The 57,671-nt window shown below is 24.9% G+C and carries 62 protein-coding genes (2 of these 62 cut by a window edge); 36 read left to right on the plus strand and 26 right to left on the minus strand.

Features of this window, described 5'->3' with window-relative positions; translation table 11 throughout:
• The 10 genes from AFAEC_RS11780 to AFAEC_RS11820 all read right to left on the minus strand — a co-directional run.
• Positions 1–3,444, minus strand: the 5' portion of a protein-coding gene (locus AFAEC_RS11780; protein WP_051489039.1) for a DEAD/DEAH box helicase family protein. It extends 480 nt beyond the left edge of the window; the window shows 3,444 of its 3,924 coding nt (coding positions 1–3,444); its start codon is at positions 3,442–3,444; the stop codon falls past the left edge of the window.
• Between the two features lie 18 nt (positions 3,445–3,462).
• Positions 3,463–4,737: a DUF2779 domain-containing protein gene (locus AFAEC_RS11785; protein WP_225442423.1), complete on the minus strand. Its 1,275-nt coding sequence runs from the start codon at positions 4,735–4,737 to the stop codon at positions 3,463–3,465.
• Positions 4,738–4,752: 15 nt separating this feature from the next.
• Positions 4,753–4,938, minus strand: coding sequence for a hypothetical protein (locus tag AFAEC_RS12255; protein WP_225442424.1), 186 nt, complete (start codon positions 4,936–4,938; stop codon positions 4,753–4,755).
• Positions 4,925–6,229 carry a phospholipase D-like domain-containing protein gene (locus AFAEC_RS11790; RefSeq protein ID WP_148294541.1) on the minus strand — a complete coding sequence of 435 codons (1,305 nt, stop codon included), beginning with the start codon at positions 6,227–6,229 and terminating at the stop codon, positions 4,925–4,927. The genes AFAEC_RS12255 and AFAEC_RS11790 overlap by 14 nt, the downstream gene beginning before the upstream one ends.
• The gene (locus AFAEC_RS11795) at positions 6,222–9,584 is read right to left on the minus strand and encodes an AAA domain-containing protein (protein ID WP_026806334.1); all 3,363 of its coding nucleotides are present in this window, start codon (positions 9,582–9,584) and stop codon (positions 6,222–6,224) included. Before AFAEC_RS11795 ends, AFAEC_RS11790 begins: the two co-directional genes overlap by 8 nt.
• Before the next feature lie 90 nt (positions 9,585–9,674).
• On the minus strand, positions 9,675–10,454 hold the full coding sequence (locus AFAEC_RS11800; RefSeq protein ID WP_026806335.1) for a DUF6602 domain-containing protein: 780 nt from the start codon (positions 10,452–10,454) through the stop codon (positions 9,675–9,677).
• An 8-nt stretch (positions 10,455–10,462) separates the two neighbouring features.
• Positions 10,463–12,193 (minus strand): ATP-binding protein, encoded by a 1,731-nt coding sequence (locus AFAEC_RS11805; protein ID WP_026806336.1) that lies wholly within the window; start codon positions 12,191–12,193, stop codon positions 10,463–10,465.
• Positions 12,194–12,206: 13 nt separating this feature from the next.
• On the minus strand, positions 12,207–13,205 hold the full coding sequence (locus tag AFAEC_RS11810) for an SIR2 family protein (RefSeq protein WP_026806337.1): 999 nt from the start codon (positions 13,203–13,205) through the stop codon (positions 12,207–12,209).
• An 8-nt stretch (positions 13,206–13,213) separates the two neighbouring features.
• On the minus strand, positions 13,214–16,804 hold the full coding sequence (locus AFAEC_RS11815; protein WP_026806338.1) for an AAA family ATPase: 3,591 nt from the start codon (positions 16,802–16,804) through the stop codon (positions 13,214–13,216).
• On the minus strand, positions 16,801–17,994 hold the full coding sequence (locus AFAEC_RS11820; protein ID WP_026806339.1) for an exonuclease SbcCD subunit D C-terminal domain-containing protein: 1,194 nt from the start codon (positions 17,992–17,994) through the stop codon (positions 16,801–16,803). The genes AFAEC_RS11815 and AFAEC_RS11820 overlap by 4 nt, the downstream gene beginning before the upstream one ends.
• A gap of 487 nt (positions 17,995–18,481) precedes the next feature.
• On the opposite strand from AFAEC_RS11820, the gene AFAEC_RS11825 reads away from it, so the two are divergent.
• From AFAEC_RS11825 to AFAEC_RS11870, 10 genes are all read left to right on the plus strand, one after another.
• Positions 18,482–19,462, plus strand: a complete 981-nt coding sequence (locus AFAEC_RS11825; protein ID WP_225442427.1) for a RelA/SpoT domain-containing protein — start codon at positions 18,482–18,484, stop codon at positions 19,460–19,462.
• A 423-nt stretch (positions 19,463–19,885) separates the two neighbouring features.
• Positions 19,886–20,800, plus strand: a complete 915-nt coding sequence (locus AFAEC_RS11830) for a ParA family protein (protein WP_026806340.1) — start codon at positions 19,886–19,888, stop codon at positions 20,798–20,800.
• A 9-nt stretch (positions 20,801–20,809) separates the two neighbouring features.
• Positions 20,810–21,826: a ParB/RepB/Spo0J family partition protein gene (locus tag AFAEC_RS11835; RefSeq protein ID WP_026806341.1), complete on the plus strand. Its 1,017-nt coding sequence runs from the start codon at positions 20,810–20,812 to the stop codon at positions 21,824–21,826.
• A gap of 1,323 nt (positions 21,827–23,149) precedes the next feature.
• On the plus strand, positions 23,150–24,658 hold the full coding sequence (locus AFAEC_RS11840) for a replication initiation protein (protein WP_026806342.1): 1,509 nt from the start codon (positions 23,150–23,152) through the stop codon (positions 24,656–24,658).
• Between the two features lie 14 nt (positions 24,659–24,672).
• Positions 24,673–25,998: a DnaB-like helicase C-terminal domain-containing protein gene (locus tag AFAEC_RS11845; RefSeq protein WP_026806343.1), complete on the plus strand. Its 1,326-nt coding sequence runs from the start codon at positions 24,673–24,675 to the stop codon at positions 25,996–25,998.
• A gap of 15 nt (positions 25,999–26,013) precedes the next feature.
• The gene (locus AFAEC_RS11850) at positions 26,014–26,985 is read left to right on the plus strand and encodes a helix-turn-helix domain-containing protein (protein ID WP_026806344.1); all 972 of its coding nucleotides are present in this window, start codon (positions 26,014–26,016) and stop codon (positions 26,983–26,985) included.
• 101 nt (positions 26,986–27,086) lie between these two features.
• The gene (locus AFAEC_RS11855; protein WP_026806345.1) at positions 27,087–29,159 is read left to right on the plus strand and encodes a TonB-dependent siderophore receptor; all 2,073 of its coding nucleotides are present in this window, start codon (positions 27,087–27,089) and stop codon (positions 29,157–29,159) included.
• Positions 29,160–29,241: 82 nt separating this feature from the next.
• The gene (locus AFAEC_RS11860) at positions 29,242–30,831 is read left to right on the plus strand and encodes a PepSY-associated TM helix domain-containing protein (RefSeq protein ID WP_026806346.1); all 1,590 of its coding nucleotides are present in this window, start codon (positions 29,242–29,244) and stop codon (positions 30,829–30,831) included.
• Positions 30,828–31,133, plus strand: a complete 306-nt coding sequence (locus tag AFAEC_RS11865; RefSeq protein ID WP_026806347.1) for a hypothetical protein — start codon at positions 30,828–30,830, stop codon at positions 31,131–31,133. Before AFAEC_RS11860 ends, AFAEC_RS11865 begins: the two co-directional genes overlap by 4 nt.
• A gap of 15 nt (positions 31,134–31,148) precedes the next feature.
• The gene (locus AFAEC_RS11870; protein ID WP_225442420.1) at positions 31,149–31,595 is read left to right on the plus strand and encodes a hypothetical protein; all 447 of its coding nucleotides are present in this window, start codon (positions 31,149–31,151) and stop codon (positions 31,593–31,595) included.
• 319 nt (positions 31,596–31,914) lie between these two features.
• Here AFAEC_RS11870 and AFAEC_RS12475 read toward each other — a convergent pair whose 3' ends face one another.
• Positions 31,915–32,034 (minus strand): IS3 family transposase, encoded by a 120-nt coding sequence (locus tag AFAEC_RS12475; RefSeq protein ID WP_371317638.1) that lies wholly within the window; start codon positions 32,032–32,034, stop codon positions 31,915–31,917.
• A gap of 468 nt (positions 32,035–32,502) precedes the next feature.
• On the opposite strand from AFAEC_RS12475, the gene AFAEC_RS11875 reads away from it, so the two are divergent.
• Both AFAEC_RS11875 and trxA read left to right on the plus strand, forming a co-directional pair.
• Positions 32,503–33,099: a peroxiredoxin gene (locus AFAEC_RS11875; RefSeq protein ID WP_026806348.1), complete on the plus strand. Its 597-nt coding sequence runs from the start codon at positions 32,503–32,505 to the stop codon at positions 33,097–33,099.
• Between the two features lie 12 nt (positions 33,100–33,111).
• On the plus strand, positions 33,112–33,429 hold the full coding sequence (trxA, locus tag AFAEC_RS11880; RefSeq protein ID WP_026806349.1) for a thioredoxin: 318 nt from the start codon (positions 33,112–33,114) through the stop codon (positions 33,427–33,429).
• Between the two features lie 33 nt (positions 33,430–33,462).
• Here the strand turns inward: trxA and AFAEC_RS11885 are convergent, their stop codons facing one another.
• Positions 33,463–33,618: a hypothetical protein gene (locus AFAEC_RS11885; RefSeq protein WP_154656346.1), complete on the minus strand. Its 156-nt coding sequence runs from the start codon at positions 33,616–33,618 to the stop codon at positions 33,463–33,465.
• A gap of 140 nt (positions 33,619–33,758) precedes the next feature.
• Between AFAEC_RS11885 and AFAEC_RS11890 the strand changes: the two genes are divergently transcribed.
• From AFAEC_RS11890 to AFAEC_RS11905, 4 genes are read left to right on the plus strand one after another with little or no spacing between them, the layout of a single operon-like run.
• Complete coding sequence (locus AFAEC_RS11890) at positions 33,759–34,040, plus strand: hypothetical protein (RefSeq protein WP_026805418.1); 282 nt, start codon at positions 33,759–33,761, stop codon at positions 34,038–34,040.
• A 12-nt stretch (positions 34,041–34,052) separates the two neighbouring features.
• A complete protein-coding gene (locus AFAEC_RS11895; protein ID WP_026805417.1) occupies positions 34,053–34,331 on the plus strand; it encodes a hypothetical protein in 279 nt (92 codons plus the stop codon).
• A gap of 4 nt (positions 34,332–34,335) precedes the next feature.
• The gene (locus AFAEC_RS11900) at positions 34,336–34,620 is read left to right on the plus strand and encodes a hypothetical protein (protein ID WP_026805416.1); all 285 of its coding nucleotides are present in this window, start codon (positions 34,336–34,338) and stop codon (positions 34,618–34,620) included.
• Positions 34,621–34,622: 2 nt separating this feature from the next.
• A complete protein-coding gene (locus AFAEC_RS11905; protein WP_026806854.1) occupies positions 34,623–34,895 on the plus strand; it encodes a hypothetical protein in 273 nt (90 codons plus the stop codon).
• A 387-nt stretch (positions 34,896–35,282) separates the two neighbouring features.
• On the opposite strand, the gene AFAEC_RS11910 is transcribed toward AFAEC_RS11905, so the two are convergent.
• The 7 genes from AFAEC_RS11910 to AFAEC_RS11940 form a co-directional block, all read right to left on the minus strand.
• Entirely contained in the window at positions 35,283–36,182 is a 900-nt protein-coding gene (locus AFAEC_RS11910) for a DEAD/DEAH box helicase (protein WP_051489047.1), read from the minus strand.
• Positions 36,183–36,184: 2 nt separating this feature from the next.
• Positions 36,185–37,480: a TOTE conflict system archaeo-eukaryotic primase domain-containing protein gene (locus AFAEC_RS11915; protein WP_051489046.1), complete on the minus strand. Its 1,296-nt coding sequence runs from the start codon at positions 37,478–37,480 to the stop codon at positions 36,185–36,187.
• A 6-nt stretch (positions 37,481–37,486) separates the two neighbouring features.
• Positions 37,487–38,374, minus strand: a complete 888-nt coding sequence (locus AFAEC_RS11920) for a nucleotidyl transferase AbiEii/AbiGii toxin family protein (RefSeq protein WP_026806871.1) — start codon at positions 38,372–38,374, stop codon at positions 37,487–37,489.
• A complete protein-coding gene (locus tag AFAEC_RS11925; protein WP_034216782.1) occupies positions 38,371–39,009 on the minus strand; it encodes a type IV toxin-antitoxin system AbiEi family antitoxin domain-containing protein in 639 nt (212 codons plus the stop codon). Before AFAEC_RS11925 ends, AFAEC_RS11920 begins: the two co-directional genes overlap by 4 nt.
• Positions 39,010–39,139: 130 nt before the next feature.
• Positions 39,140–39,424, minus strand: a complete 285-nt coding sequence (locus AFAEC_RS11930) for a hypothetical protein (RefSeq protein WP_026806869.1) — start codon at positions 39,422–39,424, stop codon at positions 39,140–39,142.
• Positions 39,425–39,530: 106 nt separating this feature from the next.
• Entirely contained in the window at positions 39,531–40,103 is a 573-nt protein-coding gene (locus tag AFAEC_RS11935) for a GNAT family N-acetyltransferase (protein ID WP_026806868.1), read from the minus strand.
• Between the two features lie 129 nt (positions 40,104–40,232).
• Positions 40,233–40,505 (minus strand): helix-turn-helix domain-containing protein, encoded by a 273-nt coding sequence (locus AFAEC_RS11940; RefSeq protein WP_051489045.1) that lies wholly within the window; start codon positions 40,503–40,505, stop codon positions 40,233–40,235.
• 147 nt (positions 40,506–40,652) lie between these two features.
• Between AFAEC_RS11940 and AFAEC_RS11945 the strand changes: the two genes are divergently transcribed.
• From AFAEC_RS11945 to AFAEC_RS11970, 6 genes are all read left to right on the plus strand, one after another.
• Positions 40,653–40,955, plus strand: a complete 303-nt coding sequence (locus AFAEC_RS11945; protein WP_026806867.1) for a hypothetical protein — start codon at positions 40,653–40,655, stop codon at positions 40,953–40,955.
• Positions 40,956–41,087: 132 nt separating this feature from the next.
• The gene (locus tag AFAEC_RS11950; RefSeq protein ID WP_154656348.1) at positions 41,088–41,258 is read left to right on the plus strand and encodes a hypothetical protein; all 171 of its coding nucleotides are present in this window, start codon (positions 41,088–41,090) and stop codon (positions 41,256–41,258) included.
• Complete coding sequence (locus tag AFAEC_RS11955) at positions 41,245–41,532, plus strand: hypothetical protein (protein ID WP_026806866.1); 288 nt, start codon at positions 41,245–41,247, stop codon at positions 41,530–41,532. Before AFAEC_RS11950 ends, AFAEC_RS11955 begins: the two co-directional genes overlap by 14 nt.
• Before the next feature lie 70 nt (positions 41,533–41,602).
• Entirely contained in the window at positions 41,603–41,818 is a 216-nt protein-coding gene (locus AFAEC_RS11960) for a hypothetical protein (protein WP_172658668.1), read from the plus strand.
• A gap of 12 nt (positions 41,819–41,830) precedes the next feature.
• Entirely contained in the window at positions 41,831–42,193 is a 363-nt protein-coding gene (locus AFAEC_RS11965; RefSeq protein WP_026806864.1) for a hypothetical protein, read from the plus strand.
• A gap of 9 nt (positions 42,194–42,202) precedes the next feature.
• Entirely contained in the window at positions 42,203–42,388 is a 186-nt protein-coding gene (locus AFAEC_RS11970) for a hypothetical protein (RefSeq protein ID WP_026806863.1), read from the plus strand.
• A 55-nt stretch (positions 42,389–42,443) separates the two neighbouring features.
• Here AFAEC_RS11970 and AFAEC_RS11975 read toward each other — a convergent pair whose 3' ends face one another.
• On the minus strand, positions 42,444–42,695 hold the full coding sequence (locus AFAEC_RS11975) for a helix-turn-helix domain-containing protein (RefSeq protein WP_026806862.1): 252 nt from the start codon (positions 42,693–42,695) through the stop codon (positions 42,444–42,446).
• A gap of 103 nt (positions 42,696–42,798) precedes the next feature.
• Here AFAEC_RS11975 and AFAEC_RS11980 point away from each other — a divergent pair, with 103 nt between their 5' ends.
• From AFAEC_RS11980 to AFAEC_RS12010, 8 genes are all read left to right on the plus strand, one after another.
• Positions 42,799–43,347: a hypothetical protein gene (locus AFAEC_RS11980; RefSeq protein ID WP_026806861.1), complete on the plus strand. Its 549-nt coding sequence runs from the start codon at positions 42,799–42,801 to the stop codon at positions 43,345–43,347.
• Positions 43,348–43,357: 10 nt separating this feature from the next.
• Positions 43,358–43,633 (plus strand): hypothetical protein, encoded by a 276-nt coding sequence (locus AFAEC_RS11985; protein WP_026806860.1) that lies wholly within the window; start codon positions 43,358–43,360, stop codon positions 43,631–43,633.
• An 88-nt stretch (positions 43,634–43,721) separates the two neighbouring features.
• Complete coding sequence (locus tag AFAEC_RS11990; protein WP_162148372.1) at positions 43,722–44,432, plus strand: hypothetical protein; 711 nt, start codon at positions 43,722–43,724, stop codon at positions 44,430–44,432.
• A 35-nt stretch (positions 44,433–44,467) separates the two neighbouring features.
• Positions 44,468–45,580 carry a hypothetical protein gene (locus AFAEC_RS11995; protein ID WP_026806858.1) on the plus strand — a complete coding sequence of 371 codons (1,113 nt, stop codon included), beginning with the start codon at positions 44,468–44,470 and terminating at the stop codon, positions 45,578–45,580.
• A gap of 188 nt (positions 45,581–45,768) precedes the next feature.
• Positions 45,769–45,981 (plus strand): hypothetical protein, encoded by a 213-nt coding sequence (locus AFAEC_RS12000; protein ID WP_026806857.1) that lies wholly within the window; start codon positions 45,769–45,771, stop codon positions 45,979–45,981.
• Positions 45,982–46,045: 64 nt separating this feature from the next.
• Positions 46,046–46,174 carry a hypothetical protein gene (locus AFAEC_RS12345; protein WP_257119368.1) on the plus strand — a complete coding sequence of 43 codons (129 nt, stop codon included), beginning with the start codon at positions 46,046–46,048 and terminating at the stop codon, positions 46,172–46,174.
• A gap of 584 nt (positions 46,175–46,758) precedes the next feature.
• Positions 46,759–47,061: a hypothetical protein gene (locus AFAEC_RS12005; RefSeq protein ID WP_148294542.1), complete on the plus strand. Its 303-nt coding sequence runs from the start codon at positions 46,759–46,761 to the stop codon at positions 47,059–47,061.
• 609 nt (positions 47,062–47,670) lie between these two features.
• Positions 47,671–48,591 (plus strand): site-specific integrase, encoded by a 921-nt coding sequence (locus tag AFAEC_RS12010; RefSeq protein WP_026806855.1) that lies wholly within the window; start codon positions 47,671–47,673, stop codon positions 48,589–48,591.
• A 469-nt stretch (positions 48,592–49,060) separates the two neighbouring features.
• Here AFAEC_RS12010 and AFAEC_RS12015 read toward each other — a convergent pair whose 3' ends face one another.
• From AFAEC_RS12015 to AFAEC_RS12030, 4 genes are read right to left on the minus strand one after another with little or no spacing between them, the layout of a single operon-like run.
• Entirely contained in the window at positions 49,061–49,333 is a 273-nt protein-coding gene (locus tag AFAEC_RS12015; protein ID WP_026806854.1) for a hypothetical protein, read from the minus strand.
• Between the two features lie 2 nt (positions 49,334–49,335).
• Complete coding sequence (locus tag AFAEC_RS12020) at positions 49,336–49,620, minus strand: hypothetical protein (RefSeq protein ID WP_026805416.1); 285 nt, start codon at positions 49,618–49,620, stop codon at positions 49,336–49,338.
• Between the two features lie 4 nt (positions 49,621–49,624).
• The gene (locus tag AFAEC_RS12025) at positions 49,625–49,903 is read right to left on the minus strand and encodes a hypothetical protein (RefSeq protein WP_026805417.1); all 279 of its coding nucleotides are present in this window, start codon (positions 49,901–49,903) and stop codon (positions 49,625–49,627) included.
• Positions 49,904–49,915: 12 nt separating this feature from the next.
• Complete coding sequence (locus AFAEC_RS12030) at positions 49,916–50,197, minus strand: hypothetical protein (RefSeq protein WP_026805418.1); 282 nt, start codon at positions 50,195–50,197, stop codon at positions 49,916–49,918.
• A gap of 140 nt (positions 50,198–50,337) precedes the next feature.
• Here AFAEC_RS12030 and AFAEC_RS12035 point away from each other — a divergent pair, with 140 nt between their 5' ends.
• Positions 50,338–50,556, plus strand: a complete 219-nt coding sequence (locus tag AFAEC_RS12035; protein ID WP_026805419.1) for a helix-turn-helix domain-containing protein — start codon at positions 50,338–50,340, stop codon at positions 50,554–50,556.
• Between the two features lie 106 nt (positions 50,557–50,662).
• Here the strand turns inward: AFAEC_RS12035 and AFAEC_RS12040 are convergent, their stop codons facing one another.
• Entirely contained in the window at positions 50,663–51,280 is a 618-nt protein-coding gene (locus AFAEC_RS12040; protein WP_026805420.1) for a hypothetical protein, read from the minus strand.
• Positions 51,261–51,704 carry a hypothetical protein gene (locus AFAEC_RS12045; RefSeq protein WP_026805421.1) on the minus strand — a complete coding sequence of 148 codons (444 nt, stop codon included), beginning with the start codon at positions 51,702–51,704 and terminating at the stop codon, positions 51,261–51,263. The genes AFAEC_RS12040 and AFAEC_RS12045 overlap by 20 nt, the downstream gene beginning before the upstream one ends.
• Positions 51,705–51,834: 130 nt before the next feature.
• On the opposite strand from AFAEC_RS12045, the gene AFAEC_RS12050 reads away from it, so the two are divergent.
• From AFAEC_RS12050 to AFAEC_RS12070, 5 genes are all read left to right on the plus strand, one after another.
• Positions 51,835–52,047, plus strand: coding sequence for a hypothetical protein (locus AFAEC_RS12050; RefSeq protein WP_026805422.1), 213 nt, complete (start codon positions 51,835–51,837; stop codon positions 52,045–52,047).
• A gap of 88 nt (positions 52,048–52,135) precedes the next feature.
• The gene (gene hsdR, locus AFAEC_RS12055) at positions 52,136–54,517 is read left to right on the plus strand and encodes an EcoAI/FtnUII family type I restriction enzme subunit R (RefSeq protein ID WP_026805423.1); all 2,382 of its coding nucleotides are present in this window, start codon (positions 52,136–52,138) and stop codon (positions 54,515–54,517) included.
• A 3-nt stretch (positions 54,518–54,520) separates the two neighbouring features.
• Positions 54,521–55,954, plus strand: coding sequence for a class I SAM-dependent DNA methyltransferase (locus AFAEC_RS12060; RefSeq protein ID WP_026805424.1), 1,434 nt, complete (start codon positions 54,521–54,523; stop codon positions 55,952–55,954).
• Entirely contained in the window at positions 55,951–57,417 is a 1,467-nt protein-coding gene (locus AFAEC_RS12065) for an RNA-binding domain-containing protein (RefSeq protein ID WP_026805425.1), read from the plus strand. Before AFAEC_RS12060 ends, AFAEC_RS12065 begins: the two co-directional genes overlap by 4 nt.
• A 129-nt stretch (positions 57,418–57,546) precedes the next feature.
• Positions 57,547–57,671, plus strand: the 5' portion of a protein-coding gene (locus tag AFAEC_RS12070; protein WP_051489020.1) for a restriction endonuclease subunit S. The gene runs 1,192 nt beyond the window's last position; the window shows 125 of its 1,317 coding nt (coding positions 1–125); it begins with the start codon at positions 57,547–57,549; its stop codon lies off the right edge, out of view.

The raw sequence follows: 57,671 nt of genomic DNA on the forward strand, positions 1-57,671 counted from the left end.
TTCTCCATTATTTGTATTATTGAAACTTTTTTCTTCTTTATGTTCTTTAAACACTAAAATATCAGAATACTGAACTTTATTAGCTTGTTTTAATGGAAGAATCTCATTATGATAAGAGATTTCATTAGATATATTAACAATAGGTGTTTGACATCTAAAATGTTCTTTTAACCATATATCTCCCTCCATTTTACTATTGTTATATGGTAAGAAATAATTACAACAGCTATTTGAAATAGCCATTGCATTGTTATTTTTCTGAATAACAATCTCATCTTTTTCTTTAGAAGCACAAGAAAAATAATTCGATGTTTTCTCTATATCTCCTTGTTTTATCATAAAATCTCGTAATATTCTACTTTCTATTTTACTATTATATGGGAGTACTGGTTTTAATTGCTTCTCATCACCAAAAAGAATAACCCTTTTTGCACAATTTAAAATAATCATTTTTGAAGCAGGAATTGTTCCTGCTTCATCTATAAGCATAAGATCAAAAATATCTTTTTCAACTTTATCACACCCTTGTCCTGAAACTATTGTTCCAAAGCTATTACATGTTATATTGATAATAGGGAAAATTGGGAAAGCATTATCAAAACCTGTAATCACACTACTAGATTGATTAGTGTCTGTAATTATATTTATAAACTGGTCATTTGAGATAACTTTATATGTTTTATCATTAATAATTGCTTTTTTATATTTCATAACATAAAGTAGTTGATTTTTATTTAATTCTTTTGGATTATTTGGGTTATTGAAGCTGTAAAATTTCTTACAACTATTACAAGTTATTCTGTCATTTCTAAGAACCATTGTTCCTTCTTGGCAAATTGGACAAATAGTGGTCTTATTTTCATAACTTTGTGATTCTATAGAACCATTCCAACTTTGTTTATTTTTAATAAAAAACATAGCTTCCAATAAATGTAATGCAAAATAAAAATTGTCTGTTTTTTCTTGAGTATCAAAATTTTCACTTTGTTTTTTATAGTAATCAAGTTCTTTATATAGTTTTTGCACTGTAAGAAATTTTTCAATATCTTCTATAGATATAACTTCTTCACCTAATAAATTATATTGCTCATCAATTTGCTTATCTAGTAAAAAATATTTTTTTTGTATTGATTCATATTCTTTTTTTAATAAATCTTGTTCTAATTCCAGTTGATCAGTTATTGTCAAATTATCTGTAATAAAACTACCTTGTTCATTTATTTTTGACTTTAAATGAGTTATTTTACTTTGATGCTTATTTTTAATTTTTTCATTTACACTATTTTTAAAAGAATCACTTTTATAAAAATCATCAATTTTGATAGAAATATTTTGACTACACTCTTCTTGAAGCAAAGCTATCGTTTTATAAAGAATCCCATTTTGAAAGACTTTTGCAATAGCTTTTTCTAAAAAACTACTATTTTTTCTTTCAGATTCTATCTTTATCCTATAGGTTTGTTTAATATAATCTATTTCTTGGTAAAGTATATTTTGCTGTAGCCTTTTTTCTTCTTCAAATATAGAAAAATAAAAAGGGGATCGATAAGTATTTTCATAAAAAATTGTCTCTTTTTCAATTTTTGTTTCTAAAGTTTTTATTTCTTCGGAATTATTATGAATTTTTTTAATTAAAGATGTATACTCTATATTTTTAGTCTCAAGATTTTGTAGAACTTCTTTTTTTTTAGTTTCAAAATAATTTAAAATTTGCTTGAGTTGTTTTAATTTATCTATCATATCTTCAAAGTGACTATAATTAGATTTTATCTCATTCAATATTGCTTTAATTAAATCCTCTTGAACTCCATCTTCAATATATTTTTTTACAATCTCAATTTCTAACTTTTCAAGTGAATTCATAGCTTTAGAATCAAATCTTGTTTCAATTGTATTTTTATTGTTCATAAGTAAATCATAAAAATATTTAGCAGCTTCTTTTAAATATTTATGTGTATTCTTACCTACTTTATTATATTCAATTTCCACTCCTCTAAAGGAAAAATAGTTTTGAAGATAAAACATAGGATCTTTTGCAATTTTCCCAATAACACTTTCTATATTATATTTACTTAACTCATATTCTTTTTCAGCTTTTGACTTAATAGATGGGCTAAATAAATCTTTATTAAAATTAATAATCTTATTTTCATAAGCTTCAATATCATTTGCTAGCCAACGTGTATACAAAATATCAGCTTCTTTTTTCATAGTTGAAGTAAAGCCATCATTTATTCCTTCTGAAATATTAGCAAGCGCCTGATTGTTAGTTGATGAGCATACAATTGGAGTAGAAAATTCTATAATACCATTTTCTTCATATTTATTAAAACAAGACATTGCTGCTTTAACTGTATAGTCTCCAAAAATTGCTCTTAACAAAGAAGTTTTTCCTGTACCTGGGGCACCATTTACTGGTAATATTTTTTTATTTTCTTGATAACATGTAAAAGCTTCTCTTTGAGTTTTTGCAAGTGGATATTCTTTATCAAATGAACCTAAATGCTTTTTATACGAATCTACAGTTTTTTTTGATGTGATAATTTCATTAATGTCAATATTAGGTATATTTAACTTATTAGCTTTTCTTTCATGTATTGTAAAATATTCTTGCAAAGTATTATTAATATTTTCATATTTAAAAATAGATGTGTATATTTTGGTTAAACCCATATTTAAATTTTTAGATATTCCTATCAAATATGGCTCAAGTTGATAATCATCATTAAAATTTTTAAAGCTATCACAGTTTTTTAATAGTTCATCCATATAATAACTAATATTATTTTGAGTGGTTTGGAAATCTGATATATCAAACTCTGGCACATCTAAATTATATGGTTCTAATACCTTTGGATTAAATACAAGTATTGGATCACAGTCTGGCATTATCTCTTGTTCTTCTTTGGTAAGTTCAAGTTCTAAATATTGTTTTATTTTTGCAAATATACTAGGAATTGAAATAATATTAAACTTCTTATCGTAATCAGGAAATAGTATAACAAATGTCGGTATCTGTTTTGAATAATTACTCAATGGGTTTTCAGGTAATAAGTTAAATGCTAATCCATATTGAAAAGCATTACCCTCTTCACTAAATTTAAATCCTAGATTCTTTTCAAGTTCTAAAACATCTATTTTTTTATTTAATTTGGTATTTTCAAGAGATATTGATTTTTCATAAAATGATATAAACTCTACAAATTGTTCAAATTGACTTAATGGTGTAATTGGTAAAACATCCTTTTTGATATCCGCACTTAAAGAAAAGTAATAACTTTGCTTTAACTTTTCATTATATTGTTTTATGATTTTTTGTTTAATGTCTTCAAAAAAATATTCTCTAAAATATTTTTGTTCAATTTGTACTCCAATTACATTATCTATTAGTAACTGTTGATTGTAGTATTTAAATAAATTATCTAAAAATTCTTTTTTCTTCATATATTTTTGCCCTATCTTTTATATATTTTTTAGTATGTATAGTATCTTCACCATAGCCAAAGTATCAAGTTTACAATACTCTAAAAGTGAGTTTCTAGGTTTTTGTTTTTCATCTTCTTCAAGAAAAGCAAGTTTTGAAAAAGCATTCATTGCTTGGCTTCCATTTTGAACACCATCAAGTTCTTTATATGCTTTTTCAAACTCAGGCTCAAGTGCTGGTAAAACATATTTTATAGAGTAACTTCCATTCATAGATGGAGTTACATACCATTTCTTTTGAAATGGAATCATTAAATCTTGCATATTATCATTTATAGCTAATAGATGTTCACTAAATTCTTCAAATAGTGTTGCTAATCTTTTTATAACACTTTTTTCAAAACTCATGTTGTATGCTAAGACAGTTACATCATTTGGTATATCATTACAAAGCTTAAGTGCTAATTCATATCTACTATCTACACTATCTTGTGCTAAATATTCTTTATGCTCTAAAGTTCCATCTTCATACTCAATATGAAGTGAGTATTGAAATGGTATTTGTTCAAATGGTTTTAAACCTTTGTATTGTGGTATTGCTTGTTGATATGTTTCAAAGTCTAAGTGGTAGATTGGATAAGTTAGATTTTGTAAAAATGATTTGATATTTTCTATATCTATATATGTAATTTTTGATTTATAATTTTCAACTGCTTGTGCTTGAATAGAAGTCATATCAAAATCATGTGGAACATCATCTATATTTATAATACCTCTATTGTAAAGTTCTATTTGTTTTTTACTTCCAAGATTAAAAATATTAAATATAGAATAATCAGGAATATTTCTTTGAACTTTCCAACAATACTCTTTTGCATCACAAGTATAAGGATTATTACACTGTTTACCAATATCTATGTTTGGTTCATTTTCTCTGTCTTTTAAATATGTTTCAAACTCTTGTAAAATATTTGGAATATTTGATTGCATTGATATAACTTCATTTGTAACATCAACTATTTTAAAAAGTTGATTTATATCTAGTTCATCATCTCTTATATATTCATTATTTATATGAATTACATTTGCACTTTTTATTTTAAAGCCTAAATTTTTAAGTACATAGTATTGAATAGATACATCATGTAAATATATATCTTTAACTTCTGTTGAGCTTTTGACTTCATAGATAGATACTTCATTATTAGAAATAGTTAAAATATCTACCATAACTAAGATGCCTAAGAAATTAAAAGTAGCTTCATAGATATTTTCTACTCCCTCTTCAATCCATTGTTTTGTAATAGATATCATCTCATCATAGTTTTTTTAATATGGAACTTCTTTTCCATCTGGAAATAGCTGACAAGCAAAATCTCCCACTATATTTCCAGTATCAAATACTGCAAGAGCAGATTCATCTGGTGGTGTTAATACACTTGGCTTATATTTTTTAAGCCAAAGTGCTTTGGGACATTGGATGCATTTTGTGTAGAGGGATTTAGATAGGTTCACTTGAATATTCTTCAATATTTTTTAAAATCTCTCTTCTATCATTTAAAAATGTACCCCTTTCTTTTCTTTTCGCTCTATTTATATCTCCTTTAAAGGATGTCCAATTAAAACTTGTTGTAATCATCCAATCCCTATCACAAATTAATATTTTAGAATGATCAGGTACTTTACGTGTAATATATACTAATAGGTTATTATATTTAGCTCTCATTTTATCAAAGAATTCTTTTGATTCTATATCTAAATCTTTTATTTCTCCCATACCATAATTAAAAGTAATTCTTACATTTCTTTTTAATGCATCTTCTATATAGTATTTTTTTTCCTTTATTACGTTCCAATTGATCCAAGGGGAAACTATTACAACTTCTTTTTTTGAATATTTAAATGCATAATCAAAAAACTTAGGATGTTCATATGTACCTAATTGTGTTCCGTTAGCTAGATTATCAATTTCAGAATATTCTTTTATAGTCTTATCTTTTAATAGTTCATCATGTTCTTTTTTAGCTTCTTTTGATAAATCAAATAAACTCTTTCCTTCTTGTTCAAAATCACTAACTATATTAGTTAAATAATCATTTGGCTCACCATTATTTAAAATCAATACTTTTTTAGGGTTATTTTCATTCTTAAAAAAAAGTGCATAATATTTTTTATGAAATTTATATGTATCTAATATTTCTTTTATTTCATATATTTCTTTTTCTTTATTATTTGTACTTTTTATATTTTCAAATAATACTGTCTGCAATGCTTTATTATTAACATTTTTATCCAATGTTTCAGTTTTAGGATAAGGTATTTGTACTCTTAAATTGTTTTTATTTTTAGATTTATCTTGTTTTTTTTCATCCGTCGTATCTATAGATACAGAAGTACCAAAAATACCATCTAAAATTACATATTTTTCATCTTCTTGGGTTGTAAGTATTCCACTATCATTCAGTACTTTAATACCGACATCTGTTAAAGTTAAAATAGGTGTTTCTACAAAAAGTTTATCAATATGTAAACGTGCAGCTAATTCTTCAAATACTTCTTTATCAATGGCTAAAAAAGTCTCAAGTTCTTTTAAATCATTAATCCCCTCTTTTATAGCTGTTAAAAAAATCTCTTCTATTATTGATAATTCTGTCTTTTCTCTAAAAATACAATTACACTTGATTTTAAAATAAGGGTAATAAAACTCTTGAATATCATACAACTCATATTTTTCATCATAATAGTACTCATAATATTTTCTTGCAAGTATTTCTTTATATTCGATGGAATTTTGTACATTATTCATAAATAACCTCTTTAATTTCATAGTAATCTTTATTTTGATTAATCAATTCAATAATTTTTTTAAATGGATTATCTCCTTCTTTTACATTACAACTATAAATAAACTTTACATCTCCAACTAAAAATAATAACTCTTTTGTTCTTGAAAGCGCTACATTTAACCTCTTTTCATCAGCAATAAAATCTATATTTACTTTTGAATCAGATTGACTTCGTACCATATCATAAATAATTATATCTCTATCGCTTCCTTGAAATGCATCTACTGAATTAATAGCAATATCTAATTTATCAAATTTTGATTTTAATTGTCCAATAGAAGATCTTAAATTATCCCTTTGAACCAAATAGGGTGTAATAATTCCCACAGATTTATATTTATCACATTTAGTTGCATTTAATTGAAGTTCTTCTAAAATTTTTATAATAACTTTTTTATTTGCATCATTAATTTTCCCTGTACCAATTTGTTTATCAAATTTATCTTCAATATTTGATGTACTATATAAGTAAACTTTCTTTTCAAAGTCTAGCTGATGTTCTCTAACTAAATCATCTTTAGTTTCAATATTTCCATCATAAAAAACTTCACTGTACAATTTAGCAATACTTGAATGTGAACGATAATTATATTTTAAAAAATGTTTAAAATCATTATGCTCTATTTTTTTATATAATTCTTCAAAAAGTGTTGTTTCTAAATCTTTTTTGTTGTAGTCTGTCATTTTTGATAGAACGGTATTATCAACAATTGGTGGCAATTGTTGATGATCCCCTACCAAAATAAATTTTTTTGCTTTTCTAAGTGGTATCATCAACTCAGGCAAAGTTGCTCTACCTGCTTCATCAACAATAATATAATCAAACTCTATACTTCTAAAATCTTGCCAACTACTTATTCCAACTAAAGTTCCAAAAATTACTCTTATTTTTTTAAATAACAGTGTTTTTAACTCATCATCACCTTGAAGTATAGTACTCTTCCATTTTTTGTGAAGAGAATCTAGTTTTTCTCCTTTTAAAAAGTAATTTGTATTATCACTTTCCAACCTTTTTTTAATTTCTTGTAAATAACTATAAAAAACTGATTCTTCATGATATTTTAGTGCTGTATTAGAAAATTTACTTTTATCATTACCAAATCTAACAATTTTATTTTCATTTTCACATATTTTTTCCAATACATTATCTACTGCTTGATTAGATTGAGAAGTAACCAAAATTTTAGCTAACTTATTTCTTTTCAAAATTTGTTGAATTATTTCTGTTATTACTGTAGTTTTACCTGTTCCTGGAGGTCCTTGAATAACAAGGTATTCACCCATTTCTAAACTAAGAGCTTTTTCAACTGCTTCTTTTTGATTTTCGTCTAATCTTTTATTAATAAGAGTGTCTATATCTATTTTAGGAATTTCTCTTTTTGGTGCAAGAGAGTTTGGATTAGAAATCTTACCCAGTAAGTTATCAATAATCGTATTATTACTTTTTAAATCATTTATTGAATATTCTTGTTTATTTAATACTCCACTATTGCGAGCATAATCAAAAGATATTTTTATTTCATCAGGAATTTTTGATATCTCATTATCATGTTTTAAATTTATTTCTTTTTTTATAATATTTATATTTTGTATATAACATTTCTGAGTAAACTTATTTTTTTTATTTACTCCTTCAACTATTACATCATCATTTTGTTCAAAAAATTTATCCTCTTCTTTTTGCTTGATTAAATACTCTGGATACATAAAAAATAATAAACTTGCATTAAATTCAAGTTTTTTCATATTACTTTTAATCTCTTCATATTTTGATATTAATATATTCTTTACAACTTCTTGTTCTTTTTTTTGAATAATTGAAAGTTTTTTTGCTATATCATTTTTATTATTTTCAAAAAAGAAATTTTCAATTAAACTATTTAATAATTTAAGTAAATCTTGGTTATTTGGATCATCAATAAAACCATCATCAAATAGTTTATGTACTAATTTTTCCTCTATTGTACTTTTTAAATGCTCTTTTCTAATCTTAATATTAGATTGATTAATAACCTTCGCTGTAAACTCTTTTTTTGCCTTTTTTATATCTTTTGTAAATGCATATAAAGAAATATTCTTTTTATCTAAAATTGCTCTTTCAATTTTTAATTGTTTTACTGTTTTTGTTAAAAAATCTTTTTTTTCTTTTCTTTCTTCTTTTTCTTTTGTTTCTTTTTTATCTAATCTAATTAACTTATTAATTAATTCATCAGTTGAATTATATTTAGATAAAGGATGCCCTTCTGATAATATAAATTTATCTTCTAGTATATGCCCATTTTGTTTAATCGAATCTGGTACTCTCTGTGAATATCCAACAACATAAAAATGATCATTACTTTTAATTCCACAATAAAATACTAAATCTTTTGTACATATTTTTACTTGTTTTCTATCTTCTTTATCTTTACCATATTCTATATATTTTATTTCATTATTAAGTTTCTCATTTATAAATTCTAATATATCCCAAGGATATTTATTATAGTCTTCAATTAATTGATTTTTTACTGTTTCACTAAGATTTAACTCATATTCATTTTCAAAATTAAAGAAACTCAAAATATTGTTTATACGAGTAATAATTTCTTTAGCATTGTCAAACCTATGACTTCTATCTTCATAAGTCATTTGTTTTAAAATATTTATTAATTCTTCATTTTTACCATCTGCAAAAAAAGCTATACTATCTATTAACTTTTCTATAGATATTTTATTTTCTATGAACTTATGAAATAATTGTTCTTCTACTAAAGTTTCAATTATTGTAATACCCAAAGAATAAAAATCTGAACGTAAATCTACATCTAAATTATTCTTTTGTTCAGGACTTGCATACCATAGTGATAATTCACTTACTGATTTAGTGATAGTATTTGAAATAGTTGCTGTCCCAAAATCTAATATAAAAGGTTCTTTATTGTAATTTACTATTATATTATTTGGTTTTATATCATTATGAGTATAATTATTCAAATGAATATAATTTAATGCATCTAATATTTTATTTATAGTTTTTAAAAAACGATATTTTTCTTTATCATTATTTAAATTTCTAAATGCAGAATAAATAGTTTCACCTTGAATAAACTTAAATAATAAATAATAATAATCTTCATCTTCCTCTGATCTTTCAATTTTCACTACATTTGGATGAAAAAGTTTTTCTAAAGCTTTTATCTCATGAAGGTAAATTGTAGAGTATTCATTATTATTTTTTGGATATACTTTTACTATTAACTGCTCGTCTTTAAAATTTTTTACTAATAATACATTATCTTTTATTTTTTTAATTAGTTCATAACTTTTTAACAAAACTTTGTCCTTTCTTTATTTTATATTCTTGGCTTGTATTTTTTAAACCAAAGTGCTTTTGGGCATTGGATGCCTTTTGTGTAGAAGGATTTAGAGAGGTTCATCAATTCTTCTACTATCAGATAAATAAGGTTCTTTTGTTCCAGAGGGGAACCATAATCTATCATTTTTATTAATAAAAAAAGTGATTAAATTATATATAAAATAACCCATTGCCAAATTATCATCAAATTTATACAAGTGCCACTTATAGTAATTATTATCTTGCACATAAGCTGGATTATATTCCCAAAACTTTACAAACTTATTACTTCCTAAACAAATGTGATTTATTACATTATTTAAATCTTTTTTTGTATTATTTTGAATTTGGTCTAAAAGATTTTCTTCATTAGGTAAAGATACTTCGTATGCAAATATTCCTGAATATATTTTTTTATCTTTTTGCAAATTAATTTTTGATATGTTTTTTTTAAATTTATCAATAATATCATCAACCTTATCAGATCTCAAATTTGCCTTTACTTCAATTATACCCTTAACTGAGTGAACATCAACTATAACTAAATTATCTGATTTATATAGTGTAGGTCTTGTTTTATCATATAATAAAATGTCAAGCTCATTACTATTATATTCTAAGTTATTTCTTATTGTTTCATAATTATTATCTTGTCTTTGATTAAATACTACAAAACCTCTAGATATCCCTATATTTTCTGGTAAATATCTAGCTATAAAGTCTTTTAGTAAAGCTTCTTTATATCCACCAGTTGTTGAATGATGTGTATAACCTATTAAATAGGTAATTCTCTCTTTTAGAGCCATAAATTCATTATTTATACTTTCATAATATAATTTCATTGACATAATTTATCCTAATTAATATTTTGTTTTCGCCAATTATTAACGGCATTACTAACTCGATTAGATTTAACATCTTTCTGCCATTCATCCCAAAAGTCAACTGTACCACTATCAGGAGTTTTTAATGGTTTATCAATTCTAATTCTACTAGGTAATAAACTTGCATCACCTACAACTAAAGCTTCCCCTGTATCAAGTATAGGTAAAATATCGCCAAATCCACCAAGATTATCTGGAAGTAATTTTTTTATAACCATTTGATCATCAGTATTTGTAAGTCTCATAGCAATAAAATTACTACATTGACTTAAAACAGTCCTATTTACTTCGGATGGTCTTTGACTAATTACAACTAAACTTAATCCATATTTCCGTCCTTCTTTTGCAATTCTTTCAAATATACTCAAAGATATTTCATCACTTGAACTTGAACTACTTTTATTAGGAATGTATAAATGAGCTTCATCACATAAAAGTGCTATTGGATGTCTTTCTTTTGATTTAGTCCATTGTTGAACGGAAAAAGATAATCTCGCTATTAAACTAACTATTAAAGGTAAAATATCAGATGGTACTTCTGAGAAATCAACTATTTTTATTCCCGCCTTACTATTTTCACTATTAACCCCAATAAGAGTTTCTACTAACTTATTGAGCCAATCAAATTCCATTACAACCTCTCCACCTCCAAATAAAAACCCCATTCTTTTATCTGATATTTTATTTTCTAATCTGGAAATCATACGACTTAATTTACCATTAAAATCACCTGCTTTTTCTGCACCCGCTCTTGCTCCTGGTACCATTTCAGAATTTATAGCATTTAATTTTTCTAATAAACTTTCCAAAGAAAACGGTATAGGACTATCAATTGTAAAATTAGCTAAAATATCATTTTGTTCTTTTTCTTCTAAATACTCTTTTTTTACATTTCTAATTTCTCTTGATATTACCATTGACTGATTTGGTGCATTTTGATCACTTCTATCGACAAACATAGAAACTAATGCTTCATAAGTCAATAGCCAATATGGTATATGCAATACATTATCTGAAAGTCCTTTATTTTGTTCAATATCAGAGGGTCCAGCAATTTTGTAATACTCAATATTATCAATATCTTTTAATGGCTTATATTCACCATGTAAATCAAAAATTATTGAATTTACATTATTTAATTTAGCCATTTGTTCTATAATTTTAGCAGTTGTCCATGATTTACCAGAACCTGTACTTCCACCAATAAAAGCATGTCTTTGAAATAACTTATTACCATTTATATATGCTTTTGCATTATCATCTAAAGTATATGTACCAAGAGATAATGAATTTTCTCCATCACTTAATTGTGAAATAACTTGCATAAAATTTGTTAATTTATCATGTTCAAGAGCAAAGCAATTTGCATCTATTTCAGGTACTGTTTCTAAAGTTCTTCTAAAAACATTATTTTGAAGACCTTCTTTATTTTTAAATGTCCCTATTAGTGTAATTTTACATAAGTTTTCTTCTAAAAAATTATCCTCATTTTCTAGTGAATCATCAAAAATCTTTTTTCTAACCAATTTTTCAATTAAACCTATTAAAAATTGTTCTGCCTTAGAACTTTGTAATACAACCAATCGATTTACTTGTAAACTTTTTAATTTCTCTATGTCTAATACTTCTACAATAACTGAACTAGTATCAACTGATATAACTTTACCTAATGCTTCTATATCATCATAATCAAATAAACTCATTTTAAATACCTTTTTATATTAATTTTAAAAAACCATCTAATGTCCAATAATCACTTTCAGGAATGATAAATTCCCCCTTTAAGGATGAGTATACTTTTGTATCTTTGTCCCCTGATTTTTCAAAAGCTAAATAATTTTTACAACCTTGTTTATTTATAAATTTTTTAGTTGCTTCTGTTAGAGTTCTAGTAAGTATTAATAAAGTAGAATTGTTATAAACACATTTATTTACTAATTTTGTTTGAATATGTTCATCATTAAATCCATATCCAATACATAAATAACTATTATTATTTTCAAGTGCTAAATCTGCTTTCTGAATTATTGTTCTATAAGGTTCTTGATATGTTTTTTTATATTTTTCATTACCAGGTGTAACAATTTCAGGTATAAAATCTTCAGGAATTTTTGATGTATTAGATAAACCTATTAACAAATTGTCTTTACTTCTAAACCAATCTAATGAACCATGTACTTTTAATATATTGACTCTTCTTCTTATATTAATAGGATCTTCAATAACTTTAGTTCTCAAAAAACCTGTACTAAAGCCTGTAAAATGATATATATTCTTTTTTTCACAAGCATATTCGGCTAATCTATCATAATTTGTTGTTATTATGTTTAACTCAGTTGATGTACTTAAAAATAATTTACCAATTAAATTTGATAAAGAATAAAAATTTGGATTCTGTAAACTTTTAAAAAAAACTTCTATATCAATTGGGTTAATTAAATTCCATGTTTCTTTTATTATTTGAGTTGTAACTTCTTCATTTAATGTGATTTTTTGTAAAGCAGTTTCTAAATCAGTACCGTCATCTAATAGTTTTATAAAATCACTCCAGTTAGAATCAGATTCTCCATTTACATTATCTTTTAAATGTTTAGATAAAACACCCATTGTTGGCAATCCATAAGATACTGAAGCACCACTACCCAAAACAATAACTGGTACATTTTCAATATATTTCTGTGCCTGAACTGCTATACTATTCAATTTTTCTTTCATTTCTTTTCCTATATTAAATTACTCAAATTCAAAACACTTGTCCCATCTCCTTTAGGCGTAACCCTAATCTGTAATGAAATTCGCTCTTTTAGTGCTTCCACATGGGAAATCACACCTACCATTTTTCCTGAACTTTGTAACTGATTTAGCGCGTTTAATGCTAACTCTAAACTATCACTATCTAGTGTTCCAAATCCTTCATCTAAGAAAAGTGAATCTATACTTATCTTTTGACTTGCGAGTGCAGAAAGTCCAAGGGCTAATGAAAGACTTACTATGAAGCTTTCACCACCGGAAAGTGTACTTACAGGTCTTACTACATCCCCTTGAAAACCATCTATTATTTCTATTTCTAGTAGCTTACTTGAATCACTACTTCTTTGAAGTTCATATCTTGGACTCAATATTTGTAAATGTTTATTTGCTAGATAGATTAGTTGGTCTAAAGTGATACCTTGGGCAAATTTTGCAAATTTATCACCACTTGCTGAACCTATCATTTCATTTAGTTTTATCCATACTTTAAAGGCTTCTTTTTTATTTTCTAATTCTTTGATTTTATCTTCATGTTTTTTCATATTTGAAGCATTGATTTCAAGCTCTTTTTCTAAACTTCCTATTGATTTTTGAAGTTCATCAATAGAAGTTTGCAACTCTTTTAACTCTTCATTTAAAGTTTGAAGTTCTTTATCTGTTAAGTTTAACTCTTTTTGTTCAGATAGTTTTTTTGCTGTATCTATTTTTAAAGTTTCAACTTGAGTATATTTTTCTTCTAGATCTTTGCACCTCATAGATAACTCTTCTCTTAACTCTTTTGATAAAAGTGCTTTTTCAAACTCTTCTTTTGAACTGAAACTATTTTCTGCTAGGGCATTATTGAATTTTTGTGTTATCTCTTCAAATTTTATATTATCATTAATTTGTTTTTGATTTAACTCTTTTATTTGAGTATTTAGTGATTCATTTTTTGAATTTATATTTATTAGCTCTTTTAATAAAGAGTTATATCTTTCATTAATAGTATTAAATTTACTTGTTATATCTTTTTCAAAGATATTTAAATCAGATACATCTAAAATAGCTTTACTTTGAGTTTGTAATTCTATTGTTTCATTAGAGATTTTAGAAAGTTGTTCATCATCAGTTTTTAAATTTGATTCTATTGATTTGATTTTTGTATCAAACTCTTTTAGTTGTATTGTCAAACTTTGAAGTTTAGCATCAAGTTCTTTTTTCGATGTTTCATTTTTAATAAAACTATCTTTTTTTGCAACTAAATTTCTAAAGCTTTCTTCAAACTTTTCATCAAATATGAACTCATATTTACTATAAACTTTTGAAAGTTCTTCTTCTAAACTTTGTTTTTTAGATATATTTTGAATTTGTTCATTTTGTAATTGTTCTATTGAACTTTTTAGTTTATAAAGTTCTTGTTCATTTTGTAAAACAAAAGTTTGTTTAGTATTTAGCTCTTTTTGAAGATTATCTCTTTGAATTAAAACTTTCTCTTTTTCATCTCTAATTTTTACTATATTCCTTAACTCATCTTCTAAAAGTTGCTTTTCTTCTTCTAAGTTTGTTTTAGAATCATCTGTTAAAACAAAATTCAATGAACTAAATACTTGTTCTATATCTTCTTTATTTTTTGATAATTTATTTAATTCTAAAGTAGAACTCTCTATTTTAGTTTCAAGTTTTGATAAGTTTAATTCAATAGTTCGTAAAGCTCTGTTTTCCTCATCAAATATCTGCTTCTTTTGAGCGATTATTGAAGTTGTTTCATCAGTATTTACACTTATTTTATGATTTACAAATGGATGTTCTTTCGAACCACATAAGAAACACTCTTCACCCTCTTTTAGATTTGCTCTATCACTCTCGTATTTTGCTATTAAAAGTTCTGCTTCTCTTTTATCATTTAGAGTTTGTATATGTGTTTGAATTTCAGTTATTAGTTTTGTTTTTTCTTCTATATTTGTTTTTATAGTTTTTAATTCATCTTTTGAAGAAGATATGATATTTTCTTCTTTTAAAATAGATTCCAACAATCTTTTATATTCATCTATAGAAATAATTAGTTTTTCAATACTTTTTAATCTATCCCTATTATTTAATTCTTTTTTATTGAAATTTGAAGCTTGAATTTCTAAATCTTTATACTCTTTATCTTTAGAATCAAATAGTACTTTTATCTCATCAAACTCTTTTTTTGCCTTAGTAAAACTATCTTGTAAAGTCTTTTCATCTAAACTGTTATTTTGAATTTTTTCTTCTATTTGTTTTAAAAGTTTTAGTACATCTTTATAATCATTTACATTTTTTGAGATTAAAGATATCTCTTCTTTTAATGATTCATCATCTTTATTTTTAATTAGATAATCATTTATAGTTTTTAACTCATTATCAATCTTCTCTTGATTTATTTTTAGAACTTTCAAATCTTCATTTAGTTTAGTTTTTTGTTCATTTTGAGAGCTTATTTTATTATCTAACTCTTTGATATTTTGAAGTTTTGATTCTATTTTAGTTTGTAGTGTTCTTACTTCTTGAAGCTTTTTAGAGTTTGTATCAAATGAAACTTTTTCTTTATCTAGTTCATCTTTTGATTTTAAAGATTCATTAGTTTTTAACTCTAATTGCTGCTTTAACTCTATTAGTTCTTTTTGAAGTTTTTCTAGTTTTTCTTTATCTTGATTTATTATTTGAGTTAAAGAGTTCTTTTCTTGATAAATTGGTTGAACATTTAAAGCTTTATTTGCTAAATCTAATTTTATAAACTCTTCTTTTTTATTCTCTTTTTCAAGACTGATTTGCTCAAACTCTTGAATATACTTAGTATTATCAGCTTCTAATTTTTGTAAATTTTCAAGCCAATTAATTACTTTTTTTAGCTCATTTCCTTTAGAATCAAATTCAAGTTTTTGAGCTTTTGAACTATTTAAAATTGATGTCTTTTCACTAACAACTTCATTTGACAATAATTCAATATTTCCTAATAAATTTTCATCTAATTTAATCTCATCATTTTTTCTAGTATAAGTTTGATATATTTCTTGTGATATTTGTTTATAAATTTGTGTTCCAGTAATATTTTCAAGTAAAGTTGATCGTTCATTTATATCAGCTTTTAAAAATGCATCAAAACTTCCTTGAGATAACATCATTGATTTAGAAAATCTTTTAAAATCAAGACCACATAAATCTTCTATATATTTGGGTACTTTTGAAATAAGTGATTCTAAAATTTTCCCTGATTCAACAACACTCAATTCCATTTTAGCACTTTGAAAAGCTCCTTCAGGACTTTTTCTAGCTCTTTTTTGACTCCAAGAACTTCTATAAACTTTTCCTTTTACTTCAAATTCAACTTCACATAGACATTCACCTGTGTGTCTACTCATAAGTTCATTTGGATTTGTAAGTCTTGCAGTTCTTCCATATAAAGCACAAGTAATTACATCTAAAATTGTACTTTTCCCAGCACCAGTTGGTCCAGTAATAGCAAATAAAGATTCATCTTTTAAAAACTTTTCAAAGTCTACTTCAAACTCACCTTTTAGTGAGTTAATATTTAATGATTTTACTTTTAATATTTTCATAGGCTTTGAACCTTAGAAACGACTTCTTTAAAGTTTAAAAGTAGTTCTTTTTCAAACTCTTTATCTTCTATGTTTTCAAGTTCTAATCTTTTTTCAAATACTTGTTCAACTGATAATTCATCTAAACTTATAACTTTTAAATCATTAGCTTTTAATTGCTTTTCACTTTTATCTATTTTTACAGCAAGTAGTGTTAGTTCAAGTTTTGAAGCAAGTTGTCTGATTTCATTATTTGCATACATTGCGTTATCATCAGATATATGAACTTCTATCCAAGAGTTTTTATCTTCTATTTTAGTAAGTTCATTTTTTATAGTTTCATAATTACCTTTAATGACAATTAGTTTTCTACAAAGCGAAACTTCTATTTCTTCTATACTCACTTCATTTTGAGTAAAAGATACAAGATTTACTTTTTGACTGTTTTTAGATTCAGAAAAACTAAGAGGTATTGGAGAACCTGAATATCTAACATGTTCATTATTTCCAACTATTTGATTTATATGAAGATGCCCTAAAGCAACATAATCAAACATACTAGCTAAATAATCTCCACCAATATCAATAGTTCCACCAATATAAATATCTCTTTCACTTTGAGAACTTCTGCTTCCAACAGTTGTTAAGTGTCCCATCGCAACTATTGGGATATTTTTATCTTCTTTTAGTTCAAGCGCTTTTTTGTAACAATTTTCATAATAAGCTTTAATACCACTATTTGCTAATTTCTCTTTTTCACTTATTGTTTTTCCACTAAGAGATTGTCTAATAACACTATCTCTTAAAAATGGAACAGCACAAACAATAGATATTAAATCATCATTTTTATTTATAGGAATAATTACATTTTCATCTTCATCACCAGTTGTTATAACATGAACATTTAAAACTTCTAAAAGTTGTTTTGGTGCTTTTAGAGTTGAAACTGAATCATGATTTCCAGCAGTTATAATTGTAGTAATCAGTGTTTTTATACTTGATAATTCTTTTAAAAAATTATAATAAAGTTCTAAAGCATAGTTTGGTGGAGTTCCTGTATCAAAGATATCTCCAGATACAAGTAATACTTCTATCTCTTTTTCTATTATAATTTCTAAAAGCCAAAAAAGAAAAGCTTCATGCTCTTCAGCCCTACTTTTCCCCATAAAATTTTGACCAAGGTGCCAGTCAGATGTATGTAAAATTTTCATTATATTGTCTTATTTAATAAATTTATTTTATTATATATAAATTATGTCACATTCTTGTCACATTTCAATGTTTATTTAATTTATATTATTGGTGATTTCCAATTATTAATTTTTTTATTAAATAATTTTTTACCAATAAAGATTCTTACTCTACAAAAAATTAGGAGAAAATAAAGAATATATGATGTTAAAATAGAAAACAGTTCATCAAAAGAAAATTATCTGAAGTTAGGATAGCCATTAATTAAAATAATTCAAGCTTTATTCAAATTTTGATATCGTTGCACACACATAAAACATAATAAATTAAATAAAGGAATGAATTATAAAAAAATACTCAACTAATCAAATTAAAAATGCTGGTAAAACTCTTATTGGTCCAGATAATGAAAATATTGAAGCTTTGGAAATTTTATCGTATTAGCGTACAAGTCACGCTAGTGCTTTAGAATACGCTTTTGACTTACTTGAAAACATAACTAATAAAATAGATAAATATGCTCTTCTTGCTAAAAGATTAAAAAGAACCCCTTCAATTGTAAATAAATTAAAAAGATTTAATTCAAAAGGTATGCAATTATCAACAATGCAAGATATAGGTGGATGTAGAATCATTCTATCTAATTTAAAAAATGTAGATAGATTAATTAAAACTTTAAAGAAAGAAAGATTGTTTGAATTAAGAAATGATTATATAAGAAATCCTAAAGAAGATGGCTATAAAAGTATCCACCTTATAGGTAAGTTTAAAAACTCTGAAGGTGAATTAAGAAGTATTGAACTACAAATTAGAACAAAAGTTCAACACTCTTGGGCTACAGCAGTTGAAATTGTTGATTTGTTTACAAATCAATCTCTTAAATCAAATTCAGGAAAAACTATTTGGAAAGATTTTTTTAAATATACAAGTCATCAATTTTCACTTTTAGAAAACAGTATATACTTGAACTCCTCAGATACTAGATTAATTTTTAAGGGCTTTCTTGAAGAATTTAGAAAATCAAAGAAAAAATCTCTAACTTATAGTGCATTTAAAGTTTTTGACTCTTGTAATAAATTAGACATTACAAAAAAATTCTCTCTTTTTGCTAGCTCTTTGCAAGTAACAAGTGAACAGTTAAAAAATAATACTTCAAACGGATATATTTTAATTATTGTTGAAATAATTGAAGGAAACACATTTGGAATTAACTCTATTTACTATAATGAAAACGAAGTAGTTGAAGCAAATAATGACTACTTGATTCAAGAAAAAAAGGCATTTGAAAACCATAGTATAGTTGCTCTTGTATCAACTAATGCAATTGGTGGTGTGAAAGAAGCTTATCCTAACTATTTTGCTGATTCTGAAGATTTTATAAAATATTTACATATAATAAATTCATCATATTTAAAATTAAATCCTGGATTTTTTAGATTGTGGAATAAATTTATTTATAAGTTTAAGAAACCATTAGTTATCAATTAACATATATGATGATTTCTTTATCATATATATTAATGACTATTTCTTCTACCTTTAGATATCGCCAAAACTGATTCTTAATTTGATAAACTAAAAATAGATAATTTTTTTTATCTTAATAAAATCTTTTAAAAGCTAAGTTGCTTTTTTGGTATTAATAATTATAAAACTAGCTGAAATTTTATTAATTTTTTAATTCTTTTTATATCATTATCTACAACATAGACTAAAATAAATTTTAATTAGAATATATATATTCTAATATAGTTATAAATCAAGCAAAAATTGTAAAAAAATAATTTACTCGTTACATAACGAGTAAATTTTAATAATATTTAAAATATGTCAAGTATTACTTGAAATATATTTATAATTTAGATACAATAAATTAAATATTACTCGTTACATAACGAATAAAGGATTAAAATGACAAAAAAACTAGGTGATGTTATTGGTGTTACAGTCCAAAAAGGTGGTGTTGGGAAATCAACTTTTTCTCAAGCAATAGCATACTCATATGCTAATAAAGGTTTTAAAACTGCATTAATTGATCTTGATCCTCAATCAACACTCTCTGGTGCATTTTTTGGTTATTCTTATGGTGCATTTACATATACTGAAGAGAATGGTGTTCTAAAATATGACGTAAGTAATATTACAAATATATTTAGAAATGAAAAAGTTACTCCAATTACTATTAAAACTACAAAATATTTAGATAATCCTAATAAAGGAAAAATGTTACAACCTCACTATCTTGAAGATAGTTTAGAAATTGATTTTTACCCATCAAATTTTCAATTATTAAATTTAACAGAATCTGATGAATTTAAAAGAGATGAAAAAATCAATATTTTATCAAACTTTATTGAAAGTTTAAAATCGAAATATGATAAAATAATTATAGATGCCCCACCCTCTTTTGGAATAATTACAACTTCTATTCTAAAATGTGCAAAATCAATTTTAATACCAATTCCAACTAAAAACGTTGATACAGACGGAATGGTTGGTTTTTTTAGAACTTTAGATAAAATATTTGTTACAGAAAATTTAGAAAATTTGGAAAAAATTGTTTTAGTACCAAATATGTTTGATAAAAGAATTACTGATGCAAAAGAGACTCTTGCTGAAATAAAAAGAATCCCTACTCTACTTCATGAAACACAAAACTTAAGAAATTTAAATTGCAAAGTTATGAATCCATTCCCACAAAAATCTTGTGTTCAAGAAGCCCCTAGTTTAAAATATTTTTTAGTTCCTTATATTATGGATTTCCAAAGATCACAAAATCAAGATTTAATTTTAATGATTGATAATATTGCAGATGAATTAAATTAAGGATTAAATATGGCAAAAGTTAAACCTCAAAGAATAACTTCAATTAATAACACAATTGATGAATTAAAAGCAGAACAAGATATATTATTAAAAAACAATACAAATATTATATTGGTTGATATTGATTCAATTTCTGAATTAAAATTAGACAATGATATATTAATGCACAATAGAATATCTTATTCAAAATCAAAATTACTTGAACTAGCAGAAAATATTTCGAAACTAGCAGAAGTTGATGCTGGTATTTTAGGTACAGGATTACTTAATCCTGTAATGTTAAGAAAAAAAGATGGAAAATTAGAAAGAATTCATGGCGAAAATAGAATTAGAGCTTTAAAATTAAATGGTTCAAAACAAGTACCAGCAATAATTTTAGAAAATGTAAGTGATGAATTGGCTAGATTTATGAGATCTAGTGAAAACTTAAATAGGGAAGATTTAAATACATATGATGAAACTCTATCTATTCTAGAACATATTCAATTAGCTTGTAATTTTAGTGATATTGAGAGTGTAAAAAGTTTTTTAAATAAAGTAAAAAATTTCCAAGCGGGGAAAAGTAGTTTAAATGAAGAAGAAAAAGTTTTACATAAAAATGTAAGTAATGTTTTTGAAAAAATAGGGCGATTTGATATTATTACATTTGTTGATAGATTATCTGTTTTAAAACTTGATCCATTGATTAAACAAGCATTAATTGATGAACAAATAACTTATAGCCAAGCAAAAGTTATAAAATCTAAATTAAAAACTCCAGCTGAAATAACAAAAATTTTAGAAGTACTCAAAAACAAAAAATTATCTGTAAATGAATTAAAAGTTTATATAGATAATTTAAAAAAATCTACTACTAAAGATGAGCCTTTAAATAAAAATATATTTGATAAGGTAAGTTTTTATTCAAAGAAATTATCTAAAAAAGTTTATTCAGGATTATCAAATGAAGATAAATTTTTTATTGATAGTAAATTAAAAGATATTGAAAAATTATATCTTGAAATAAACTCTAAAATTAAAGAATGATCTCTCTTTTCTTTAAGAGAGTTTATTCCTTTTTATAAGTATTTTTATTAAAGTTTATAAGAACTCCTCAAAGCACGAAGAAATAGCCATTTGAATAGCATTAGCTGCATATGAAATGAGAAATATAACACCTCATTTGAGATGTTATGACTTAAAAATAGAGAACTATTGAATCTCAAAGTATATGATATAACATATAAAAAGAGAACTTTTAGACAAAATAGCAGAAATATAGAGATAATGAATAGTTTTTCTCAATTTATATGTCAAAGGTATGAATAGACATAAGAAATGAGAACTTTATAGTTAAATATCCAATATAATCGAAGCTATAGAATTTATAAAGGTATGAGAAGAATATACAAATCCCCTACTTTGTGGTAAGTAATTGAAAATAGCAAGAAGTAAATTATAGATATAACATATAAAAAGAGAACTTTTAGACAAAATAGCAGAAATATAGAGATAATGAATAGTTTTTCTCAATTTATATGTCAAAGGTATGAATAGACATAAGAAATGAGAACTTTATAGTTAAATATCCAATATAATCGAAGCTATAGAATTTATAAAGGTATGAGAAGAATATACAAATCCCCTACTTTGTGGTAAGTAATTGAAAATAGCAAGAAGTAAATTATAGATATAACATATAAAAAGAGAACTTTTAGACAAAATAGCAGAAATATAGAGATAATGAATAGTTTTTCTCAATTTATATGTCAAAGGTATGAATAGACATAAGAAATGAGAACTTTATAGTTAAATATCCAATATAATCGAAGCTATAGAATTTATAAAGGTATGAGAAGAATATACAAATCCCCTACTTTGTGGTAAGTAATTGAAAATAGCAAGAAGTAAATTATAGATATAACATATAAAAAGAGAACTTTTAGACAAAATAGCAGAAATATAGAGATAATGAATAGTTTTTCTCAATTTATATGTCAAAGGTATGAATAGACATAAGAAATGAGAACTTTATAGTTAAATATCCAATATAATCGAAGCTATAGAATTTATAAAGGTATGAGAAGAATATACAAATCCCCTACTTTGTGGTAAGTAATTGAAAATAGCAAGAAGTAAATTATAGATATAACATATAAAAAGAGAACTTTTAGACAAAATAGCAGAAATATAGAGATAATGAATAGTTTTTCTCAATTTATATGTCAAAGGTATAAATAGACATAAGAAATGAGAACTAATATATCAAAAACCAGTTTTAAGAGAAATTTTAAAGCCAATAGCATAACTTTTGAGAAATTTAAGTAATATATGATAATATACAAGAACTTTTATTTAAGAAGAGAAAAGATGAAAAAAGATAGTTTGATGACTAAGCAGCAATTGATTGCAGAGGAACAAAAAAGACTTTTTAAAAATAGAAAAGTTGTACAACTTAATAAATTTATTAAAGGTGATGTGTCTCCATTTACTGTTAATGATTTGAAAATCTTTAAATTAATTATTTCAAAAGTAGATAGTAAAGATTCTTTATTTCAAGATTTTTATGAGATTACAACAGATGAGATAAGACATTTAAATATAAATGAAAAGCATTTATATAGTGAAACAAAAAAGTCTTTAAAAAGATTAGCCAATATATATATTACATTTGAAGAAAATGATAGCTTTAGAGAAGTAGGGCTTATAAGAAATGATTTTAGATTTGATAAGTATTCAAAAAAAATATTAATTAATTTTAATGATGATATGGGTGAATATTTAATAAATCTTAAAAAGAATTTTTTTATGTACGATTTAATCGATATTGTAAATTTTAAATATAAACATACTTTAAAATTATATGAATATTTTAAATCAAATTCTTTAAATGTTGTTAAATTAAAAGTTGATACTATAAAAGATATTTTAGATTTAAAAAATAAATATATAAGATACACAAACTTTAAAAAAGATGTGATTGAAGTTATAATTGATGAAATTAATTCTAGCTCAAACACTTTATATTTAAAATATAGTGAAGAAAAAATAGGACCTAAAGTTGAATATATTATTTTTCATGTAACTAGAATTAAAAGCGATTCTATACTTGAAGGTGCTATTAGTGAAAATATGGCATATTCTCATTTATATGGAAAAGAGTGTAATTATTTAGGTAAATATTATACTATCGAAGATATTAATATAGATAATTTATTAATAGTTTTAAAAGAACAGTATTCTAATAATCGTACAAATATTGTAAATGAGAGTAAAGAAAAGTTAGAGCAACAGCTTAAGAAATTACTACCAGATGATTTTGCTAAGAAAAAAACAAGTGAAATACAATTAGACGAAATTGGAAGATTAACTGCAGTAAATGATTTTAAATCATTTAAAACAAAAGTTATAGAAAAATATAGAGGAAAAGATCTTGGTAATTATATGCCAGGTTTTGATGAAGAAGTTATTATAAAAGTTGATGAAGAGAGTAGTTACCTATATGATACAACAGCTAAAAAAATCATATCAAAAGAAGAGAGCTTAGAAATTTGGAAATATCTATATAAAAATAGAGATAAAGTTGGTAAAGTTATCAAAAAAGAGCCTGTCAATTTAATTGAACAGTTTATAAATAAGATAATATTTATTACTAAAAATGATTCTTTTGGAAATAAAGAGATTATAAAATATATTGTAACGGATATTAAAGAAGAGACAGATAGTAAAGGAATTATTAAATATAGACTTCATATTAATAATTTAGAAGACCCAACACAAGATGTAGAGAAATCAAAAACACTATTAACATTTGAGCAAATTAAGCTTTTTATTGAAGAAAATAGTGTTGAAAAAGATTACTCGTTACATAACGAATAAAAATAGGGGATATTTTGAATTTTATAAATATATTAAATATTGAAAGATTAGTTTTAAGTTCTATATTCTTTGATTATGAGCAAATTTTTGAAGTTTCTTTAATATTAAAAAAAGATGATTTTTACTTAAAGGCTCATCAAGATATATATCAAGTTATGTTAGCTTTACATGATGAAGGTTTACCAATAGATGAAGATTTCATTAGAAATAGGGTGCCTAAAGAAGACTTTAATGATAATGTATTAATAGAAATACTTAGTGCAAAACCTATTGTTAATACAGAAGCATATTGTCTTGAGATTAAAGAGAGCTCAAAACTGAGAAAATTAGAGCAACTTTCAAAAAATATTATATTTAATGTAAGTAATGACAAAAATAGTCAAGATATAATTACTAATATTCAAGTTAATATTGAAAACATTGAAAATGAGACTTTACAACAAATACCTACAATTAGAGATACGATAAAAGAATTTAAAGCTGATATGCAAAAGGCATTAGATGGTGGAGCAAAAATATTAGGTCAAAGTAGTGGACTTGAAGCTTTAGATAATATTATAGGAGCATTTGAAGATGGTGATTTAATTGTAATTGCTGCAAGGCCTTCGATGGGTAAAACTAGTATAATTTCAACTATTGCAACAAAAGCTTTAGAAGAGGGCAGGGGAGTTCTAATAGAGAGTCTAGAGATGCCTAGAAAAAAAATAGTTAGTAGATTGATAGCTGCAAGATCTCAAGAGAGTTTAACAGACTTAAAAAGAGGATTAGTAAAAAATAAAGATAAATTTAATGAAGCTGTAGAATTTTTTGAAAATTCAAATTTAATAATTCATGATAAAGCATATCCAACAATTTTAGAATTACAAAATAGAATAAAAGCAACTATAAGAAGAAATCCTGATATTAAAAATATTTTTGTTGATCATACAGGAAAAATTCAATTACTTGGTAAAACAAGAGAAGATATAGAAATAGGGCATATTAGCGCTATGCTAAAAAAAATTGCTAGAGATTATAATATTAGAGTATTTTTACTTCAACAGTTAAATAGATCATTAGAATCAAGAGAAAATAAAAGGCCAATGTTAAGTGATTTAAAAAATTCTGGAAATATAGAAGAAGATGCTGATATAGTATTAGGTCTTTACAGAGATTCATATTATAAAAAAGACAAAGATAAACCTACTATGTTAAGTCATGATATTATAGAGGATGCGGAAATCTTAGTTTTAAAAAATAGAGATGGTAGAGTAGGGGTTGCAAAAGTTTCTTTTGAAGGAAAATCAGCAAGATTTTTAAATAGAGTTAATAATGAACCAACAATTATTGAATTTGAATAAGGAGAATTAACTTCTATGCAAAAAATTGAAAAGATAAATTATTTTGATTTGATAGAAGTAAATAAAATGATAAATAATCCATTTTCTAGAGAGATTTTTATATCTACAATAAAAAAAGAATATGGTAGCGGATATACAATCTTTTATGATTTAGGAAATGGTATAGCTGTTTATATTAGAAATTTTACTACCAATAAAGATTTATTGCTTGTAGAAGAGTGTAATGTTTCAGGAGGAAGTTTAATATTCAATTTGGGTGATGATATCAACTTCTTATATAGAAATTCTGAAAAATATACTTTGAAAAAAGAATCTTTACTCTTAGGCTTATCATCGAATAATTTTTATGTCGAAGTTCCTTTAAAAAAAAATAAAAAACTTATAACATTTTCAATCGGAATGAAAGAAGAACTTTTCTTAGAAATCACTTCTCCTATTGATAATATAAAGAGTTATATGAAAGAAGCACATAAAAAAAGCTATTCTATTTTTGATACTTTGCAAATTGATACTTTGCAACATGAAATAATTAATTATTTTCAAGATAAAGATTCATTTAAAAATATTTTAAAAACAATATATTTAGAATCTAAAACTACTGATTTAATTCATTACACCATACAAAAAATTTCAAAATCTTTAAATAAATCAACTAATACTAAAAGTAGAGCTTCTTCTTTGGAAAGGGCAAAAGAAATTATTATGCAAGAATATAGCTCAAATTTATCTATAAAAAATATTGCTTACAAATCTGCAATAAACGAATGTTATTTAAAAAAAGATTTTAAAGAATTTTATAATATGACTATTTTAGAAATGCTACAAAAAAGAAGGTTAGAAGTAGCAAAAGAATTGTTAAAAGATGAATTTAATGTAAATGAAGTTGCTAGAAAAGTTGGTTATAAGAACTCAGGATATTTTAGTAAGCTTTTTATTAATTATTTTAAGATTTCACCTGTTCAGTACAAAAAACAATTTAAATACTAGTATTTTCCTTTTATTAGCATAATTTTTCCCTATAGTAACATTTTATTATTGATAATTAATATCAAATTATATACTATTCCTAAAATTTAATAGGAGTCGTAATGAAAGATAATTTTTTTAATAAAAAAATATCAATTAATTTTTGTATGCTTTTAATATCGGGTTCTTCATTGTTTGGAGAAGATATTACAAAGCTAGAAGAGATAACAGTAAATGAAGTAGCTTATTCAAAATATCAAAATGAAGCTAAGCCTGAATTAAACAGAACTCAAATATCAAAAAATGATACTGCAAAATCAATACAAACATTCAATAAATCGTTTATAGAAGAAGCTGCGCTTCAAAATGTTGAAGATATTATAGAAATGTCATCAAACACAGTTTATACTGGAGATAATCATGGCAGAACAAATGATATATCAATGAGAGGATTTTCAGGAGTTCCAATACTTTTTGATGGAGTAAGAATTACAAATAAATTAGCACATCCAGAAGTTTATAATCTTGAGTCAGTCGAAGTATTAAAAGGTCCTGATAGTTTACAATATGGACAATCAAGTCCAGGAGGGCTTGTAAACTTAGTTACAAAAAAACCAATAAAAGAATCTTTAGCTAAAATAGATTTTGATGCAACAGATAATCCTTCTTATAGCCCAAAGATAGATATAGGAGGAGCACTTAATACAAAAAAATCATTATATTTTAGATTAACTTCTGTTTTTAAATATGATGAAGGTTGGACAAATTCTAATACAGATACAAATAGATTATTTATTGCTCCTTCATTAGCTTATGAGATAAATGATAATAATGTTATAACTTTGGTTAGTGAATATACAGATGAAAAAACTCCTTCAAATTTTGGAACTTATGTTAATAGTAATGGTAAACTAGCAGCTCCTACAAAAAATATGAGTTCGCATCCTGATGAAAAATTTAAAAAAACACAAAAAATTGTAGGATTTGATATAGATAGTATTTATGATACATGGAACTCAAATTTTAAATATAGATACATTGATTATAAAGGTGAAAATGGAAATGTTATGTTTCCTTTTATGTATCAAGAATCGACAGGTAATTTATCAAGATTTTTTGCTATTCAAAATCAAGAACATCAAGAACATGCCTTACAATATACCTTGAATAAAGAATTTGATATTTTAGGGTTTAAGAATAGATTTACGATAGGAAGTGATTATAATAAATCTTATTCCGAAATAGCTATGTTTGCAGATATGACTCAATTTTCATCTATAAAATTAGCCAATCCAAACTATGGAAGACTTAGTGACTTAAAAGACCACTCAAATGCAAAAGATATGTCATCACCAAAAACATTTGTTGAAAACTATGGAATATTTTTACAAGATAATATAAATCTAACTGATAGTCTGATTTTTAGTACTGGGATTAGATATGATGAAGTAAAACCAAAAAATGGACAAAAAAGTGATGCTACAACTCCACAATTTGGTTTAGTTTATCATCTAAATCCTCAAACAACATTTTTTACAAATTACTCTGAATCTTTTACGCCAACGACTAGACAAGATAGAAATGGAAAAATATTAGATCCAGAAAAAGGAAAAGGTTATGAAATTGGAGTTAAACAAAAATTATTTGAAGATAGATTTGACTTAACTTCATCAATATTTAAAATAGAAAAAGAAAATGTTGCAACACTTGATATAAATGGTGGAAATACATTTGTATATAAAGCAAGTGGTAAACAAGAAAGCCAAGGATTTGAAATTGATTTAAATGGAGATATTACATCAAATTTATCTCTTATTGCTTCTTATGGATATACAACTACAGAAAACAAAGAGATTAGTAATAAAGAATTAACAAATGTTCCACACCATACAGCAAATATTTTTGCAACTTACAAACTTTCTTCAATCAATCTTCCAGATTATTATATTGGAGGAGGGACTAGATTTATAGGAGGAAAATATGCAGATGAAGCAAACAATATTAAACTAGATTCTGCACTTATTTACAATGCAACAGTGGGTTATAAAAAAGGAAATTGGAGAGCAAATTTAAGTGTACAAAACTTAACTAATGAAGAATATGTTGATGGTGCACTTATAAGTGATGCAAGAGGAACAAGAGTATATGCAGGAACTCCTAGAACTTTTTTAGCATCGGTTTCTTATAAATTTTAATATATTTAAATAGAAAAATTAGATATCTCTAAATAACAATTTAGAGATATCTTAATAATTAATTTTAGGAGTAAACAATTATATGAATATAGATAAATCTTTGAAACAAGAAGATGAAAGACTTTTTAAGCAAAGGCTACAAAGAGTACATGCAATAACTGGAATAATATTTTCTTTATTTATGTATATAGCATTATTTTTTGGAATATTTGCTATTTTACTGCCATTTATACAAAATTGGGAAAAGCCCTCAAGACATTATAAAATGCCAGATATTACAAAAATAGATTATAACTCATTAATAGAACCTATACTAGAAGACCCTAATTATCCAAAAATTAATCCAATTACTATAACCCTTCCTGGAAATATGCAAGATCCTAGTTTAAAAATATCAACAGATTTTGTTGAACCATTGACAATTAATCCAAATACAAATGAGATATTTATAGATAATGAAAAAATATCTAATTTGGCTATGTTTTTAAATCATATGCATTATGGAAAACCTTTGGGTGAGTTTGGACTTTATATGTTTGGATTTGTTGCAGTAGGAGTGTTATTTTTAGTTATAGGAGGTGTATTATTAATACTAAAAATAAAGTATAAAAATAATTCAAATACAAAAGTAGGTTTATTTTCAAAATATCATAGAAAAATATTTATTTGGACTTTTGCACCATTTATAATTATAACCCTAACTGGGGCTATGTTTAATTTAGGTTTAAAAAATTCTGGATTTATGACTCATATAGTTTCAAAAGGAGAAGCTTCTCATCATGCTCAAATAGCATATCCATATTTATTTCCTAAACCAACTATGAGTACATTGAATAATGAAAAAACAAAAATGCTTCCAATTAACGAATTAATAATAAAAGCTAAAGAAATAGCTCCAGAAGTTGATTATCAAAAAATTAAGATAATAAATTATGGAGATTCTAGTGCTTTGTTTATACTAGAAGGATATAACCCTTATATGCCTTTTTTAAATGGTATTTCAAATAAACCTCATGTTGTATTAAGTGGAGTAGATGGAAAATTAATATACCAAGAAAAAGTTTTAGATAGACATTGGAGTGCAATATTTTTGGACATGATATTATTTTTGCATTTTTTATTTGGAGTGGATATTTTCACAAGATTGTTTATTGTCATTTTGATGTTATTTTCAACATTTGCAGTAGGCTTTGGAGTATTACTATATTTAGAAAAAAATTCTAGAAAATTTCCAAAAGAAATACCAATATATCAAGGTTTTGGAAAATTATCTTTAGCTGTTATGATTGGAGTTATTCCAGCTACTGGACTTTTATTTGTTTTACAATGGTTACTTCCTTTTGATATGGAAAATAGAGTATTAATTCAAAAAGGTTTATTTGCAACTCTTTGGATAGCTACTTTAACTTATAGCTTCTATAAACTAAATTCTTATAAAACAGCCAAAGAGTTTTTATATCTTGGTGGAATTTTATTTCTTTTAAGTCCAATAATACATTTTATAAATAGTGGATTTAGCCCAATAAATTTATATTTAAATGAAATGTATACCATACTAAGTGTTGATATTGGATTATTTATATTTGGTTTAATTTTACTTTTTGTTGCTTATAAATTACCAACAAATAGAGAAAAGATTCAAGAGTTTTGGACAAAAAGAGGCGTTAAATGAAAAAGTATCTTAATCAACTCAAAGTTGCTGAAACTAGTGGTACGAAAATAGGATTATTTAGAACTATATGTTCTATTTTTGGTGGATTAATGGTTGCATATTTAGGTATGACTCTTTTAGTATTTATTATCCCAGGAACTGCTGGTGAATCTATCATAGTTTCACTTTTACTAAATACTTTAACTTGGGCAATTATTGCTTTGTGGATTAGTTTATCAAAAACAAAATACATAGCACTTTTAAGATGTATAGTTCCAACTTTGATATTTGGAATACTTTTAATAATACTTTATAATATTTAATAGGAGAATAAGAAGATGATAAAAAAGATATTTATATTTTTTATTTTTAATATAAGTTTATTGGCACATGATGAATTCACTTTGGAGATAATAGATAATAAAAATAATACAATAACCATAATTGGGGATGAGGAGCATAAGCAAGGACTAGCAGGAGCTTTAATAAAAGTTGAATCACTTATAAGTGGAGAAATATTGTTTAAAGATAGATTACCAAAAGAGAGTAAAATTACAATTGATATTCCAAAAGAACCATATCAAGTAGTTCTTGATACCCATGAAGAAATTGTAGTAAAAATTGGAATTGCTCCAATAGAAGGATTTACTAGTGAGCATAAAACAAAGACAGAAGAGGTAATATTAAAATTATCAAAAGAAAAACATGGGGATGAAGAATGGAGTAGCTTAACTTTAATATTTTACTCTATGTCTAATTTTATTTTTATTAACAATTTATTTTAGTAATAAAAATACAAATAAGCTTATAAAAGAATTTAAAATTAAAGATAAAGAGAGATAATTTTATATTGGAATAAGCTGAACCTAGAGCTAATAAATAAAGTTGTATTAGAGTTATAAGAGTATTAATAAAATACTAATATCCATTCAGATATTTATAAGTTTGGAGCAAAATCTTCAATTAAAATAGTAGAAAAAGTAGAGGTGGATTAAGTTTCGAAAAGTAACTTTTTTTAAATTTAACTGCCAAGTTAGCACTTCGTTTAACAGTTATGCAAGAGTTATCAATGATGTTTTATTTTTTTCAGATACATTTCAATCTCTACGCTACTGTTACTGAGTGTAATATTTCTATCTTTTCTTCAAATTTAACTGGTGATAATCGATTTAAATAGATATGAGATCTAACTCTATTATAAAACAGTTCAATATATTTTAAAATTAGTCAAAGCGTAGAAGATATATGAGAAAGATTAATCACTCAGAAGAGTTTAAATCCAACCGAACTTTATCTAATATTTTGATTGTATTTAGTTCACTTTTTGGATTATCTGACTATTATAGTTTCTATTATCACTTATTAAATCTAGTAAGTCATCTAGTTTTAGAGCAATTAGAGTTGACTTAGTATTTGGTTATAATTCTCAACTAAGAGCAATTGTTGAGATTTGTGCTCAAGAAAATTCAAAAGAAAATTTTGTAAACCATTTTATTGCAGCTTGGACAAAAGTTATGAATCTTGATAGATTTGATTTAAAAAAGTAAAAGGGTTTTCTTTTTATTAAAATCTATTTTATTCTACAAACGATAAAATTTTTCTTTTAATAAAAATATTAATTTAGTTTTAAGTATATTATATTTATAATTCCATCACAAAATTAAAAATTAATAAATAAAAAAAGGATTAAAAATGTTAGTAACAAAAAAAGCTCCAGATTTTACAGCTACAGCTGTATTAGCAGATGGTTCAATTTCAGAAGATTTTAACTTATATAAAAATATTGGTACAAAAGGTGCAGTATTGTTTTTCTGGCCATTAGATTTTACATTTGTATGTCCATCAGAAATTATTGCATTCTCAAATAGAGTTAAAGAGTTTGAAGATAGAGGAATCCAAGTAATTGGTTGTTCAGTTGATTCTCAATTCTCACACTTTGCATGGAGAGAAACTCCAGTTGAAAATGGTGGAATTGGAAGAGTTAAATTTCCAATGGTAGCAGATATTACAAAACAAATTGCAAAAGATTATGATGTATTATTTGGTGATTCAGTTGCATTAAGAGGTTCATTCTTAATTGATAAAGATGGAACAGTAAGACATGCAGTTATCAACGATTTACCACTAGGAAGAAATATTGATGAGATGATTAGAATGGTTGATACTATGTTATTTACAAATGAACATGGTGAAGTTTGTCCAGCTGGTTGGTCAAAAGGTGATGAAGGAATGAAAGCAGATAAATCTGGTGTTGCTGAATATTTAGCTAAAAATCAAGATAAATTATAAAAGGAATTTAAAATGGGAAAATATATAGAATTAAATCAAACAAATATGGAAGAAACTATTAAAGAAGGTGTTGTATTAGTAGACTTTTGGGCACCTTGGTGTGGACCTTGTAGAATGCTTGCTCCAGCAATTGATCAATTAGCACAAGAGTTTGAAGGTAAAGCAAAAATTTGTAAAGTAAATACTGAAGCTGAACCAGATTTAACAGCTAAATATGAAATAAGATCTATTCCTACTATACTATATTTTAAAGATGGTAAGATTGTAGATCAAACAATTGGTGCTACTACAAAAGCTAAAATTGAAGAAAAATTAAATAGCTTAATATAATAAATACCTGACTAGATAGTCAGGTATATTACTTTATAGTTGCTTATTTGAGCAATTTGCATAACACTCACTACAATCTTTTATACCCATAATTTTTACATATTCATCATATACACAAGAGATATATCTTTTAGAGCAAATAAATGGGATATTTCTTTTTTTAGCTTCATTTTTATATTCTTTTGCCATTAATTATCCTATTTATTATCTAATATAGTTTTAATTATATCATTAATTTATCTATTTTAGATTATATTTCTTGACACAATATCCTTTTTAGTATATAATAAATTAAATAATATCTATTTTAGATAATACAAGGAGACAATATGGAACAAGATATTACTTGTAAAAAAGAGAAAGAACTATTTTTCTCATATTTAGGAAGTTTAGGACTTGGCGCATTACTATTACTACTTATAGCTTTTTTATATTTTTATAATAATTATAAAAAAGAGAAAATTTATGAAGCTTTTGTAAATAATCAAGAATTAATATGTAAGAACAATATTGTTTCAAAAGATTTAGCTTATGAATTTGATAAAAAAAGAGCTTATCAAATATCTAATGGTGTAAATATATTTACAATCTATAATTGTGATATTAAATAAAGGGGAGATAGCATGTGTAATTTTTATAAAATAGGTAATAAAACTATTTGTAGACTTGGAGAATTTCTTTTTGTAATATCTATTTTAGTTTTAGTAGGTTCACTTTTATTTGTTATGGTTTATGCACTTTTCTTTAATAATGAATATGAATATTTTGATTTTAATAATGGACTCTTATATATTGCATTTTGGGCTGTATTACTAACTTCTGCAGTAAAAATTGTTCATAAGAGTCCAGATAGTTTTTTAAAATCAAATAGTAAAGAAAATAAATCTAAGAAAGAAGAATAGAGTTATGAATGAAAAGAGATTAAAAAAATATGAATATCTATCAGAAAAAATAAGAACACAATTTTTTATACTATTAGTTATATTCTTATTTCCATTTATAGTTTTATATTTTCATCTAAATGAAAGAGCTAATTTAATAGATGATTTTAATAACAATAAAGAGCTTATTTGTAATATGAGTTCTTTAAAGATTGATGTCTCAAAAGCTGATAATTGGAGTGTAGATAAAAATAGTTTTTTTAAAGGCTCAACTACTATACCAGTTACAAAATGTGAAATAAAGGATTAAAAATGTTACCAATAAATAGATTAGATAAATTTTTATTTATTTGTTTATATAATTTTGCAAATTCATTTAAATTATATATTTATATTTTAGCTATCTATATTGCAACAAATATATATTTTGGAATAAATGATGGACAAATAGCTATAGCTTTTGTATTTTGTTTTATGATGTTAATACTTCTAGCAATTGACTTAAATGATAAATTTAAACGAGAGTTTAACAGATATAAAAAATATCTAAAAATTAAAAGAATCAGATCATATAAAGGAAGATAAAATGGTTAATGAAACTCAAGGACTAATAGCATTAGGAACATTTACTACAATTGTAGCTTTAATTCCAATATTAATGAATATCTTTATGAAAGCTCCAAAGAAAAAAACAAAGAAATGAGTTGCTATTCTTTGAATATCAATACGAATTAAGTCTTCAAGATAATTAATTCTTGAAATCTCATCGTACTTAACCCACAACTTAGAAGTAAACTAGAATTAATAGAAAAATTCATCAATTAAAATCTAGTAAAAATTGATAACAGTGAAATATACGAAAGTCAAATAATTTTTTCGACACATATGTCGGAAAATCATATCTCTATTTTCGTACGAATTTTTATCTATAAGTTTATTTGATAATTTAGAAACATATATAGAAATTATTTTTTAAAATAAACCTTTTCCATTTGTTGGAACGTAACCCATCTTCTTATATCCTCTTTGTCTTTTGTGAAAACTTGATCTTAATATTGGAGTATTTTCATCAAAAAAATCAATTGCTACACAATCTTGTCCATTCCTTCCAATTCTTCCAAGATATTGAACTATTCTTCCCCAATATGAAATAGGCATAGCAAGAACAATAGCATCTAAATGAGAAAAATCTATTCCCTCGCCAATAAAAGAACTAGTGGATAAAATAATTGAAGAGCTGTTTGCTTCTTTTAAAAACTCTTTTTTCATTTTTGATTTTAACCCACCATGTATAAGAGTTGATTTTATCTTTTTTGCATCTAATAGATGATATAAAATATTTAAATGCTCAATTCTTTCGCTAAGTACTAAAATATTTCTATCTTTTAATTTTTCAATTTCAGATATTATGAGATTATTTCTATCAAAATTTTCAACCATTTCATTTAAAATTAGTGAAAAATCATCACTTAATGCTTCAAATGTAGAAATAACTGTTTTTAATGTATGTACTTTTTTAATCTCTTTTTTAGATTCATAAGCAATTTCTCCACATTGCATAAACATAATTTGATGCATTCCATCTTGCCTTGCAGGTGTTGCACTAAGTCCTAAAATAAATTTACCTTTAAATCTTTTAAGAGGAACTTCAAATGAAACAGCTGGAATATGATGAACTTCATCAATAATAATTTGAGAATAATCTTCAATTAGTTCAGGTTTATTTTTTAGTGATTGCAAGGTGGCTATATCTAGACTTGAATTTAGTTTTTTCTTTCCATTTCCAAGTTTTCCTATGGTTTTAATATCAATCTGAAAATACTCACAAAGTCGCTCAATCCATTGATCAAGTAAATTGCTTTTATTTACCAAAATTAATGTGTTAACTTTTTTTTTTCAATTACTGCAGCTGCAATAGCAGTCTTACCAAATCCTGGAGGTGCAATTAAAATTGAATAATCTTGAATGAGTATTTTTCCTAAAGCTAGTTTTTGTTCATCTTTTAAAGTAAGTGTGAAATTTAATTTATGAATAGATTTTATAAATCGCTTGTCTTCAATAGTAAGCTGTGCTTTATTAGAATTAAAAAGATTAATGATTTTTTGAGTAAGCCCTCTTGGAACAATAATGTATTTTTCATTTATATCAAAGGATGTAATTATTCTTGGAGTATTAAAGGTTGATTTTCGTAAATTTTGCAATACAAAAAACTCTGGATTTGAAAAGCTTGATAATCTTTGAAGTTTGTTTAATACTTCTTTTGAGAGATTTTGTTTTTCAATATATAAAGCATCATATAAAATTGCTTTTGTTATTTTTGGAAATACTAAAGGCTTTTCTTGTTTGATTTCCCAAGGCATTAAGGTTTCATCATAGTTTGAATTTAGTAAATGCTCTTTTAAAATTGCTGATACTTGATAAAATGATATTTTTGAAAGATTTTGTAATTCTTCCCATTGATTCTCAAAGGGTTGCATAGTATTAATGTCTATAAAAACCGTTTTATTTTCACATCTTGAGCCGTAGTGCAATGGAAGCGCTACTAAATTCCCTAATGCATCAGGTGATACAAAATCTTGATTTGGAAACATTCTATCATAGCTTGTCATATCAATCCCACTACTTGAATCCATAGCTTTTGTAATAATTATATCACCTAATTTTCTAGCATCTTTTGCTTTGATTGGTAACTCAAAGAAGTACCAAATGTGTATTCCATTTCCTGATTTAGAAAGTTCAATTAATGGTTTTAATCCAAGACTATGTGATATTTTATTTATAGCTCTTGAATCTTCAATAAAACTTGCTTTATCTAAATCAATTACTAAAAACTTAACAAAAGTTTGATTAACTACAACATAGGTACCAAGTCTAATTTTTCCTTGAAGGTGTTGTTGAATAATCTGATTTGAAATTGGAATATAATCACTTCCTTTAAAAGTGTAAGTTGTTGGGGAATAACCTTTTTTTAATCCATCAGAACTTATCCAATATTTTGCGAAAACATCATATCTACCAATAAAAAGAGATTTAAAAAGTTCTATCTTTTGTTCTTTTGAAAAAGGTGATAACTTTTCTATCTCTCTTTTTGTTTGTAGAATCTCATTATCTAAATTAATTCTTTGCGATTCTAAATGTTGTAGTTTTTCTCTAAGTTCAAAAAGAGTCATTTAAATTTATTTTACTTTTATATTTTCAATTACAGCTACAAAAAACTCTTTTGACCAAAGTTCAATTTCTTTTATATCTTTTATAAAGGGCTGAACATCACTTTTTGCTTTTTCAACATCAAGAGTTTCTAACCTTTCTAGTAATAACTCTTTGATATTCTCTTTTGTAAGAGTATCTTGAATTTTTATTTCATTAGACTCTAAATATTTGCAACTTTGAGATAATCTCGCTTTTAAATGAATAGAATCAAGTTCAAGACTGTTTGCAATATACCAAATTAAATCATACCAATCTCTTCCTTTTGGTCTTGTACTCCAAGCCCTACATAAAATTGCATGCATTTTTCCTGCATATAAAGAATCTAATGTGAAAGCATTTATAGAAAATGGTCTTGGTGTTAATCTAATAATATTTTGTGTTTGAAAATTTAAAGGTGGATTTGTATCAACTTCTAATTTAATTTTTACTGTTTGATCTTTATGAATTTTATTTGTTATATCTTTTGGAGCATTTATATTTAATAGATGCTCAATTGTATTTCCTTTTACAAAAGCAGAAGCTATTGTACTATTTGAACTCTTATCTTTAATTTCTATAGTTATATCAAATCCAAATGATTTTAATGTATCAATAATAGCTTCTTGAAATGGTTTTAAATCAAAATTTGGGTTTACTTCAAGAAGTGAAAAGTCTAAATCTTCTGAAAATCTTGGAAGATTGTGTAAAATTCTCAAAGCAGTTCCACCATAAAAAGCAGCATGTTTGAAAAATCCTGCATCATAAAGTCCAAGGAGTACTATTTCTTGTAGTATCTCTCTTAAAGCATCGTAACTACTATTTGAATTTGTTAAATCATATTTTTCTAACATTTTTAAAAGTGCTGGATGAGTCATATTTTACCTTTTTTTACTAATGTGGCTAATGTTTTTAAATTTCTTGATTTATATGCTTTTGCAATTATCTCTATAAGTTCATAATTTAAAGGTTTTGTGATATCAAGTCTTAAATCATATTTTAAATATTCACTCATTGAAGTTTGAGTTAAAGTTCCAATGCCTCTATCATATTTTATTTTATCACATAATGCTTTTTCAGGGGTTGCTATAAATTTTCCACCTTCAATATCATCATAAATCCAATCAACGCCTAAAGAGTAAGCTTCAATACTTACTTTTTTATAACTAAATCTTCCTATTGGTGTTTCAAAAAGTTTTTCGTTTTTACTTGTAGCGGATGTAATTTCACTAACTCGCTCAGGTATCATTCCATAAAAACTTAGTGCATAATCAAAAGATACATAAGAAGGAGTATATAAACTGTTTGCAACACTTATTAAATCAATTGGTTTTGTTTGATATGGTTTAGAAAATGTATAAAAGCCTTTTTTTAATCTTATTAAATCACCATTTCTAATAAGATTTGATATCTTTTCATTTACATTACTAAATGATTTTTCAAGTATTGAAGATACCATCTCATGTGAAAATATACTCAATGGTAAAGCATTTTTTAGTTCTATTGTTTTCATAAATATAATTTTACCATAAAATGCATTATATTATATAGATAATCCACATTATACGTTTTAAATATATGAAATAATGATCATCTTTTTAAAAAATATATGTTTTATAGAATAAATATTATTAAATAAAAATTTAAATTTCATTATCTAAATGTTCATTATGATGCATTTCTAGCATAAAATTTATTTTTTCATAAATTTCTTCAGCTTCTTTATCATTTAATTGATTATTATCAATTGTTTTTAATATAGTTTGAAGTTCTTCTAAAAAATATTCCATATCTTTTTTTGCCTCTAAATCATCATCAGTTGAAGTATTATTATTTATCATTTCATCCAATTCATTTAAAAAAGTTTTAGATTCTGGAATCATTATTTTTTCAATAATATCTTTTAATTTCATTTGTATAGTAATCAAATATTGTCCTTAATTTTTAAAGTCTCGTATTGTACAAAATAAATCTTATAAAAAGTACTTATATAACTTATATTTAGTTTATATAAAATATTTAAAAATTATGAAGTTACAATTTTTTTGTATAAATTATAGCTGAACATAAACATGGAGGCTTTCCACAAGCTGTACAATCAAAGTTGAATTTAATACTATCTTCTTTCCAGAAATCTTCAATTATAAACTCTTCTTTGAATCCTTCTTTTATAGCTAATTTTTTAATATTAACTTGGTCTTTGTTTATCCAGCCAGCCATTATTGCAAATCCTATTTTATGTTCTCTTAATTTAGAAATTGTATCTTTAAGCAGTAAAGTTCCAATACCATAACCTGAATAATTTTCATCAACAGCAATTGAATCAATATATCCTATTTTTTGATATCCTTCATCTAAATGTAACTTCTTATCTCTTATAATTTTTTTTAAATAATCTAAATCTATAAATTTTGTAGTTGCATAAGCAACTATTTCTTCATCTATTTTTACACATAAGTTTATATCATTGTCCAATATGTCTTCATTAACAAATGAGCTTCCTAATGTTATAGAAGCTATTTGTGAAACTTCACATAACATTGATTTATCCATTTTAACTATAAGGATATTTTTATTATCTATTTTATTTGTACTAATATTCTTCATTCTAATTATTTTATTAGGAATTTTTTAACCTAAAGCTTATTTTCTCAAACTTCTTTCATAATCATACTTACCAATAGCTAATATTGTTCCTAGTATTAAAACTGAAATTGCAATTACTTCTAACATTTTTTAATCCTTATTTTGATTTGTTGAATTTTGTTTTCTTTGTTTCATCTCTTCTAATAATAGTTGAACGACTTGTTTTTTTACTTTATCATATTTTATAGATTGACTATAATGCTTTAAAAAAGGCTCTACCCACGTTGGAACTTGTATTATTTTACCATTAGCCATACAACCCCAATTATTTAGGGTTGAGTAAGGTACGTGTGCAATCTCTGCAAAATCTTTTTGTGTAAGATTTAACTCTTTTAATCTAATACAAAACTCTTCTTTTGTCATTTATTATTCTCTTTATATACTAATTTAGAGCATATTATAGCATTAAATTAACTATTTTAGCTTGTAGGTATTGCTTTAATACCTAATTTAGATTATAATACAAGTATTAAATTCCTATTTTGGATAAGTAAATCATAAGGATAAGATATGAAAAATCAAGATTTTTTAACAGATGATTGTAAAAAAGATAAAGAACTATTTAATTCTTATGTTAGAGCTTTAATCCTTCCTATTATTTTTCTTATTTTTATAGTAGTAGTTTTTTATGTTGCTCAAGAGGAGAGAAAAGAGATTTATAATGCTTTTATAAATGGAGAAGAAATTATATGTGATAACTTTATTGTTTCTAAAAAACTAGGGTTCAAATTTGATAAAAATAGTAATCATAGAGTTAGTGATGATAAAAATTCATTTATTTTATATAACTGTATATCTAAAAAAACAGAGTAAAAAATATAAAAGGAAGTATATGTGTAAATTTTATAAAAATATGAATCACTTTTTTCATAGCTTTGGTATATTTTAACAGTTATATCAATATTAGTTTTAATAGGCTCTTTTATATATGGCTTTTTTTATACTATGTTTTTTCAAGATAATGATTATGTAGATTTTAATAGTTTTTTAATTTATATTGCATTTTTGGCTATATTATTTGCAACTGGAAAATCAATGGCTTCTAAATCTTCTAATAGTCTATTTGAACTTGAAAATAATAAAAAGGGTAGTGGTATTGCAAATGAATCAAAATAGATTAGATAAATACAGTAAAACAAATGAAAAAATAGTTCCTTGGACACTATTTATAATATTTTTAATTTCAATTCCAATTCTATATATACTTTCGATTGAAAAGGTTAGATTTGATATTACAAATGATTTTAATAGTAATAAAACTATTATTTGTAAAATACATGATATAAAAATAGAAGTCTCAAAAGATGATGGCTGGATAATTGATGATAGTTATAAATTTGTTAAAGGTCCAACAAGACTAATAATTTCTAGATGTGAAACTAAGGAGTAAAAATATGATACCAAGAGGATTTTTCTATAAATATATGTTTTTATTCCTAATATGCTTTTTAAAAGGTAAATTGTTACTATGGGTATTTATTTTTTATATAGCAACTGCATTTTACTATAATTCAAATGATGGAACAGTTTTAGTAAGCTTTATGGCAATACTTTTCTTTTTATTTGGTATTAAATTTTATTTAGAGGATAATTTAAAAGAAGAGCTTTATAGATATAAAAAATATTTAGTACTAAAAAGAAAAAGAGCTAATAAAATTAAAGTTGTAAATAAATAAAATGATTCTTCTATGCAAATAACAGTAATAATATTTTTAACTCTAATTACTCTATTTGAGTTAAAAATTTATAAATCAAATATTAAAAGCTTAAAAAGTTATATAGGTTATTATAAATTTATCAAAAGTAATAAAAATATAAAATTTAAAAAAGATGAAAAAATATCAATTATAAACTCAAAAAATAAAATAGTAAAAACTAGTTCAAACTCATTTGTAGTTTCAATTGCTATATTGATTTTTATACTCTATTTAAATATAAGTCTTTTAGTAAATATACTTTTAATTTTACTATTTATACTTTCAATATTAAAATATATAAAAATAAAAAAATATGGTAATTATGTTTATAATTACTATAAAAATCAACCTTAAGGATAAAACTTGAAAAATTATATACTCATAATACTATTTTTAATCATTCCATCGATAATACTATTTTTTAGCAATATAAATGACTCAAAAGAAGCAGCTATATTTTTATTTATTGGTGGATTATTTGTAAGCTTTTTAAATTATAAAAAAGATAAAGATGAAAGAGTTATGAAATTTTTAAATAAATGGTTTTAAAGATTACATACAAATTATTTTATAAAAATATTAAAAGAAAGTAATAAATAATAATTTATTTAAATAGATCTTCAATATTTATATTTAAAGATTTTGATATCTTGTATAAATGCTCTAAATTAAAGTGTTTTTGATATCTATTACTTTCACAGTTTGAATAAAATGCAATCGATTTAACACCAATATCAAGTGCTAACTTTTCTTGAGACAATCCTTTTTCTAATCTATATTTTTTAATATTTTTAGATATTTTTTTATAAAAAATTTCAATTTCTTTTTTAGAACTGTTACTAAAATCTACTTCCATATATATTTATCCTATAGGTTAAAATTAATATAAACTTTATTAAGATAGAATCATTTAGTCTTTATCCTATGGGATAAAATTAATAAAATAAAAAAGGGAAAAAATGAAAAGAATTCTATTATTAAGCTCAAGTGTTGCATTAGCAACTTTATTGTTTACAGGTTGTGGTATAAAAACTACAGAGTATAATCCATCTGCTGATAATGTACAAACATTAAGAGATTTTAAAGATCTTAAATTAAATGTTTCAAATTTTACTTCTACAAATAAAGGTGAAAGTAGTGTTTTGTGTAGATTAGCAGAAACAGTATCTACGCCAAAAGGTGAACCGTTTTCTACATATATTGAAAATGCACTACTAAGTGAACTTAAAATGGCTGGAAATTATGATAAAAATTCAAATATAAACTTAAGTGGAAATATAAATAAAGTATATGGAAGCTCTATGTTTGGAAATGCTTATTGGGAAATTAATGCAACTATAAAATCTTCAAATGGAAAATCATTAACTGTAAATACAAAAAGAGATTATCCATCAGCATATTTAGCTTCAACAGCTTGTAATAATATGGGAACATCATTTGAACCAACTGTAAATCAATTAGTTAGTGATATTTTAAATCACAAAGATTTTCCAGAGCTTATTAAATAAGTAGACTATTATGAAAATGAAAAATTTAAAAATATTATTATCAACAATATTAATAGGAACAGCTTTTATAGGCTGTTCTTCTACTCCAGATGACAAAACTGTTAAATCTTTAGCTGTCTTATATAATATTAAATCAGCTCAAGAAAATGATATAAAAATAGTAAAATCTTTTGAAAAAGATGGAAAATTAGTATATATTTTACAAATTAAAGGAATGATTTGTGAAATGCCAATGATTGAAATAGATAAACAGTGGAATGCTATTGGTATTAAATGTGGTGGGTAATAAAGTTTTAATGAAAAATTCAAAATAATTAATATGAAAAAATGTATAAAGCCTTAATTTGAAAAAGTTGCTTGTATCTTTTTTACTAATGAATAGCATTTTATTTGCATTTACTGATGAAGAAAGAAGATTTTGGGAAAGAGTTAATCCTGAACAATTGAAGAAATGGGAAAAAGTTAGAAGCCAAATGGGAAGCAGTGCTAACGAAGACCAAACAAGTAAACAAAAAGAAGATAATGAAAATGAAATAGTTGGATATTTAGGCAATAACCTACCAATTACAAAAGCAGATATGAAGTGGAGAGTAACAATGAACTCTTTATCGGCATCTAACTCTAAAGAGTGGGGAAAAGTCGTAACTATGCCAGATAATTGTAAAAGTGGACTAGATAATAAGTTATATGACATTATGGCTATATCTACAAATATTTTAAATCAACACCCAAAAGATTGGTTAAATGGAAAATATTTAGAGTTTGTTAATAGTAGATGTAGTCTTGTTGGAACATATACTCTTATAGATACAACTAAAGAAGATTTTGATAAATTAGTATATCAAAGTCATATTGAATTACCAAAAGAACAAAAAGATTTTTTCCTGAAAACAATTAAGCAAGAAGAAAACAATTCTTATGTTTTTCAAATTTTATTATATATAATGATTCCAGTTATATTATTTAGATTATATCAAAGAGATAAAGAGCCTAGAAGAGAATTTCCTAGAATAGACAAACCATTTTCTTTTTGGAGTGTATTTTTTTGGTGGAGTATCTGGAATAATCAAAATGATAAACATTAATAATACAAAAAAAAGGGGGGAGGGAGGAAAAAGAGATGAAAAATCTAATTATGAAAATAGTAACACTTGCTGCTATTATATTTGGTTTAAGTGGTTGTAGTTCTACTACAATTAATGGTTTATCATTAAACAATGACTCAGTTTTAAAAGATAATAGTAAAACAAAAATTTACTATGAAGATTTAAGTGAGAAATTTGTTGTTGAAGCAAATAAAAAAATAGTTGAAGATCTAAATAGTTCTGATATTATTCCAATAAAATGGTACACTCTAGCTAATCAAAAAGAAGCAACAGGCATTACTAATTCAAAATATACTTCAACTGTGAATGACTTAAGAAAAAAAGTTGAGGATGGAAAGTTTAAAGTATCTAATGATGGTACAAAAATAGTTTTTGAAAAGCAATATACTGATTTAGTAGCTCAACTTGAAGATATTCAAAATATTTATTCTTATCTAAATTTCTCACTTATAACAGATAAAGATATTGAAACTTCATTTAATAAAAGAGATACATATTTAACTGCTTCAATATATTTTGACAAAGAAAATTCAAATATGCAAGAACTTGTATTTTTCACTAGATATTCTTTTTTTCATGACTTAGTAAAAAATGGCATTAAGAAACAAATTGAACTAGGTTCATGGGAAATGGTGGATAGTCCAGAAAAAGCAGATAAAGAGATTTATTTTGAATTATCAAGAGATTATTTTCCTGCAGAGCTTAAATATTTAAGAAAAAATAAAAAAGGAATTAAATTTGTTTCTTTGGATTCAGGAAATAAATTTAATATAGAGGCAAATAATAAAGGTAAAAATAATAGTAGCCATATTGGTGTAGGACAATCTGCTATGAATCTGGCAAGTAGTTCAAATGGTGATTTAACATCAGCTGCTATTGGTTTAGCTGTTGCTGGAGTATTTTCTTTGTTTGAAGATACACCTAAAAAAGAGAATACAATTATAAATGAGTATTCAGGAGTTTTTGCTTCTATAAGAGTTATAGATAAAATTAAAAATATAGATAATTTAAAACTATACGATACTTATATTAATAATGATATGTTTGATACAAGAAATAACTTGTTTAAAAAAATACATGAAACTATCAATATTGATCCAGATAGTAAAAAGTATAATATTAATTGATATAACAACTTTCGATTATATAAAGAAATTTTAAATTATTTTTACTACTTTAATGCAAGTTTATAACTAGCACAAAAATGATTTTTATGTGCTAGTGCTTACACTAACTTTATAATAAATCCTTTTTTGTGTTAGTTATTTAAAAATCGTTTCTAAAGAAACAAACTAACATCAAAGGAGGTGCAAACATGGCATATTTAATGTATGTATTTTTACTAACATTTTTTATAATTTTAATTAATGTTAAAACATTAGATAAATACTCAAAAAAAGTTTGGTTAAAACTAAAATCTTCTAAAAATTTTATAGCAGGATTACTTGCTAGTTTAGGAATTAGTAATTTAGCCAATAAAATTGATTATCTTGTCTATTGGGATATAGTAAAAATAAAAGAGTTATGATTTTCAATAATTTTGGTATAATGCTAATACCTATTGGATTATATTTAATTGATAAGGAGAAATAATGGAAATTCCAATTAATCCAGGTTCTATTACTATGATGATAATATTAGCGGGAGCAATATTCCTTGCTTATGGAAAATACTCATACGAAAAAGACTTAAAAAATAAAAAAAATAAAAAATCTTGCTAAAGTCTTAGCGAACTAATCTATAAATAATTTATTGTTTAAATTAGTTTCCAGTTAATTCTGGATGGATTCTTAATTTGCTGAAAATTAAATTAAAAAATATATGAAACTAGATATAACTTAAGTGACATAAACTAGATAGTGATATAATCAAAATAACAGTTATTGCATTGATAGGAATATTGCTACTTGTATGTAAATATTTTTATTAACAAGATTTAAAAACTAAAAAACAAAATTAAAAATACAAAAAAATTAAATATTCAATAGTTAATTTTTAAAAACTATTATATTATTTTAAAAAAGGAAAAGACATATGACAACAACAATAGTAAGTGGAATATTTTTATTTCTTCCAATTGTTTTAGGAATTGTAGGAGTTGCAATTTTTTCAGCGAAAAAAAATGTTGAGAGTAAAAATAATTGAGTAAGTTTATCTCTTGAAACTTGTAAAACTATTTCGCCAACATAATTTCCAAATTTATTTCACAAATGTTTCAAAAAATGGAAACATAAAAGTAAAATAGCTGAAAACAAGTTAGTGAAACATGTGGAAACTTATTTGTGAAATGGGTGGAAACATGCGTGTGAAATCTCTAGATGCTTATGATATTAAAAATGATATTGCAGATGTAAACAGTAAAGAGATTTTAACGCAGTCTAATAATATAATTTATGAAAAAATAAAATCACATTTTAAAATAAATCCAAAATATTATGGTTTAAATATTAATCATTACACAAATGAAGAAGATGAATATTTAGAATCTTTAGAGATTACAAATATTATAAAAAAAAGATCAATAAATAAAAATGAATCTACAAAAATGATTACTCAAGATCAGATGTTAAATTATTTAGAGAATAAATTAAAATCATCTACAATATAACTATTATTTTTTAAAATAAAATCTCTTTTCAAACTCAAAAATCTATAAAAATTTACAAAAAAGTTAGCTCTTACTGTTTCTAAACTGTTTCTTTTGGTGTTTCCTAAGTGTTTCTTTTACTGTTTCTTATTAAAAAATCAACACTTTATAAAAGCCTTATTTTAAGCTTATTTGCTCAAGTTTATTAAAAAAAAGGAAACCGTAGCAAATTTTTTAACTATAAAAAAAATTAACCTAAAAGCAATAAACAAAAATCTATGTTACAATTTTCTAATTTTAACTTTTTAAATAATTAACTTGTAAGATTTTTGCAAGTTTGCTACAGCATATATTTTTTAAATATATGAAAACGATAGATACTATATCTTCAAAAAATATCTATTATTCCTTATCTTTTTATAATTTGTAAAAGCACAATTACTTTTAATAAACTAAAAAGAAAAACATAAAATATAATCCTGACCTCTACGGAGATCCTTTAACGCCTTATTCCAAAAATTCATATGCAAGAATTTAAAAAAAAGCAGATTGACTCAACAAAAAATTGCTTCAGATAGGAGCTGAATCTATCATCAAAAATAAAAAAAATTTCATACAAAGGAGAAAGAAATGAGAGGAAGTGTTTACTACCAAAGCTCACAGTTAGTAAAACAAATATTTCAAGAAGGAGCAAAAAAAGAAGATAAAATAAATCCAAATCATGAATACTACCAAATTGTTTCAAGCTATAAAACCATGGAGAGTTACAGAAGAGTTTGGAACAATTTTTTTAACTATTTAAAAGAGCATTGGAAGATAAAAGATTTTGAGAAAATTAGTTCAGAACATGTTCATGCTTACATGGATTATAAGATTGAATACTATCCTTCAAAACAATATCTTGAAAAAATTTCAGCTGCACTTGGAAAACTAGAAATTGCATTAAAAAACTTTTCAAAAAATATTCACAAGATAGAAAAATATTATGATTTTTCAATTAGGCAAACTATTTTAAATGAAGCAAGAGATTTAAAACTTGTAGCAAATAATTATCATAATCGTGCATATAAAAAACCAATGCTTTTAATTTCAAATTTAAAAAATCCTATTAATCAACTTGCAGCTAAAATTCAACTTGAAGGTGGAGCTAGAATTGAAGGAGTTGCATTAATAAAACCTGAACAACTTCTTAGAATTAAAATTGATAAAGTAACACAAGTTGAAAAAGGAATTATCTATACAAAGGAAAAAGGTGGAAAGCAAGGTGAAGTCTTAGTATCACTTAAAACTTATGCTGAATTAGAAAATTATCTATCATTAAATTCAAAATTTAAAATCAATCGACAAGATTATTATAACGATATAAAACAAGCAGCACTTATTTCAAAAGAAGTTTCTGAAGGAAGTCATGGTCTTAGATGGAACTTTGCAAAAAGAAGAATGTTTGAATATGGAAAAGCTGATTACACTTATTCTGATTCACTTCAACAAGTTAGTTATGAGATGAAGCATAATAGAGCTAGTATTACTGAACACTATTTGGGAGGATGATTTTTATTTTCTTTAAAAAAGTTCTTATATTATAAAAATATTAACCTTTGATTTTACAAATAAAATTTACAATTCGTTTTAAAAATATTTTGTTTGATGATATAAAGATTTTGTAATATTTGATAGCTTTGCTATAATTAACACAGAAAATTTATTGATACATAAACTAGGAGAAAATTTGGAAGAGTTAAGATTTTCATTAGTCGCACTGTTTGCATTTTTTGTACTTTATCTATCTTTTAAAGTAAAAAAGAAAAATGAAAATAAAAGCACTAAGTAATTTTTTTAATCTCTAAAAATAATAAATCCCTGTTACTTATAAATAAACAGGGATTTTATAAAATATTAAAATTACTTTTATTTTAAATTTTTATCTTTTTCATAATCAAATTTGCCAACTGCTAAAATTATTCCAATTACCAACATTGTAAGTAGTATAATTGTTACTGTATTAAATTCTAATTGCATTTTATCGTCCTTTATATGATCTGATTCTTTTAATTTTTAGATATTTTTTATATCTGTTAAACTCTCGTTTAAATTTATCATTTAAGTCAATTGCTAGAAGTATTAACATCATAAAACAAAATACAAAAGCTATAGCTATTTGTCCATCATTTATTCCAAAATATATATTTGTTGCAATATAGATAGCTAAAATATAAATATATAATTTAAATGAATTTGCAAAATTATATAAACAAATAAATAAAAATTTATCTAATCTATTTATTGGTAACATTTTTAATCCTTTATTTCACATTTTGTAACTGGTATAGTAGTTGAGCCTTTAAAAAAACTATTTTTATCTACACTCCAATTATCAGCTTTTGAGACATCAATCTTTAAAGAACTCATATTACAAATAAGCTCTTTATTGTTATTAAAATCATCTATTAAATTAGCTCTTTCATTTAGATGAAAATATAAAACTATAAATGGAAATAAGAATATAACTAATAGTATAAAAAATTGTGTTCTTATTTTTTCTGATAGATATTCATATTTTTTTAATCTCTTTTCATTCATAACTCTATTCTTCTTTCTTAGATTTATTTTCTTTACTATTTGATTTTAAAAAACTATCTGGACTCTTATGAACAATTTTTACTGCAGAAGTTAGTAATACAGCCCAAAATGCAATATATAAGAGTCCATTATTAAAATCAAAATATTCATATTCATTATTAAAGAAAAGTGCATAAACCATAACAAATAAAAGTGAACCTACTAAAACTAAAATAGATATTACAAAAAGAAATTCTCCAAGTCTACAAATAGTTTTATTACCTATTTTATAAAAATTACACATGCTATCTCCCCTTTATTTAATATCACAATTATAGATTGTAAATATATTTACACCATTAGATATTTGATAAGCTCTTTTTTTATCAAATTCATAAGCTAAATCTTTTGAAACAATATTGTTCTTACATATTAATTCTTGATTATTTACAAAAGCTTCATAAATTTTCTCTTTTTTATAATTATTATAAAAATATAAAAAAGCTATAAGTAGTAATAGTAATGCGCCAAGTCCTAAACTTCCTAAATATGAGAAAAATAGTTCTTTCTCTTTTTTACAAGTAATATCTTGTTCCATATTGTCTCCTTGTATTATCTAAAATAGATATTATTTAATTTATTATATACTAAAAAGGATATTGTGTCAAGAAATATAATCTAAAATAGATAAATTAATGATATAATTAAAACTATATTAGATAATAAATAGGATAATTTATGACAAAAGAAGAGTTTTGTAAAAGATTAAAAGATATTAATCTAACACAAAAAGAGTTTTCAGAAATAACCAATGTCCCATATTCAACACTTAATAATTGGGGATTCCATGATATACAAGTTCCAAAATGGGTAGGTCCATTTATTGAACATTATGAGAAATCTAAAAAGTATGATTCAATTAGAAAGTTAATATTAGAGTCTAAAGAGATATTGTAGAAATATAATAAAGGTTTTTTACTACAGTTTGAAATTTAAATTGTATTTAAAAACCTACAGTAACTACAAAATTATATTTGATTTTGTAGTTACTATAATTAGCAGGTTATAATAATTTTTTATTGTTCAAAACTCGAAGTAATCTTCTATTATTATGTAATATTTCAGCTTCCTTTTTTAACTCATTTTCAATTAAATTAAAAATAAACTCAAAACTATTATTTCTTGAATTTATTGCATTTATATAGCCATTTGTAATTTTATCTTCAATGCATTTATTTAATCTACTAGGATATCTAAATCTGCAATGGTAAGAAGATTTTTTCAAAAAAATAATCAAAGTTGCAAATAGTAATTTCTCAAGCGCAAAAATAGGAAGAGAATATTTTTTTTCTATGATAGCTTCTAGTATTTTACAAATTGAAGCATTAAGCGGAATAACTGCAACACTTAAACTTGTATCATGATTTTTTGAAGAGTAAATACTATAACATTCAGACAAGATTTCCGAGGTATATTGGTTTAATTTAATCAAAAAATAAAAAAGATCTCTCATAAAAATATCTGAAAAATCAACTTCATTTTTATAAATAAATTTTAAAAAATCATATGTTTCCCAAAACCTATACTTATTACTAACTTTATTATAAATAATTTTTTGAGCTTTATTTAGCAAAGAAGTATTAATTTCAAATACTTCCGATTTAACTATTTTTCTTGCCATTTTTCAGGTCTCCTTCAATTTTGTTCCAAATTTTACATATATAAGATTGCTCTACTTTAAAACCAAATTTTTCGTACAGATTTTTAGCTATTATTCTAAAACTTAATTTTTTCTCCAATTTAGATTTCCTAATATATGACCAACGTTCCATTAGCATTCTCTCTACATTACCTTGCCGAATAAAACACTCTTCTGTAGGAATTAATTTAATGTACTCTCTAATTGCAATCACTAGAGAGCATTGAGATAGTGTCTCATTGCTATAGTCTTTATGTAATTCTTTTAATTTATGAAAATGCGTTCTTTGCATTTTAAACATCTCATTTCTTGCATCAATATCAAAATTAGCAAAATCTTTAAAAGCTTTTTTGATCCCCTTTACATTTAGTTTTGTGAGTGTTTCACAAATTTTTACATTGTCCATTTTTATCCTTTGATATAATTTTAGATATATTTGTTTTTTATTAAAAAATATATCTCTACTTATATTCATAATTTTTCAATTTTTAGAAATTATGAATATAGATTACAAAATAAAAAAGGAGTATTTTAAAATGCAAGTTCAAAATGAAAAAGAGTTAATTCAAATTCCAATAGATATTTTTTATGATGAGTTTACAGTTTATGAAAGTAATGAAAGAGTTGCGTTTGAAAATTTTAGTGAAAACAAAAGATATATAATTGAATATCAAGACAATGATAATGTTTATGTATATAAACCAACAATGCAGGATTTAATAAAAATAATGGAAGGAAATTTTAAATAATAAAATATAAATGTTTAAATATCTGATTTTTTATTAACATTTAGATAATATCTAATATATTTTTAAAAATAGAGTCTTAGGGGAAAATATGTCATCAAAAAAAGAGTTAACAGAAAGAGATATTTGTACAAAATATATCAATCCTGCTTTAACCCAAGCTGGCTGGAATTTACAAACACAAATTAGAGAAGAAGTTTATTTTACTGATGGAAAAATTTATGTAAAAGGAAATAAATCAAAAAGAGCTAAGGGTAAAAAGGCAGATTATATTCTTTACTACAAACCAAATATTCCTGTAGCAATTATAGAGGCAAAAGATAATAATCATAGAGTTCAAGATGGAATCCAACAAGGCTTAGAATATGCAAATATTTTAGATATACCAGTCGTCTTTTCAAGTAATGGAGATGAATTTTATGAACATGATAAAACTTTATCTAATGGTATTGTAGAACGAAAAATCTCATTAAATAATTTTCCAACCCCAGATGAACTTTGGGAAAGATATAAAAAATATAAAAAAATAGAGACACAAGAAGAGGAAAGAATTATTTCTCAAGACTATTTTTTCGATGCTCAAGGAAGATTTCCTAGATACTATCAACAAATTGCAATAAACAGAACTGTTGAAGCAATTGCTAAAGGACAAAATAGAATACTACTTGTAATGGCAACAGGAACAGGTAAAACATATACAGCTTTTCAGATTATTCATAGACTTTGGAAAAGTGGTGCAAAAAAAAGAATTTTATTTTTAGCAGATAGAAATGCTTTAATCGATCAAACAAAAAAAGGTGATTTTAGACACTTCAAAGACAAGATGACGGTTATTAGAAAAAAACATATAGATAAATCGTATGAAATATATTTAGCTCTTTATCAAGGACTTACAAATTACGATGAGGATAAAGATGCATATAAAGAGTTTAGCTCTGATTTTTTTGATTTAATTGTAATAGATGAGGCTCATAGAGGAAGTGCATCAGAAGATAGTTCTTGGAGAGAGATACTTGATTATTTTTCAAGTGCTACTCAAATAGGACTTACTGCTACACCAAAAGAGACAAAAACTATTTCAAATATCGAGTATTTTGGAGAATCTGTTTATACTTATACTCTTAAAGAAGGAATTGATGATGGATTTTTGGCTCCATACAAAGTATTGAGAGTTGGATTAAATGTTGATTTGGAAGATTATGAACCTGAAATTGGTAAAAAAGATAAAGATGGAAATGAAATAGAGCAAAGAATATACAATAGAAAAGATTTTGATAGAAGTTTAGTAATAGATGAACGAACTTATATGGTAGCACAAAGAGTTACGGAATTTTTAAAAGCTACTGATAGATTTAGTAAAACTATTATCTTTTGTACAGATATAGACCATGCAAGTAGAATGCGAAGTGCTATAGCAAATTTAAATAGTGATCTTGTTGCTAAAAATTCAAAATATGTAATGCAAATAACTGGAGATAATGATGAAGGGAAGAGAGAATTAGATAATTTTATAAACCCTCAAGAAACATATCCAGTAATTGCTACAACTTCTAAATTAATGACAACAGGAGTAGATGCTCAAACTTGTAAATTAATAGTTCTTGATAGCAATATAGGTTCTATGACAGAATTTAAGCAGATAATTGGTCGAGGAACTAGAATAAACGAAGAGTATGGTAAAACATTTTTTACAATAATGGATTTTAGAGGAGCAACTGATAAATTTGCTGATCCTGACTTTGATGGTGAATCTGTAATGATAAAAGATATTTTTGATGGGGATGAAATTTTAAATCCAGAAGAAGAAAAGATTGATTCAATAATTGATGAAAATGGTGAAGAAATAATATTTGAACCTTTTAATATTCCAGATGCTGGAGAAATAGAAGATATTGAAAAGAAAAAAAGAGAAAAAGTATATATTAATGGTGTAGATGTAACTATCCTGAATGAAAGAGTACAAATAAGAAATTCTGAAGGAAAATTAATTACAACTAGCTACAAAGAGTACTCAAAACAAAAAGTTCATGAAGAATTTTCTTCACTTGATGATTTTTTAAACAGATGGTCAAGCAGTGAAAAGAAACAAGTTATTATTGATGAGCTTTATGAAAAAGATATTTTATTTGAAGAGTTAAAGGTTGATATAGGCAAAGATATGGATATTTTTGATTTAATTTGTCATATTGCTTATGATAAACCACCACTAACTAGAAAAGAAAGAGCAAATAGTGTTCAAAAAAGAGACTATTTTAACAAATATGAAGGAAAAGCAAAAGAAATTTTGAAAGCTTTATTAGAGAAATACTCAGATGAAGGAATAGAAACTATTGAAACTATAGAGGTATTAAAACTTCCAGAATTTAGCTCTTTTGGAACAGCAATTGAAATAGTTAATACTTTTGGTGGTAGAGATAAATATTTAGAAGCTATAAAAGATTTAGAAAATGAGATATATAAGGGAGTTGCTTAATATATGAGCCATAATATAAGTGGAGTTATAAAATCTATTCAAAAGATCATGAGAAATGATAGAGGATTAAATGGAGATGCTCAAAGAATAGAGCAATTAGGATGGATGATATTTTTAAAGATTTTTGATGATAAAGATTTAGAAATAGAGTTAATAAAAGATGATTACATATCACCAATTCCTAGTAATTTACAATGGCGAAATTGGGCTAAAGATGATGAAGGAATTACAGGAGATGAACTTTTAGATTTTATTGATAATAAACTTTTTACAACTTTAAAAAATCTTCCGACTGCAGCAACAAATAAAAGAGCTTTACTTATAAGAGAAGTATTTGAAGGTAATAACAATTATATGAAGTCTGGAACTATTATAAGGCAAGTTTTAAATAAAATAAATGAAATAGATTTTAATAATAGTGAAGATAGGCACCTTTTTGGAGATATTTATGAAACTATTTTAAAAGAGCTTCAAAGTGCTGGAAATAGTGGAGAATTTTATACTCCAAGAGCAATAACTCAATTTATAACTCAAATGATAGATCCAAAATTAAATGAAATTACTTTAGATCCTGCTTGTGGAACTGGTGGATTTTTAGTGAATACTATAGATCATATAAAATCAAATGGGGAAGTTAAAACTCCAGAAGATAGATTAACATTACAGCAAAATATTAGAGGAGTAGAGTTAAAACCACTTCCTCATATGTTAGCACTTACAAATCTAATTTTACATGATATAGAAATTCCAAATATTATATATGATGATGCACTTTCAAAAGAGATTTCAAGCATATCAAAAAAAGATAAAGTTGATTGTATTTTGGCAAATCCCCCTTTTGGTGGAGTTGTAACCGATGGTATGGAGACAAATTTTCCTGCAAACTTTAGAACTAAAGAGAGTGCTGATCTATTTTTAATTCTTATGATAAATTACCTAAAAGATGGTGGAAGAGCTGGAATAGTACTTCCAGATGGAAGCCTTACTGGTGATGGAGTAAAACAAAGAATTAGAGAAAAGCTACTGGCTGATTGTAGCCTTCATACAATTGTACGACTTCCAAACTCAGTATTTCAACCCTATGCTTCAGTGGCTACAAATCTTCTGTTTTTTACAAAAGGAACTCCAACAAAAGAGATTTGGTATTATGAACATAAATTACCAGAGGGGCAAAAAGCATATAGTAAAACAAAACCTATAAAGCTTGAAGAGTTTGAACTTCTTAAATTATGGTGGAATAATAGAATTGAAAATGAGCAAGCTTGGAAAGTAAATATTGAAACTATCAAAACAAATGGATACAATCTTGATATTAAAAATCCTCACAAAGAGGAAGTAGAACACACTTACTCATCATCTGAACTTCTTGAGATGTTATCAAGCTCTTTTGCAAAAAGTAATACACTTTTAGAAAAGTTAAAAAGTGAGCTTTCATGATAGTAAGAAGCACAGACTATATCAAATCTCTTGTAAATGAGATTATAAAACTTCCTAATGAAACTGAATGGATAGAGTTCAAACACAACAACGAAGATCCTCAAATGATAGGCGAATACATTAGTGCTCTTTCAAACTCAGCTGCACTCAATGGTAAAACAAATGGCTATATTATTTGGGGTGTAGATGATACTACTCATGAGATTTTAGGTACGACTTTTACTCCATCATCTGCAAAGAAAGGTGGAGAAGCACTAGAAAACTGGATATTACGACTTCTTGAACCAAAAATTGATTTCAAATTTTATGAAATAGAAATAGATGAAAAAAGTATCGTTTTACTTGAAATAGCACCTGCATATAGACACCCAGTGACATTTTCAGGTACAGAATATATAAGACTCGGCTCTCACAAAAAAAAGCTTAAAGAGTTAGCAGAAAAAGAGAGAGAACTTTGGAGGATATTTGACAAAGTACCTTTTGAGAAACAAATTGCAGTAGATAACATAGATGCTAGTGAAGTACTAGGATATCTTGAATATACTAAATATTTTGAGCTATTAAACATACCGTTACCAGAAAATAGAAATGCTATCTTAGAAGCACTTATAGCTGATAATATGGTCAATAAACTTGATAATGCAAAATATGCCATCACAAACTTAGGAGCTATTCTTTTTGCAAAAGATTTATCAAAGTTTAATAACCTCAAAAGAAAAGCCATAAGGGTTATCCAATACAAAGATAATACAAAATTTCAAACTACAAAAGAGATAGTTGGCAATAAAGGTTATGCTGTTGGATTTGAAGGACTTATAGAATACATCAACAATATGCTTCCATCAAACGAAGTAATAAAACAAGCATTTCGTGAAAACAAAACAATGTATCCAGAACTCTCAATAAGAGAGGTCGTTGCAAATGCTATTATCCATCAAGATTTCTTTGCTACTGGAAGCTCAGTGATGATAGAAATTTTTTCAAACCGTTTTGAAGTAACAAATCCAGGAACTCCTCTTGTAGATACTGAAAGATTTTTGGACTCTCCGCCAAAATCAAGAAATGAAGCAATCGCATCATTTATGCGAAGAATCGGTATTTGTGAAGAGCGAGGAAGTGGTGTAGATAAGATAGTAATCCAAACAGAACTTTATCAGCTTCCTGCACCGATATTTGAAACAAATGGTGATCATACAGTAGCGATACTTTTTGCACATAAAGAGCTAAAAGATATGGACAAAGCAGATAAAATCAGAGCTTGTTATTTGCATGCAAGCTTAAGATATATCCAACATGACTATATGACAAACACATCTCTTAGAGAGAGATTTAACATTGATGTCAAAAATCGTTCAATGGTTTCAAAAATCATCAATGATGCAATTGAAGCGAACAAAATAGCTATCTATGATGAAAATGTAGGAACAAAAGCAAGAACTTATATACCAAGTTGGGCAAGATGATGAAAATTTGCTTCACCGTTGCTTCACTGAATACTTATAATAGACTTAAAAATATTGGAGAAACCCTTTATTATAGGGCTTTCCCTTCTCAAAATTTGTTTGACCGTTGTTTGACTGATGGGGAAATATATGAGTAATTGGCAAAAAGTAACCCTTGATAAATTATGTTTTTTTGAAAAGGGTAAGACAGGATTGGCAAAAGCTATACCAGGTGATTATCCTTTAGTAACAACTTCAGCAGAAAGAAAAACAAA

This window comes from Aliarcobacter faecis (assembly GCF_013201705.1).
Classification (GTDB): domain Bacteria; phylum Campylobacterota; class Campylobacteria; order Campylobacterales; family Arcobacteraceae; genus Aliarcobacter; species Aliarcobacter faecis.

Bases quoted from the DNA above. Each gene is read 5' to 3' on its own strand.
- AFAEC_RS11955 (WP_026806866.1), top strand. From the start codon at position 41,245: ATGAATCAAAATAGATTAGATAAATACAGTAAAACAAATGAAAAAATA.
- AFAEC_RS12345 (WP_257119368.1), top strand. From the start codon at position 46,046: ATGGAAATTCCAATTAATCCAGGTTCTATTACTATGATGATAATATTA.
- AFAEC_RS11985 (WP_026806860.1), top strand. From the start codon at position 43,358: ATGAAAATGAAAAATTTAAAAATATTATTATCAACAATATTAATAGGA.
- hsdR (WP_026805423.1), top strand. From the start codon at position 52,136: ATGTCATCAAAAAAAGAGTTAACAGAAAGAGATATTTGTACAAAATAT.
- AFAEC_RS11860 (WP_026806346.1), top strand. From the start codon at position 29,242: ATGAATATAGATAAATCTTTGAAACAAGAAGATGAAAGACTTTTTAAG.
- AFAEC_RS12045 (WP_026805421.1), bottom strand. From the start codon at position 51,704: ATGGACAATGTAAAAATTTGTGAAACACTCACAAAACTAAATGTAAAG.
- AFAEC_RS11790 (WP_148294541.1), bottom strand. From the start codon at position 6,229: ATGAATAATGTACAAAATTCCATCGAATATAAAGAAATACTTGCAAGA.
- AFAEC_RS12030 (WP_026805418.1), bottom strand. From the start codon at position 50,197: ATGGAACAAGATATTACTTGTAAAAAAGAGAAAGAACTATTTTTCTCA.
- AFAEC_RS11975 (WP_026806862.1), bottom strand. From the start codon at position 42,695: ATGGAAGTAGATTTTAGTAACAGTTCTAAAAAAGAAATTGAAATTTTT.
- AFAEC_RS11950 (WP_154656348.1), top strand. From the start codon at position 41,088: ATGTTTTTTCAAGATAATGATTATGTAGATTTTAATAGTTTTTTAATT.
- AFAEC_RS11785 (WP_225442423.1), bottom strand. From the start codon at position 4,737: ATGATATCTATTACAAAACAATGGATTGAAGAGGGAGTAGAAAATATC.
- AFAEC_RS11855 (WP_026806345.1), top strand. From the start codon at position 27,087: ATGAAAGATAATTTTTTTAATAAAAAAATATCAATTAATTTTTGTATG.
- AFAEC_RS11935 (WP_026806868.1), bottom strand. From the start codon at position 40,103: ATGAAGAATATTAGTACAAATAAAATAGATAATAAAAATATCCTTATA.
- AFAEC_RS11905 (WP_026806854.1), top strand. From the start codon at position 34,623: ATGTTACCAATAAATAGATTAGATAAATTTTTATTTATTTGTTTATAT.
- AFAEC_RS11800 (WP_026806335.1), bottom strand. From the start codon at position 10,454: ATGTCAATGAAATTATATTATGAAAGTATAAATAATGAATTTATGGCT.
- AFAEC_RS11835 (WP_026806341.1), top strand. From the start codon at position 20,810: ATGGCAAAAGTTAAACCTCAAAGAATAACTTCAATTAATAACACAATT.
- AFAEC_RS12050 (WP_026805422.1), top strand. From the start codon at position 51,835: ATGCAAGTTCAAAATGAAAAAGAGTTAATTCAAATTCCAATAGATATT.
- AFAEC_RS11920 (WP_026806871.1), bottom strand. From the start codon at position 38,374: ATGACTCATCCAGCACTTTTAAAAATGTTAGAAAAATATGATTTAACA.
- AFAEC_RS11980 (WP_026806861.1), top strand. From the start codon at position 42,799: ATGAAAAGAATTCTATTATTAAGCTCAAGTGTTGCATTAGCAACTTTA.
- AFAEC_RS11875 (WP_026806348.1), top strand. From the start codon at position 32,503: ATGTTAGTAACAAAAAAAGCTCCAGATTTTACAGCTACAGCTGTATTA.
- AFAEC_RS11890 (WP_026805418.1), top strand. From the start codon at position 33,759: ATGGAACAAGATATTACTTGTAAAAAAGAGAAAGAACTATTTTTCTCA.
- AFAEC_RS12015 (WP_026806854.1), bottom strand. From the start codon at position 49,333: ATGTTACCAATAAATAGATTAGATAAATTTTTATTTATTTGTTTATAT.
- AFAEC_RS11830 (WP_026806340.1), top strand. From the start codon at position 19,886: ATGACAAAAAAACTAGGTGATGTTATTGGTGTTACAGTCCAAAAAGGT.
- AFAEC_RS12025 (WP_026805417.1), bottom strand. From the start codon at position 49,903: ATGTGTAATTTTTATAAAATAGGTAATAAAACTATTTGTAGACTTGGA.
- AFAEC_RS11840 (WP_026806342.1), top strand. From the start codon at position 23,150: ATGAAAAAAGATAGTTTGATGACTAAGCAGCAATTGATTGCAGAGGAA.
- AFAEC_RS11900 (WP_026805416.1), top strand. From the start codon at position 34,336: ATGAATGAAAAGAGATTAAAAAAATATGAATATCTATCAGAAAAAATA.
- AFAEC_RS11915 (WP_051489046.1), bottom strand. From the start codon at position 37,480: ATGACTCTTTTTGAACTTAGAGAAAAACTACAACATTTAGAATCGCAA.
- AFAEC_RS11885 (WP_154656346.1), bottom strand. From the start codon at position 33,618: ATGGCAAAAGAATATAAAAATGAAGCTAAAAAAAGAAATATCCCATTT.
- AFAEC_RS12000 (WP_026806857.1), top strand. From the start codon at position 45,769: ATGGCATATTTAATGTATGTATTTTTACTAACATTTTTTATAATTTTA.
- AFAEC_RS11965 (WP_026806864.1), top strand. From the start codon at position 41,831: ATGCAAATAACAGTAATAATATTTTTAACTCTAATTACTCTATTTGAG.
- AFAEC_RS12065 (WP_026805425.1), top strand. From the start codon at position 55,951: ATGATAGTAAGAAGCACAGACTATATCAAATCTCTTGTAAATGAGATT.
- AFAEC_RS12040 (WP_026805420.1), bottom strand. From the start codon at position 51,280: ATGGCAAGAAAAATAGTTAAATCGGAAGTATTTGAAATTAATACTTCT.
- AFAEC_RS11895 (WP_026805417.1), top strand. From the start codon at position 34,053: ATGTGTAATTTTTATAAAATAGGTAATAAAACTATTTGTAGACTTGGA.
- AFAEC_RS11945 (WP_026806867.1), top strand. From the start codon at position 40,653: ATGAAAAATCAAGATTTTTTAACAGATGATTGTAAAAAAGATAAAGAA.
- AFAEC_RS11940 (WP_051489045.1), bottom strand. From the start codon at position 40,505: ATGACAAAAGAAGAGTTTTGTATTAGATTAAAAGAGTTAAATCTTACA.
- AFAEC_RS11865 (WP_026806347.1), top strand. From the start codon at position 30,828: ATGAAAAAGTATCTTAATCAACTCAAAGTTGCTGAAACTAGTGGTACG.
- AFAEC_RS12010 (WP_026806855.1), top strand. From the start codon at position 47,671: ATGAGAGGAAGTGTTTACTACCAAAGCTCACAGTTAGTAAAACAAATA.
- AFAEC_RS11810 (WP_026806337.1), bottom strand. From the start codon at position 13,205: ATGAAAGAAAAATTGAATAGTATAGCAGTTCAGGCACAGAAATATATT.
- AFAEC_RS11990 (WP_162148372.1), top strand. From the start codon at position 43,722: ATGAATAGCATTTTATTTGCATTTACTGATGAAGAAAGAAGATTTTGG.
- AFAEC_RS12060 (WP_026805424.1), top strand. From the start codon at position 54,521: ATGAGCCATAATATAAGTGGAGTTATAAAATCTATTCAAAAGATCATG.
- trxA (WP_026806349.1), top strand. From the start codon at position 33,112: ATGGGAAAATATATAGAATTAAATCAAACAAATATGGAAGAAACTATT.
- AFAEC_RS11850 (WP_026806344.1), top strand. From the start codon at position 26,014: ATGCAAAAAATTGAAAAGATAAATTATTTTGATTTGATAGAAGTAAAT.
- AFAEC_RS11925 (WP_034216782.1), bottom strand. From the start codon at position 39,009: ATGAAAACAATAGAACTAAAAAATGCTTTACCATTGAGTATATTTTCA.
- AFAEC_RS11820 (WP_026806339.1), bottom strand. From the start codon at position 17,994: ATGAAAATTTTACATACATCTGACTGGCACCTTGGTCAAAATTTTATG.
- AFAEC_RS11805 (WP_026806336.1), bottom strand. From the start codon at position 12,193: ATGAGTTTATTTGATTATGATGATATAGAAGCATTAGGTAAAGTTATA.
- AFAEC_RS11995 (WP_026806858.1), top strand. From the start codon at position 44,468: ATGAAAAATCTAATTATGAAAATAGTAACACTTGCTGCTATTATATTT.
- AFAEC_RS11815 (WP_026806338.1), bottom strand. From the start codon at position 16,804: ATGAAAATATTAAAAGTAAAATCATTAAATATTAACTCACTAAAAGGT.
- AFAEC_RS12020 (WP_026805416.1), bottom strand. From the start codon at position 49,620: ATGAATGAAAAGAGATTAAAAAAATATGAATATCTATCAGAAAAAATA.
- AFAEC_RS11870 (WP_225442420.1), top strand. From the start codon at position 31,149: ATGATAAAAAAGATATTTATATTTTTTATTTTTAATATAAGTTTATTG.
- AFAEC_RS12035 (WP_026805419.1), top strand. From the start codon at position 50,338: ATGACAAAAGAAGAGTTTTGTAAAAGATTAAAAGATATTAATCTAACA.